Origin of the sequence: Paenisporosarcina sp. TG-14 (assembly GCF_000297555.1) — a bacterium.
GTDB classification, from domain to species: domain Bacteria; phylum Bacillota; class Bacilli; order Bacillales_A; family Planococcaceae; genus Paenisporosarcina; species Paenisporosarcina antarctica.
In genome coordinates, this window is record NZ_AMGD01000031.1 from 1 (window position 1) to 47,630 (window position 47,630).

The 47,630-nt window shown below is 36.1% G+C and carries 34 protein-coding genes and 1 other RNA gene; 5 read left to right on the forward strand and 30 right to left on the reverse strand.

Annotation, left to right across the window (positions count from 1 at the left end; translation table 11 throughout):
• Positions 1 to 797 precede the first annotated feature (797 nt).
• Together C406_RS0110725 and C406_RS0110730 are read right to left on the reverse strand one after the other, a co-directional pair.
• Entirely contained in the window at positions 798 to 2,435 is a 1,638-nt protein-coding gene (locus tag C406_RS0110725) for a thiamine pyrophosphate-binding protein (RefSeq protein WP_017380623.1), read from the reverse strand.
• 33 nt (positions 2,436 to 2,468) lie between these two features.
• Positions 2,469 to 5,225, reverse strand: coding sequence for a bifunctional diguanylate cyclase/phosphodiesterase (locus C406_RS0110730; protein ID WP_017380624.1), 2,757 nt, complete (start codon positions 5,223 to 5,225; stop codon positions 2,469 to 2,471).
• Positions 5,226 to 5,647: 422 nt separating this feature from the next.
• Here C406_RS0110730 and C406_RS19520 point away from each other — a divergent pair, with 422 nt between their 5' ends.
• Positions 5,648 to 6,811: a vanadium-dependent haloperoxidase gene (locus tag C406_RS19520; RefSeq protein WP_017380625.1), complete on the forward strand. Its 1,164-nt coding sequence runs from the start codon at positions 5,648 to 5,650 to the stop codon at positions 6,809 to 6,811.
• A gap of 45 nt (positions 6,812 to 6,856) precedes the next feature.
• On the opposite strand, the gene C406_RS19525 is transcribed toward C406_RS19520, so the two are convergent.
• From C406_RS19525 to C406_RS0110760, 5 genes are all read right to left on the reverse strand, one after another.
• Positions 6,857 to 8,509, reverse strand: coding sequence for an amidohydrolase (locus C406_RS19525; RefSeq protein ID WP_036654522.1), 1,653 nt, complete (start codon positions 8,507 to 8,509; stop codon positions 6,857 to 6,859).
• Positions 8,510 to 8,594: 85 nt separating this feature from the next.
• A complete protein-coding gene (locus tag C406_RS0110745) occupies positions 8,595 to 10,061 on the reverse strand; it encodes a sodium:solute symporter family protein (RefSeq protein WP_017380627.1) in 1,467 nt (488 codons plus the stop codon).
• Positions 10,061 to 10,282 carry a DUF3311 domain-containing protein gene (locus C406_RS0110750; protein ID WP_017380628.1) on the reverse strand — a complete coding sequence of 74 codons (222 nt, stop codon included), beginning with the start codon at positions 10,280 to 10,282 and terminating at the stop codon, positions 10,061 to 10,063. The genes C406_RS0110745 and C406_RS0110750 overlap by 1 nt, the downstream gene beginning before the upstream one ends.
• Before the next feature lie 65 nt (positions 10,283 to 10,347).
• Positions 10,348 to 11,601: a M20 family metallo-hydrolase gene (locus tag C406_RS0110755; protein ID WP_017380629.1), complete on the reverse strand. Its 1,254-nt coding sequence runs from the start codon at positions 11,599 to 11,601 to the stop codon at positions 10,348 to 10,350.
• A 372-nt stretch (positions 11,602 to 11,973) separates the two neighbouring features.
• The gene (locus tag C406_RS0110760; protein ID WP_017380630.1) at positions 11,974 to 13,443 is read right to left on the reverse strand and encodes a CoA-acylating methylmalonate-semialdehyde dehydrogenase; all 1,470 of its coding nucleotides are present in this window, start codon (positions 13,441 to 13,443) and stop codon (positions 11,974 to 11,976) included.
• Between the two features lie 139 nt (positions 13,444 to 13,582).
• Here C406_RS0110760 and C406_RS0110765 point away from each other — a divergent pair, with 139 nt between their 5' ends.
• A complete protein-coding gene (locus C406_RS0110765) occupies positions 13,583 to 15,226 on the forward strand; it encodes a PucR family transcriptional regulator (protein ID WP_017380631.1) in 1,644 nt (547 codons plus the stop codon).
• A gap of 102 nt (positions 15,227 to 15,328) precedes the next feature.
• Here C406_RS0110765 and C406_RS0110770 read toward each other — a convergent pair whose 3' ends face one another.
• The 12 genes from C406_RS0110770 to C406_RS0110825 form a co-directional block, all read right to left on the reverse strand.
• The gene (locus C406_RS0110770; protein ID WP_017380632.1) at positions 15,329 to 16,540 is read right to left on the reverse strand and encodes an acyl-CoA dehydrogenase family protein; all 1,212 of its coding nucleotides are present in this window, start codon (positions 16,538 to 16,540) and stop codon (positions 15,329 to 15,331) included.
• Between the two features lie 16 nt (positions 16,541 to 16,556).
• Positions 16,557 to 17,717 carry a CaiB/BaiF CoA transferase family protein gene (locus C406_RS0110775; RefSeq protein WP_017380633.1) on the reverse strand — a complete coding sequence of 387 codons (1,161 nt, stop codon included), beginning with the start codon at positions 17,715 to 17,717 and terminating at the stop codon, positions 16,557 to 16,559.
• Between the two features lie 244 nt (positions 17,718 to 17,961).
• The gene (locus tag C406_RS0110780) at positions 17,962 to 18,288 is read right to left on the reverse strand and encodes a DUF3870 domain-containing protein (RefSeq protein ID WP_017380634.1); all 327 of its coding nucleotides are present in this window, start codon (positions 18,286 to 18,288) and stop codon (positions 17,962 to 17,964) included.
• A gap of 156 nt (positions 18,289 to 18,444) precedes the next feature.
• Entirely contained in the window at positions 18,445 to 19,893 is a 1,449-nt protein-coding gene (locus C406_RS0110785; RefSeq protein ID WP_017380635.1) for an NAD-dependent succinate-semialdehyde dehydrogenase, read from the reverse strand.
• 37 nt (positions 19,894 to 19,930) lie between these two features.
• Positions 19,931 to 21,346 (reverse strand): APC family permease, encoded by a 1,416-nt coding sequence (locus tag C406_RS0110790; protein ID WP_017380636.1) that lies wholly within the window; start codon positions 21,344 to 21,346, stop codon positions 19,931 to 19,933.
• 34 nt (positions 21,347 to 21,380) lie between these two features.
• Entirely contained in the window at positions 21,381 to 22,718 is a 1,338-nt protein-coding gene (locus C406_RS0110795; protein ID WP_155966731.1) for an aminotransferase family protein, read from the reverse strand.
• A 760-nt stretch (positions 22,719 to 23,478) separates the two neighbouring features.
• Positions 23,479 to 24,219, reverse strand: a complete 741-nt coding sequence (locus C406_RS0110800; RefSeq protein WP_017380638.1) for a gamma-glutamyl-gamma-aminobutyrate hydrolase family protein — start codon at positions 24,217 to 24,219, stop codon at positions 23,479 to 23,481.
• Between the two features lie 54 nt (positions 24,220 to 24,273).
• A complete protein-coding gene (locus tag C406_RS0110805; protein ID WP_017380639.1) occupies positions 24,274 to 25,308 on the reverse strand; it encodes an ABC transporter ATP-binding protein in 1,035 nt (344 codons plus the stop codon).
• Positions 25,305 to 26,312: an ABC transporter ATP-binding protein gene (locus C406_RS0110810; RefSeq protein ID WP_017380640.1), complete on the reverse strand. Its 1,008-nt coding sequence runs from the start codon at positions 26,310 to 26,312 to the stop codon at positions 25,305 to 25,307. The genes C406_RS0110805 and C406_RS0110810 overlap by 4 nt, the downstream gene beginning before the upstream one ends.
• An 18-nt stretch (positions 26,313 to 26,330) precedes the next feature.
• On the reverse strand, positions 26,331 to 27,272 hold the full coding sequence (locus tag C406_RS0110815) for an ABC transporter permease (protein ID WP_017380641.1): 942 nt from the start codon (positions 27,270 to 27,272) through the stop codon (positions 26,331 to 26,333).
• A gap of 22 nt (positions 27,273 to 27,294) precedes the next feature.
• Positions 27,295 to 28,305, reverse strand: coding sequence for an ABC transporter permease (locus C406_RS0110820; RefSeq protein WP_017380642.1), 1,011 nt, complete (start codon positions 28,303 to 28,305; stop codon positions 27,295 to 27,297).
• Between the two features lie 85 nt (positions 28,306 to 28,390).
• Positions 28,391 to 29,953 (reverse strand): ABC transporter substrate-binding protein, encoded by a 1,563-nt coding sequence (locus tag C406_RS0110825; protein ID WP_017380643.1) that lies wholly within the window; start codon positions 29,951 to 29,953, stop codon positions 28,391 to 28,393.
• A gap of 282 nt (positions 29,954 to 30,235) precedes the next feature.
• On the opposite strand from C406_RS0110825, the gene C406_RS0110830 reads away from it, so the two are divergent.
• From C406_RS0110830 to C406_RS0110840, 3 genes are all read left to right on the forward strand, one after another.
• Positions 30,236 to 30,979, forward strand: coding sequence for a GntR family transcriptional regulator (locus C406_RS0110830; protein WP_017380644.1), 744 nt, complete (start codon positions 30,236 to 30,238; stop codon positions 30,977 to 30,979).
• A 158-nt stretch (positions 30,980 to 31,137) separates the two neighbouring features.
• Complete coding sequence (locus C406_RS0110835; RefSeq protein ID WP_017380645.1) at positions 31,138 to 32,520, forward strand: acyclic terpene utilization AtuA family protein; 1,383 nt, start codon at positions 31,138 to 31,140, stop codon at positions 32,518 to 32,520.
• A gap of 20 nt (positions 32,521 to 32,540) precedes the next feature.
• A complete protein-coding gene (locus C406_RS0110840) occupies positions 32,541 to 32,864 on the forward strand; it encodes a DUF4387 domain-containing protein (RefSeq protein ID WP_017380646.1) in 324 nt (107 codons plus the stop codon).
• A gap of 267 nt (positions 32,865 to 33,131) precedes the next feature.
• On the opposite strand, the gene cydC is transcribed toward C406_RS0110840, so the two are convergent.
• From cydC to C406_RS0110890, 11 genes are all read right to left on the reverse strand, one after another.
• Positions 33,132 to 34,853 (reverse strand): thiol reductant ABC exporter subunit CydC, encoded by a 1,722-nt coding sequence (gene cydC / locus C406_RS0110845; protein WP_017380647.1) that lies wholly within the window; start codon positions 34,851 to 34,853, stop codon positions 33,132 to 33,134.
• Complete coding sequence (gene cydD / locus C406_RS0110850; protein WP_017380648.1) at positions 34,853 to 36,583, reverse strand: thiol reductant ABC exporter subunit CydD; 1,731 nt, start codon at positions 36,581 to 36,583, stop codon at positions 34,853 to 34,855. Before cydD ends, cydC begins: the two co-directional genes overlap by 1 nt.
• 300 nt (positions 36,584 to 36,883) lie before the next feature.
• Positions 36,884 to 38,386 carry a carboxypeptidase M32 gene (locus C406_RS0110855; protein ID WP_017380649.1) on the reverse strand — a complete coding sequence of 501 codons (1,503 nt, stop codon included), beginning with the start codon at positions 38,384 to 38,386 and terminating at the stop codon, positions 36,884 to 36,886.
• A 119-nt stretch (positions 38,387 to 38,505) separates the two neighbouring features.
• Complete coding sequence (locus tag C406_RS0110860; protein WP_017380650.1) at positions 38,506 to 39,408, reverse strand: cation diffusion facilitator family transporter; 903 nt, start codon at positions 39,406 to 39,408, stop codon at positions 38,506 to 38,508.
• 231 nt (positions 39,409 to 39,639) lie between these two features.
• Positions 39,640 to 41,550, reverse strand: coding sequence for an ATP-dependent DNA helicase (locus tag C406_RS0110865; RefSeq protein ID WP_017380651.1), 1,911 nt, complete (start codon positions 41,548 to 41,550; stop codon positions 39,640 to 39,642).
• 57 nt (positions 41,551 to 41,607) lie between these two features.
• Positions 41,608 to 42,744 carry a THUMP domain-containing class I SAM-dependent RNA methyltransferase gene (locus C406_RS0110870; protein WP_017380652.1) on the reverse strand — a complete coding sequence of 379 codons (1,137 nt, stop codon included), beginning with the start codon at positions 42,742 to 42,744 and terminating at the stop codon, positions 41,608 to 41,610.
• 107 nt (positions 42,745 to 42,851) lie between these two features.
• Positions 42,852 to 43,229: RNase P RNA component class B (gene rnpB / locus C406_RS20195), an RNA gene on the reverse strand.
• A 64-nt stretch (positions 43,230 to 43,293) separates the two neighbouring features.
• A complete protein-coding gene (gpsB, locus tag C406_RS0110875; RefSeq protein ID WP_017380653.1) occupies positions 43,294 to 43,587 on the reverse strand; it encodes a cell division regulator GpsB in 294 nt (97 codons plus the stop codon).
• A gap of 75 nt (positions 43,588 to 43,662) precedes the next feature.
• Positions 43,663 to 44,907 carry a ribonuclease H-like domain-containing protein gene (locus C406_RS0110880; RefSeq protein WP_237740546.1) on the reverse strand — a complete coding sequence of 415 codons (1,245 nt, stop codon included), beginning with the start codon at positions 44,905 to 44,907 and terminating at the stop codon, positions 43,663 to 43,665.
• A 32-nt stretch (positions 44,908 to 44,939) separates the two neighbouring features.
• Positions 44,940 to 47,219, reverse strand: coding sequence for a DEAD/DEAH box helicase (locus C406_RS0110885; RefSeq protein ID WP_017380655.1), 2,280 nt, complete (start codon positions 47,217 to 47,219; stop codon positions 44,940 to 44,942).
• A partial coding sequence (locus C406_RS0110890) for a DUF1798 family protein (RefSeq protein WP_337471408.1) occupies positions 47,194 to 47,630 on the reverse strand: 437 nt, incomplete at its 5' end. The genes C406_RS0110890 and C406_RS0110885, both read right to left, overlap by 26 nt.

Consider the following 47,630-nt stretch of genomic DNA (forward strand, 5'->3'; position numbering starts at 1 on the left):
TCCGTTAATAAGGGCTCAGTTCAGTATAGTGAATTTGATTAGAAAACACTATTAATACAGAAGAGGTGGCTCCTATATGATAGCGAATAATGAACAATATAAGCAACTACCAAATGAACTAACATCGAAATTATACGTGCTAAGATATCAAAGAATAACTGCTGGTATTAGGGATGCTTGGTAGTAGGAATATGGGTAGCATATAACGTGCGATAAGCTCAATGGTACTCGTCGTCATAGACTATCGGTCGGTATTCATACGAAAATAAAATAAATCAATTATAAAAACACGCATCTTAATAAGTAGAACTAAAAATTTATTTAAAATCTCTTTTATATAATTACCTTAATATCTCAACTCATTATATTGCATCTATATTTATAATAAAATGAAAGATCCTAATCAAATACGACTGTGATTAGGATCTTCCTTATTAGACTATTTATTATTAACAATGGGAAAAGAAGACGCCTTTCATTAAACGATTTTTTGGATAGAAAGAAAAAAATGGTTCGTCCAACTCATCCTCCCTATTATTTAACGATTAATCAACCTTTTCCTTTAACAGAGCCTAATTTAAAAAAGAGTTGTTTGTTACGAATTTTATCTTAGCAAACAACCCTCTTTTTGTTACTGATTTCCCCAAAAATCTATATCCGTTTCAGAATGATGAACCTTGGTTTTGACCTTTTTAATTCGCAACATACAACTATAACTCACGTCAAATACAAGCTCACTAATTAACGGAATTAAAAACCCTCTTTCCAAATAATTGGAAAGAGGGTTTTAATTACTTTTATTTTCCAAAAGATGATAAAAACTTAACACGATCCCCCATAGGAGGTACATTATTATCTATTAAAACAACTTCTAAAATAGCTGGACCATTTAAATTTGTTAAATTATTAATAACGTCTTGATTTAGATCTTCCATATTATCCATTCTAAAACTTGGTATATTCATAGCTGTAGCCATTGCTGAAATATTGATTGGTTCCTGCTCAAAATTTGGATGAGTGCGTTTATATTGCAATTTATGTCCATGATATACCATTCCTAAACGTGCATTATTCATCACAACAAATAAAATAGGCAAATTATATTCCTTCGCTGTTAATATTTCCATCCCATGCATGAAGAAGCATCCGTCACCTGTAATAACTACAGCTGGTCGCTGAGGTTCAGCAAGTTTCGAACCTATTGCCGAGCCAATACCGCTACCCATAGCCCCAAAATGAACATTAATATCAAACGTATCAAAATCTAAAACTTTCATGTGATGTATAACATACGCCATAAATTCACCAATATCTATTGAATATCTAGTAGAAGAAGGTAAATATTCTTGTAACTTTAATAGTACATTTTTAGTACTATATTCCTCGATACCCACTATGTCATTATTCTTTTCAATATGCTTTGTATTTTTTCTAGATAATCCAAGAGATCTCAATTCTTCTATTAAGAATATTAAACTTAAATGTATATCCCCTAAAACAGGAATATCGATCTCATACTTCCGGTTAAACACAGACGGGTCAAAGTCCATTTGTACAGTGAAACGATCTTTTGTAAGGTTTAAATTGTAATTATTTGTTGCTGTCTCCCCTAGACTTGAACCTATGATCAACAATGTTTGAGCGTCGCCTTCGTTTATTAGTTTTGAAGCATAGTCATTACCAGCAAAACCGAAAACCCCAGCTAGAAGAGGATGATCATCTGGAATTAGCCCTTTTGCTTGAGGCGTTACTAAAATCGGCCAATCCAACATTTCTGCTAACTCTAGTAATTGTTCAACAGAATTTCTTACTCCTTGACCTACAAAGATATAACCGCTCTCTCTATGTATTAGTTCTTTAGATACTCTTTCTATTATATCAAGGTCAGGAATTAAGTCTTTTCTATTAGTTAAAGCCGGTATTTCAGTAATTCCTCCATCACCATGTTGAACATCAATCGGCATGGCAATGTGAACAGGACCTGGTACTCCAGAAATCGCAATTTCTGTTGCTTTAACTATTTCGTTAAGTAAATCCTTTGCATCTGTAACCGTTACACTATATTTTGTAACTGATTGAAAGATTGGGTTAACATCCAATTCCTGAGAAGCATTTAATCCCATTGTGTTAACTGGAACAGCACCTGTTAAAAATAAAACAGGTAAATGCTCTCGCATTGCATTAGCAGCACCTGTTACTAAGTTTGTTCCACCAGGTCCACTACAGCCTATACATACACTCATTTGTTGAGTGTGCTTAGCATAAGAAGCCGCCATATACGCTGCTGCTCCTTCATGCTTTGTTACAATTGGTGTTATCTCTGGCATATCATAAAGTTCATTAAAAAATGCATTTACGGAACCTGCTGGAATACCAAAGACATGTTTAACTCCAATTCCTTTTAAATATTCTAATACGGAACGAACTGCTTTCATTAAAATCCTCCTCAATAAAATAAATAGCTAGTATTATGATAAATATATCTTAGTAAGCTCTTCAGCCCTAATCGGCTTACTAAAGTAAAATCCTTGCATGATATAACAGTTTTTAGACAATAGAAATTCTAATTGTTCTTTTGTCTCGACACCTTCAGCAATTACATTAAGATTTAAATTTTGAGCTAAAGTTATAATTGTATTTGTAATTGCCGCATTATCATCATCTTTTCCAATATCTTGAATAAACGATTTATCGATCTTTAATGCATCAATCGGGAAATTTTTCAAGTAACCCAATGATGAATAACCAGTACCAAAATCATCAATCGCTATGTTTATTCCTAAAAGTTTTAATTGCTTCATTTTTTTTATCGTTATGTCTGTATTTTTAATAATTTGATTTTCAGTAAGTTCTATATGTAAAAATTCGGGCGCTAGATCTAAATCCTCTAAGATGCTTTTTATCATAGATACTAAATTATTCTCTTCAAACTGTCGACTCGATAAATTTACTGAAATACTCATGTGTGAATGTCCTTGGATGTGCCATTCTTTCAATTGTTTACAGGCATTTATAAGAACCCATCTTCCAATCGGAACGATTAATCCGGTTTCTTCAGCAATCGGAATGAATTCAACAGGTGATATCATGCCTTCTGTCGGATGATTCCATCTCAGTAAAGCTTCTGCTCCAATAATAGTATTTGTTTTACTATCAATTTGAGGCTGATAATATATAACTAACTCCTCTCGATCTAATGCCTTATATAAAGCATTTTCTAGCTTAATACTCTTAAGATTTCTATTATTCATTTCACTTTTAAAGAAATGGAAAGAGGTACCTGATATTTCTTTAGACTTATACATAGCTGCATCTGCATTCTTAATTAAAATTTCAGCCGTATCGCCGTCATTTGGAAATAAACTAATTCCAATACTAGTTTTAATATATATTTCATTTCCTTTTAAACAAAATGGCTTAGCAAAAGATTCTGTTACCTGTTCAACAACCTTCAAAATATCCTTTTGACTTATAATGTTCAGTAAAACGATTGTGAATTCGTCTCCACCTTGCCGCGATACAATAGCTTCCTTTGGTATACTAACTCTTAATCGTTTTGCTACATCTCGCAATAAAAGGTCTCCATAGCTATGCCCTAAACTATCATTTACCAGTTTAAAGCGATCTAAATCCAAGTACAGAACTGCAATTTTTTGTCCTTTATTCTTTGCATTAATTATACCTTGATTTAGTCTATCGTTTAAAAAAACTCTATTAGGCAAATCTGTTAAACTGTCAAAGTAAGCAAGATATTTAATCTCTTCCTCTAATTGCTTCCGTTCCGTTATATCTTTGAATGTAACTACCTCGCCCAGAATCGAATCTTCTTCTTTTATTAATGAGATGACATATTCCACGAAGAAGCTAGAATTGTCCTTTTTTATAAACTTTTGATTTCCATCGCTATAAGCTGATATATTTTGTTTCTTATTTCTTTCAAAAATTAACCTATATGATTTTCCTATTAATTCACCTTTCTCATAACCCAACATAAATTCGCTAGCTGGATTACAAAATGTAATTTTCCCATCAAGATCCAACCCAAAAATCCCTTCTCCTGCTGAGTTTAGAATTAATTCTTTTTCGCGACTTAGATTTTCTAATTTTAAGACAACTCTTTCAAGCTCATTATTTTTAACCCTAATTTCTGAAGTTCTCTCTTCAATAATCACCTCTTGCTTTTCCACATATAATAAGTTTGACAGCGTCGAGGCAGTAGCATCTGCAATAGATTGTGCTAGTTGTATATCTGACTCCGGATAAGTAAGGTCTTTTTCCTTAAGTTCAACAATAGCCAATGCTCCTAAAACCTTGCCCATTGCAATTAAAGGCAACATAGACATACCTTTTATTCCAAAATTGATACAAACATTATGATTCACTCTTTCATCTATAGAAACATCTGGAATAAGCAAAGGTTTTTTTGTCCTAATCACCTCTTGCAACACCGCATCATTGGTTTGGTCAATTTGAAACTTCTTATGTGTATTCATCCAGTCTTCTTCTGTCCAATCACTATCCCTGCTTAAACTTGCTGGTTTAATTCTTTTCCCTGCTAAAGGGTCTAGTAAGTGCACGCCAATATTATCGTTTTTTAACACTTTTCCAACATAATAACAGCATTTATCTAGAACCTCTTTCATCGAGGCACACATAGATAATTCACGTGTAAGATCTAATAGCAATTGCTTTTCTGCTAAGAGGTTCTCCTTACGAGTTAAATTTGTCGCATTTTGAATAGCAACACCAGCCATGTTCACATATGCTTCAACAGTCTGAATTTCTTCCTCTGTTAAGTTCATAGGAATCCCATAATCAAATAAAAAAACAAGGCCGAACAACTCATCCTCATATGAAATAGGAAGAGCCAATAAAGATTTAATTTTAAATCCTTCCACAGCTCTAGAATCAGGACGATTATCCTTCGATGTATCTGGTATGTAAATAGTTTTTTGTGTTTCAATTACTTCTTTTGCAAGTAAATCAAATTCAGTTTCGATGACATGCATATCCAACGTCATGCCATTAATGACCTCTGGCTTCCCTACATATCCTCTGAACTTTCCATTCTTCTGTGGCAAATAAATCCCAACAGAGTCACATTGAACTATTTCTTCAGATATTGCTGTGGATACCTGCTCCAATACTTCTCGCAATTCGAGCTTCGTATTTATCAATTTTGTAATATGCGCGAGACGAGAGTATCTTGTTTGTTCTTTTACCATTTACATGCTCTCCATTTCTACCATTTCTATTGCTCCACTTAATAGTTTTTTTCATTCAATTATAATTCGGTTTAACGGGAAAATATTATCAACCATTTAACGGTCATTAATATTCTTTTAAGATAATTTTACCATTATTGTTATATAAGAAGTAGTACATATTTAATTTTTGATTTATTGCTAGGCGAATCCATGTAGTTCCATTAGTGAACCGTGATAATAATCCGGCATCGCTTCCGTCCCCTAAGTTGATTTGACCTTACGAACCCGCGAACGAAATCCTCTAAAAGCAAACCTCCTTAGAATTTAGATTCCAGGGAATTTTATTTTTTTCACGAAGAAATTGCACAACATTCTAAAAAGCACACCCACAATCCCAGTCTCTCTCATAATATAAAAAAAGAGTTTGGAGGTGAATAAGAATGAGTAACAAATTTTTACGTTGGTCCAAGGTTCCTTACGCTGGAGAATCAAAACCACCAGGTAACCCTATCACATCTACTGCAGGTTCTTGGTCCTTAACATATTTAAAAAGAAACAGAAAAGGCGACTTTCTTAATCCAAAAGGAGCAAAAATACTGCTACCAATAATACATCCAGACCATATTGACTTTGAGAAAGAATTAAAGATTGTCCAAAGCACTCTCAGAAACAATAACCCAATACATGAGAAAATCGGGATATTTTACGGAACAGGCGTCCCTACTAAACAGTGGAGTCCTGTCATTGACCGTTTAATTGATTCATATGGAGTCACACCAGTTTATGCTGCACGAATATTATTAGCTGTGCAAGCAGCTGTAAACGACACCATGATTGTGGTTTGGGATTTAAAATACAAATGGGATACGGCGAGGCCCAATCAATACGACTATGAGATGGAGACGCTAATCTGTACACCGCGATTCCCAACCTATCCTTCAGGGCACGCTAGCATGTCAGGCTGTTCAGAAGTGGTATTAAGTTATTTCTTTCCGCGAGAAGCAAAAAAACTACGCAAATTTGCTGAAGATGATGCGGTCAGCCGTTTATATGCAGGCGTTCATTTTCCAATCGATAATACCGAAGGGCTAAAATTAGGAAGGTTTATAGGAAAAGTGGTTGTAGATCACTTAAAGTCACAGCGTAATCCAAATCGTACACCTATTGATACCCCTTACAGAGAATACCGTAATGCTGATTTCTTTGCAGATGACTTTAAACAATTTATCCCATATGATTTTACGGATGATTGTTCATCTCGAGTAAAGGGAAAAGACAAGGATAGAGAGGAATACAGTTACGGAGACTCTGACAAACTCAAGGACAAAGAGAAACACAGTTACGAAGGCAAAGACAAAATCAAGGATAATAGCAGAGACAAACACAAAAATGTTGGCAGTGACACATACAAAAACCTTTACAGTGACAATAAAAGAGACATTGAGAGGTATAATAACAGACATAATGACGTTTACAGTGAAAAAGACAAATTCAAGGATATTGAAAGCAGTGATAGTGATAAACACAATGACAAAGCAGAATCTTCCTCACACCAAAATCGTAGGAGTCCACCTCCTTTCTTTAATTTTAAAAACCTCTTCTAAATGAAGAGGTTTTTTCTTGTAAACTTTACAAATCAATCTATTAAATTAGTTGACTATTGGTATGTGAATAGATCTCACTCTGCTAAGATTTTTCGGGTCATATAAAACTTTACCATCAACCATGGTTAGATCTACCTGAACATTTTTTATGTCCATTTTATCAACTTTCAAAATACTGTCGTTTAAGACAACCATATCAGCAAACTTCCCAACTTCAATACTCCCCTTGCTATTTTCTTCAAAACTCGCATACGCTCCATTCCAGGTGTAGGCTCGTATGGCTTCCATAATCCCAATGCATTGGTTTTCTCCCACTGACTGCCCTTTTATAGACATTCTATTTACTGCCGCGTGGATTCCAAGTAATGGATCAAGAAAAGTAACAGGAGCATCAGATCCAAAAGCAGCGATGATCCCTTGGTCAATATAGTCGCGGGCTGGGTACATTACTTCTACCCTCTCTCCATAATATTCAAGATAAGTATCTCCATTTGCGTACATAAATACTGGATTAGGGATAATGACTACACCTAGCTTTTTTATTCTTTCTTGTAAATCTAGCGGAGCGATCCCAGCATGTTCGATTCTGTGACGATGGTCCTTCCTTGGATGTTCTATTAACGCCTTTTCAATACAATCTAAAAGCATTTCGACTGCTCGGTCTCCTTGTGCATGGGCAGTAATTTGAAATCCTTTCTTATGAGCTTCACCCAATATTCGGTTTAACTCGTCTTGATTATAATAAATAATCCCATAATCATTTTCAGAATGTGAATATGGCTCACGAGTTGCAATTGTCGGTCCTATGCTACTGCCATCTGTAAACAATTTGGCTGGACCAATTCTCAACCAATCGTCACCCAAGCCAGTTATAGGACCTGCTTCAATCATTTTAAGAACGAAATTATGAGAATTTGTCAAAGAACCTATGATTGCATAGACTCGTACTTTAATATCTTTAGATTTTACACCTTGTTGCATGATTCGAAGATTTTCCGAGCCTTCTCCATATGCACCAGCATCATGAATACTTGTTACACCTGCTTTAATAAATTCTTCAGAGGCAAGCTTCATCCCTACTCTTAATTCTTCAGCATTATAACTTGCATATTCAAAGAGATTCATATGAGCATTTTCAATCAACTTTCCAGTAAGACTTCCATCCTGATTTCTTTCAATGATTCCACCGGCAGGATCACTAGTGCCTTCTGTAATATTTGCAATTTCTAATGCTTTACTATTAGCAATGGACGTATGATTACATGTTCGAATAATGACAATCGGATGATCCGTTGAGATTTCATCAAGTTCTTGTATAGTTGGAAAACGATTTTCTACCAACTTTATTTCATTAAATCCCCATGCACGAACCCATTGCCCTTTAGGAGTTATCATAGATTTTTTTCTCAAATCGACAAATAAATCGTGAAGAGAATGTATATGAGGTGCTATACAACTTACACCTAATAAGTTTGTTCCATAAATAGTAAGATGTATGTGTGCATCAATAAAGCCCGGTAGTAGCGTTTTTCCATCAAGATCAATACTAGTTGTGTCATCTGAACAATATTGCTGAACTTCTCTGTTTGATCCAACAGCAATAATTCTATTGTCCTTTATTGCTACACCCTCTAGCACCCTATTATCGTGATCAATAGTAACAACTTCACCATTTATAAATACCAAATCGGCTTTCATCATATTCACATCTCCCTAATAACTATAAAAAAGAGTCATCGGTCTCATTTTGTTAAGAGGGAACCGATAACTTTTTTATTCATCTTTATTTTGCATCTACATATTTTCTGACAACTTCATCATCTTGTGCTTTTGTTAAATAACTAACAGTTACCATTACAAGGATATTCGCTATTAATCCCAATATTCCTGCGTGGATTTCAAATGGTGTCGATCCCGCAACGAGTTGGAAGTAATAATTTACTAAAGTTCCTACAACAAGACCTGAAATTACACCTTTTGTCGTTGCGCGTCTCCAATATAATGCACTATATACACCAGGTGCAAACTGCACAATAGAACCATAAGCACCTAGTAAAAGAGCAATTAATCCTTGACCTCCGAATACAGTTATATAATAAGCGATACCTCCGATTACAAAAACACCAATTCGCATGATTAACAGAGTTCTTTTATCAGAAAGATTTTTCCATATATTCTTTACAACACCATCGGTTACTTCTAATGAGGCACTATGCGTAATTGCATCTGCAGTTGACATGGCTGCCGCAAGTGCCCCGGCACCAACAAGTCCATAAAGCCATCCAGGTAAGTTTAATACCGTTGTGATTAAAAATGGTAACACCTGATCTGGGCTATCTAGTTGTCCTGAATCTATTACTCCTCTAGCAGCAAACCCTACTAAAAGAAGCGGCACAAGAAACAAGGCAAAAATCGGGTAGGCTAGAACTGTTTTTTTAATTGTTCTAGGAGTAGTAGCGTACGATTTTGAAAACAAATGAGGCCACATTAAGAAGCCGATGACGGATACTAAAATGGTGGTTGTATAAGCCACACTCCCCATTGTTGACCCTGCTTTTCCAATCTGGAGGAATTCTGGTGTTTCTCTCGCAATCGTTGTAAACATCTCTGTTGTTCCACCGTGTAATTGATAGACGATTGTTAAACCTACAGCCCAAGAAATGATGATCATTAACAAACCTTGGAATACATCCGACCAAGCAGCAGCTCGTAATCCACCAGTTGCAACATAGATGACAACAATGCCGTAAGATACAAGTGCACCTAACCAAAATGGGATACGCCCCTCTGTCATTATGTTAAAAATAAGAGCCATACCAGACATCTGTGTTGCTAAATATTGAACGGATGCGAATAAAGCAATTAAACCAACAATAATTGCTAAAGTAGGGCTGTTAAACCTTCCTTTCATAAAAGCAGCAACAGTATAAAAATTATGCTTTTTCCCAATTCTCCCTATCTTTGGTCCAATAATATACCAAGGTAAAATTGCGAATGCTGTATATGTAATAATATATAGGGACGGGGCACCTTTTGAAAATGCCCAACCTGGAGCACCTAGAAATGAAAATGCACTGAACACAGCTCCACCCATTAAAAACCACATGACAAATAAATTAAGCTTCCCGCCAGCAACAGCAAATTCATTTAGTGAACTACTGTCTTGCCCTCTGCCCGCCATCATACCCACAGCTAAAGCAATTACAAGGTAACCAATCATCATTATTAAAGCTATTTGCCAGCCTGGCATTAGACATCCTCCTCTTCTTTATTATCTGGGTCAAGAGAATATAAAATTATCAGAGCCACAAAAGTAATCACAATCCATAATATTACCCAAAAAAATGAAAATGGTAATCCCATTACAATAGGTGTAGCACGGTTTCCAATTTCAAATAAGGGGAAAACTAGCATTAAAAATGGAAGTGTTGCAATCGCAATATAGAGTGTATAAAATTTTCGTGTACTCATACTCCATCTCCTTTTATGTATTTTCAAGGTGGTGAGTCACCACCCCAAATTCCTTCTCTAATCTATCAATCCTTCACCATTTTAAGAGCAGTTCGATATAATAGTTCAGTTCCTAACGAGATATCTTCAATGGTTGAAAATTCTTTCGGATTATGACTAATTCCGTCCTTACAGCGAACAAAAATCATTCCGTAATCACATACATAAGACATGGCTAATGCATCGTGAAATGGACCGCTCATTAATTCAATTGCATTTAAGCCAATTTGATCACTTTCATCCTTCATAATCTTCATAATTCTGTCAGAACAATAGCGTGGTTCACTATTTGTATCTTCTGAGATTTTACAAGTTAATTGATGTTCTTCAGTAATTTCTCTTATTCGATTTCTTAATTGCTTTTCGATTCTGTGCCTACGTTCGATATCAATATCTCTTAAATCAATTGTAAAGCTGACCTTCTCTGGAATGATATTACGGGAATCCGGAAAAATAGTCATACTTCCTACTGTTCCAACAGTAGGTGCACTAGCATCCTGACTAGCTAGTTCATTGAGTGCGACTATAACCTTTGCTGCTCCAACTAGTGCATCTTTTCGCATAGGCATTGGTACTGACCCAGCATGACCTGCGAATCCCTCCAATTCCACCGTTAACCATAACGGACCAGAAATACCTGTAACAATACCTACTGGTAAACCTTTGTCTTCAAGAATTGGTCCTTGTTCAATATGCATTTCAAGAAACGCTTGAATACTGTCGACTGGATATTGTGATTCTTTTAATTTAGTTGGGTCACATCCAAATTGAACGAGTGCATCTCTTCTTGTTATTCCATTTTTATCTGTACGATTTAATTCGCCTTCCTCTAGTTTTCCAAGTATTCCTCTAACCCCGAATAACCCCTTATTAAAGCGACAGCCTTCTTCATCTGAAAACGCAACTACTTCAATTGGCATGCTTGGAACTATGTTTTTCTCTTTCATGGTTTGAACCACTTCAAGTGCACCAAGTACACCAATGACACCATCAAATCTTCCACCATATGGTTGAGAGTCAATATGTGATCCAATCATTAAAATAGGAGACTTCGGATTTTTTCCTTCTAGCCGACCAATTAAGTTTCCAAAATCATCAATTTTTGCTGTTAAGCCTGCTTCCTCCATCCAACTTTTTACGGTTTCAACAGCCTGTCTATCCTCATCTGACAATGTAAGTCGACAAACTCCTGTATCGGCGATTTTACCTATTTGAGATAGAATAGTTATTCTTTGTTCTAATCGATTTTTATTTATGGTTAGCGCTTCTTGAATTATCAAATCATATAACCCCTTTTCAATAAGTTGATTATTCAGTCTTTAATATACATGAAAAATGTTACTAAAATCATGCTACATAATGTTTAATTAATAAAAGATTATTTATTTATATCCAGTTCATATTGGTTTTTTAATGACTAAGGAACTAGGTTATACGTTTTTATTAAAGTTCAATAAGTACAGATTAACACCGGATTTGCTAACTCTTAGGTTACTCACAGAGCATTGCCTATATTAGAAGTTCATTTAAAGCCGTGAATTAGCTGGTAAGCTTGCCTCTTCGCTCCACATGTAATCCATACATTTTGGTATACGACGCTGCTTCTCCAAGTACTTCACGGCTCATTTTGTCCTTTTTTAAAACACTAATTTTTAATATGAATGACGAGCGGTTACCATTTTCTTGCGTGTGTAAAACTCGATTCCATCCCGTCCGTTTGCATGGAGGTCGCCATAAAATGATTTTTTATACCCAGAGAATGGGAAGAAAGCCATTGGAGCTGGAACACCTAAGTTCACACCTAGCATACCTGCATCGATTTCTTCTCTGAATTGACGAATAGCTTTCGCACTGTCCGTGAATAAACAAGCTCCGTTGGCGAAATCGGATTTATTTGTAAACTCAATTGCATCTTCGATTGTCTCCACTCTTACAATTGACAACACTGGGGCGAAAATCTCTTCTTTCCAGATTTTCATTTCTTGAGTTACATAATCAAAAATCGTTGGTCCTACGAAATACCCACCTTCAGAAGAGGAATTGTCGTCTCGTCCATCACGTAAAAGCGTCGCTCCTTCTCTAACGCCAGAATCAATATAACTAAGTGTTTTATCTTTATGAGAATCTCTAATGACTGGTCCAAGGAAGATATCTTCTTCCAAACCATTACCGATTGTCATCTTGTTCGATTCATCTACTAATCTAGTAACAAGTTCATCAGCAATATCACCAACTGCAACAACAACTGCACAGGCCATACATCTTTCTCCTGCAGATCCAAAAGCTGCATTTATAATATTTGTAACAGTTAAATCCATATCAGCATCAGGCAAGACGATTGTATGATTTTTTGCACCGGCAAGTGCTTGAACTCTCTTACCGTTTGACGTTCCTGTTTTATAAACATACTCCGCTACCGGCTGTGACCCAACGAATGATACTGCTGGAATATCTGGGTGGCTGAGAATGCCATTAACAATATCATGTGCCCCGTGCACAATGTTAAATACACCTTTTGGTAGTTCTGCTTCCTCCAACAACTCAGCAAGACGATTTACCAGAAGAGGTGTTCGCTCAGATGGTTTTAAAATAAAGGTATTTCCACTAGCAATGGCAAGTGGGAACATCCAACAAGGCACCATCATTGGAAAGTTGAACGGTGTGATCCCCGCCACTACACCTAGAGGATAACGATACATACCTGACTCGATATTTGTTGCAATATCAGGAAGTTGATAACCCATCATTAATGTTGGGGCTCCTGATGCAAATTCAACACACTCGATTCCCCGCTGAACTTCACCTAAAGCTTCATTGTAGTTTTTACCATTTTCTATCGTAATAAGCTTTGCAAGTTCCTCTCGATTTTCAATCAATAATTGTTGATATTTAAAAAGAATTCTTGAACGTTGAGGAACGGCAACTTTTTTCCATGTAGAAAATGCTTTTTTTGCAGCTACTACTGCTTTTTCCAAATCTTCTTGTGTTGATATGGGAACTTCTGCCAATATTTCACCTGTTGCAGGATTTGGAACTTCTAAGTACTTATCTGTCGTCGATTTTACCCATTGTCCATCGATATAGTTTAAAAGCGTTTTCTTTTTAACGGCTAATTTATTCATAATCTTCCTCCAATTCTACTTTTCTTTATACCTAACGTAGTTTACACTATCTATATTACCGAAAATTTGGAATTGTTTCACTTTACATAAAGTATAGTCATTCATGATTTTTTTTAACTTTTTGGAGGTGCTATTTTAGATGACGGAATTTGTATTAACAGTTAAAGACATTTTAAATCGCGAGACATTTAATTCTGCTAAAGTCATAGCTGGCTCGAAAGGATTAACTAGACAAGTAAAGTGGACACATATATTAGAAGTAAAAGAATTTGAATCCCTTATTAACGGAGGGGAACTAATTTTAACGACGGGTGTTGGTCTTCAACTTGATTTGCCTACTCAACATAAGTATCTCAATAGCTTAATTGATAAAAATGCGGCTGCTATTTGTATTGAAATAGGTACCTATTTCAAAGAAATTCCGTTTGAACTCATCCAATTAGCGAATGAGCATGACTTTCCCATAATAATTTTCGAGGAAATCGTGAAATTTGTTGATATAACACAGGACTTGCATACCCATATAATTAACCAACATCACCAGATGCTTACTCAACTCGATACATTGTCGAGGAAATTCATCGGACTTTCTCTTGCTCCTAATGGCATCTTAAAAATCCTTCAAGAGTTGCATAACTATTTTCAGCAAGGTGTGCTATTCATTACGGATGATTCAAAATCGCATTATTATCCTTCAGAAATCGGAAATTTAGAAACGGCTATTCGTGGATATATAGAAAAATCTCAAATGGACAATACGGAGAAAATAACCATTACCATCGATAATGACATATTTGCACTCATGCCAGTCAGAGGACTTGGACAAACTTGGGGTTACTTATGTATACAGATGAAACAACAACTATCCAGTGAGCTTTTCTTTCTCATTTTAGATCGGGCTGCGCTCGCCATTGCGCAAATTCTATTGCGAATCAAGACAATCGAAGAACGACGCCAGAACATGGAAGATGAAATCGTACGGAATTTAATGAAAGGACGAGAATACGAACAGGACGATATCCATACTTATTTGCCAACTGCCAACAGTAAAATGTATTTCAGAATTTTTTTAATTCAAATGGATTTTCCAGAAATAAGTATCGTGGAAGAAGACTGGGAAGAAGTAAAGTTGCAAAGGGCTATGTTAGTCCGTACCCTTTTCAAGCGGCATGGTTTTTTCCCAGCAGTTTCTTCAGGAAAGTCAGAAATATCGGTAATCGCTTCTTTTATCGCCGATGATTGTTTAAAGGGAGAAACCGAAAAATTCTCGCAAATCATACGAAGTATTACAGAAATGAAAGAGCAAAGTTATCTGGATGGAAGCAGTTGCACATTTGGTATCAGTAGAGTTTATAAAGATCTTGTCCAAGTAAAAGACGGCTATAAAGAAGCAAAAGAAGTTTTTAAAATGTACGGCTCCAAAATAGCGAAAACTTACTTCTATGAAAACCTTGGTATTTACAGGCTGCTACTGACATTAAAAAATAGTGGCTATCTTGAAGACTATATAAATGACTATTTAAATGTTGTACTGGATTACGATAAAAAGATGGAAAGTTCACTATTTGCTACTCTCTGTGTATATTTGGAATGCAACGGGGTTAAGAACGAAACAGCAGATCGTTTATTTATCGTCAGACAAACGTTATATAACCGACTTGATAAGCTAGAATCAATTCTAGGCTCAAAATTTATGGAACCATCGAACCGTCTGGCACTCGAAGTTGCCATAAAGGCACATCAGCTAGTCAATATTGAAGGGACAATAAGTTTTTCTCGATAAACTCTTCCTTACCCTTTTTGAATATTTAAACAGCAATAAGTCCTTATTTCACAAAAAAAACGTTTGGTGTGTTACCCACCAAACGTTTTTCACTTTAATAACTTATACGAGAGACTTACTCTCTTCGTCTTCCCATGCTGGTAACATATTATTTAACTTTCTATCTTCTCGGTAACCTAACACATATTCTGCCTGCATAATTGTGTGGATTTCACGCGTACCTTCATAAATAACAGGCGCCTTGGAATTACGTAAATAGCGTTCAACTGGATACTCATCTGAATAGCCATATGCTCCATGAATCTGAACAGCGTCATCTGCCGACTTGTTTGCGAAGTCACATGCTTGCCATTTAGCAAGAGATGTTTCTCGTGTATTACGCTTCCCTGCATTTTTTAATTCCCCTGCTCGGTAAACGAGTAAACGACTCATTTCAAAGCCAGCTTCCATATTCGCTATCATCTGTTGAACTAGTTGATGCTTGCCGATTTCTTTACCAAATGTCTCACGAGCATGACAATAACTTACACTTGCTTCGATACATGCCATAATTTGACCAACTGCTCCTGCGGCAACAGTGAATCGACCGTTATCGAGAGCAGCCATGGCAATTTTAAATCCTTCGCCTTCTTCACCAAGCAGGTTCTCTTTTGGTACTTTGACATTTTCAAAGAATATTTCTCCTGTATTTCCTGAACGAATACCCAGCTTTCCTTTTATCGCTTTAGAGGAGAAGCCTTCCCAAGCTCTTTCAACGATGAATGCTGATATCCCTTTATGTTTCTTTGTTTTATCGGCTGTGTATGCGAATACTAAGAAGGTATCAGCCTGATCACATAATGAAATCCATGTCTTTTGTCCATTCAAAATGTAATGATCGCCTTCTTTCACAGCTGTTGTTTGCATGGCTGCTACGTCTGACCCTGCTCCTGGTTCAGTTAGACCAAAAGCGCCGATTTTTTCACCTTTTGCTTGGGGAACTAAGTACTTTTGTTTCTGTTCTTCGCTGCCCCATTGGAGCAATGTCATGCTGTTTAAGCCTGTATGAACTGAAACGGCTGTACGGAAAGTAGTGTCTCCACGTTCCAATTCTTCACAAACGATTGCTAATGAATTATAGTCCATCCCACTACCACCATATTGTTCTGGAATACAAACACCCATTAATCCAAGGTCTGCAAGTTTCGGTAAAATAGCCGAATCATATTTTCCTTGGCGATCCCATTCTCCAATATAAGGCATGATTTCCTTGTCAACAAACCCTCTTACTGTGCTACGTAACATGTTTTGCTCTTCTGAAAATGAAAAATTCATACAATGATCTCCCCTTTTATTTAGTTGATTTTGAACTAGCTAAACGACCTAGTATTTCATCATTATGTTCTCCTGGATTAGGTGGATGGTGTTTCATGGTGACCGGTGTCCGTGAAAGTTTTAATGGACTGCCAATCATTTTTATCTTGCCTGCTGTTGGATGGTCATGTTCGATAAACATATTGCGTGCAGCCAATTGTGGATCATTTACTACTTGCTCTATATTCTGGATAGGACCACAAGGAATATTATTAGCTCTGCAATCCTTATGCCAAAAAGCGGTTGGTTTTGTAGAAAAGACCTCTTGTAATAAAGGAATCAATTCTTTTCGATTTTCCACTCGCTGTGGATTCGTCATAAAACGTTCGTCAGTAGATAGATGTTGAACATTCATTATTTGACAAAGTGATGAAAATTGATTGTCATTTCCGACTGCGATGACAATCTCTCCGTCTAACGTTTTAAATGTTTGGTACGGAACAATATTGGCATGTTCATTTCCAAGCGCTGTAGGTGTCACTCCTGACATCAAATAATTACTTCCAATATTCACCAATGCACTAACGGCAGTATCGTAAAGAGAAATATCTAAACTTTGACCTTTTCCAGACTGTACCCGTTCTAGTAAAGCACCTTGAATACCAATACAGGCGTACAATCCCGTCAAAATGTCCGTTATAGCTACTCCTGTTTTTTGAGGACCAGATTCTTTGTTTCCTGTGATGCTCATCAGTCCGCTCATTGCCTGAATAATGAAGTCATAACCTGGTACATTTCTATCCGGGCCTGTTTCTCCAAAACCAGTTATCGAACAATAAACAATTTGTGGATTGATTTTTGCAAGAGTATCGTAGTCCAATCCATAATTCTCCATAGTTCCTGTTTTAAAGTTATTGATAATTACATCACTTTCACTGACAAGCTCTTTAATGACCTGAACACCACTTTTGGACTTTAAATCAACAGTAATCGCCTTTTTATTGCGATTCGTACTCAAGTAATATGCACTCACACCGTTTTTAAAAGGGGGACCCCATTTACGCGTTTCATCACTCCCCCCAGGTGCTTCTACTTTGATCACTTCTGCTCCCAGATCACCTAAAATCATCGTACAGTATGGCCCTGCCAAAACACGTGATAAATCAAGCACTCGGATATTACTTAATGCTCCAGTCACATATTCACTCCTTTCTTTACACAATACAAAAAGCCAGTTCAAAAAGACTACAGAAACTGTAAGTCTAATTAAACTGGCTTTTATCTGTGAGTTATTATCCTTAAGGATTTTAACAGATTAGGCAGCAATGGCTTTCATATAAAACAAGATCATGTGGTATGAACGTTTAAACGTTTCAACATGATTCATTTCATATAATAATATCACATTATATTATATTTGCAATATTAAAATTATTTATTCGTTATATAGATGTATTATTTGAAGAATTATACGTTTCATACTGTTTATATAAGTCTTTCAAAGCTGAAATAAGTGCATTTCCTGCTTTGCCTAAGTAATTATTTCTAACAGCTTCGATTGGCTTATCAATGCCATCTTGTAAGCTAAGTCCTCTTAGTAAATGATGAACGAAATCCTGTCCATGTTGAGTTGCTAATGTACAGCTTGCTGTAATTATCACACCATATTGCTTATCGATTTCAGCTGTAATCGTCAACGTTTCATATAAATTTTGTGCAGCCATTCCTGATGGAAGCCTTGCATGTCCAGCAATAAATAAAGTATTCATTTTCTAATCCACCCCTCTGAGATAAATAGTCTCTGTGCCGTCTATCTCCTTCCATTAAAGATAACACTTCCTACAAAAATAACCATAATATATTATTACTAATTTTCGCATTAAAATGCCATTCATGATAGCTTCACATGAATGGCACTCCCTAAGTTAACTTATTGCGATAGACACATACTGTGTTTCTAAGAAAGCTTCTATTCCTTCACGTCCACCTTCACGTCCAACTCCACTCTCTTTCATCCCACCAAATGGAGCTTGAACAGCTGAAGGTGCTCCATCATTCCAACCAACAATACCAAAGTTTAGTTGCTCGATTAAAAGAGTACCTTTAGCCACGCTGTCAGTAAAGACATAGGCAGCCAATCCATATGGAGTATCATTCGCAAAAGAAATTGCTTCTTCCATTGTTTCTACTTTTTGAATAGGTGCCACAGGTCCAAATGTTTCTTCCTGCATAACGATCATTGACGGATTTACATTACTAATGACTGTAGGGGCATAGAAAGTCCCTCCATTATTTGAAATTTCATTACCACCCGTTTCGATTTTCGCTCCTTTAGATAGTGCATCCTCAACATGATGGCTCACTTTTTCGAGACTCGCTTGATTGATTAGTGGTCCAATGCTCACTTCTGTTTCGGCACCATTCCCGACTTTCATCAGATTAACTGCTGCAGAAAATTTCTCTACAAATTCGTCATGAATACCTGATTGCACATATATTCGATTAGCGCAAACGCATGTTTGACCAGCGTTTCTGAATTTTGAAGCAATTGCACCTTTTACTGCTAATTCCACATTGGCATCATTTAATACAATCAACGGTGCATGTCCACCTAGTTCGAGTGATAATCGTTTCACTTGATGTGCACTTTGCTTAATTAAAATTTTCCCAACTTCAGTAGAGCCGGTAAAAGTAACTTTACGAATCTTTTCATTTTCCATTATAGCTTTTCCGATTTGGCTTGAAGAGCCAGTCACCAAGTTAATAACACCTTTAGGAAAACCAGCCTCTTCACATAACTCCAGCATTTTTATAGCTGTTAAAGGACTATCGCTAGATGGTTTAATCACAATTGTGCAACCAGCCGCTAAAGCCGGCCCCATTTTTCTAGTTAACATAGCAGCAGGGAAATTCCATGGTGTGATAGCAGCAACAACTCCTACCGGTCTTTTCCATACTTGCAAACGTTTATTCGTCATATGAGAAGGCAAGATTTCTCCATATACACGTTTTCCTTCTTCAGCGTACCATTCCAGAAAAGCTGCAGCGTAAATCACTTCTCCTCTTGCTTCATTTATTGGCTTGCCCATCTCCGCCGTCATGATTTGTGCTAATTCATCTTGATGTTCTACCATCAGTTCATGTAATTTTTTTAAATAACTTGCACGCTCATAAGCGGTTGTTTTTGACCACGTTTGAAATGCATCATAAGCAGCATCAATTGCTTGATTCGCTTCTACTTCCCCACCAATTGGCACGCTACCTACAATTTGGCCATTGGCTGGATTTACAACATCTAATACTTCAAGATCTTTTCCAACCCATTCACCATTTATATACATTAAATAGTTTTTCTCTTCCACTGTTTGTTTCATTCATTTAGTCCCCATTCTTAAGTTTACTAGTTAAAATTCAATCTTCTTCAAGTATACGTTTTATTTCTTTATTCATATGTTCTTCAGACTTGTCAGGCCCATACTTGGACATCGATACTTTATATAAAATTAATCCTATTAGTACCCAAACAATAATGATAATCCACTCATACGGCCAAATAAGAGCAGACGGCATCCCTGGCATATAAAGAAGACCGATTCCAAAAGACATGAATACGGCAATCCAACCAACCGCACTACCACCTCGAACCAGATACGGACGCTTCATATCAGGACGTTTTTTACGAAGAATAACAAATGATAGAGCCACCATTAACCAAGCGACAATTAATGCGAACCCACCTGCATCAACAAGCCATACGAGTGCAGGTCTTCCGAAGAATGGTGCTACTGTTGTTAATACTGCGATTAATAAAATTGCTTTATGTGGTGTCTTGTACTTTGGATGAAGCTCACCCAGAGATTTTGGCAGCATACCTGCTTTTGCAAGTGCATAAATCGCACGACTTCCTCCTATATAGAAGCCGATCCAACTAGACAGTATTCCTCCGATTCCACCTAAGACAAGGACATTCCCCATCATTTGACTGCCTCCAAAAGCTTTCGCCATCGCATCTGCTGTCACCAAGTTGGAATTGGAAATTTCCGAAGGAGTCAATACGCGCGATACACCGATAATGATGGAAACATACCATGTAATTGCCAGGATGACAGAGAATATTAATAATTGGCCAATCCTTTTGCGTGGAAGATTAATCTCTTCCGCAGCTTGTGGAATTACATTAAATCCAACAAACATAAATGGGGTCATAATTAAAACAATCATGATTCCTGCAGTTCCTTTTTCAAAAAATGGCTTCATGTTTTCCATATTTCCTGCTATTGAACTTCCAGTGACCAATAATACACCGGATATAATGATGATCAAAGTAAGAATTGACATAATGATACTTGATAACTGTATGCCACGGTAATTGATCCAAGCAATAAGAATGGAGCCTATTACGCCTACTGCTACCCACGTAATATTGACATCCCAACCTGCAATTGTATACAGATAACCCATACTATAGTTTGGAACTAAATATTCAAAAACAGTGGGAAGAGCAACTGCCTCAAATGCTACAACGGAGACATACCCAAGAACAACTGCCCAAGTTGTTATGAATGAGGCAGTCCTTCCCATTGCTGCGTAACTATAAAATAATTCTCCGCCTGTAAGAGGAAGGGCGGCGGCTAACTCCGCATACGTAAGCCCAACAAAGATAACGAGGAGACCACCAATTAAGAATGCTAAAATAGCTCCCATGGATCCCGCTTCTGTAATCCAAAGTCCAGCGGTTACAACCCAACCCCATCCAATCATCGCCCCTAAAGCAAGAGCAAGAACGTCCTTATTACCTAATACTTTCAACAACTGTTGCTCTTTCATTTGTTTTCCTCCGTTCAAGCTCATGATGTTTGCTTTAGAGTTTTAATAATTGACTTACTAACTCTTGTTTAACAGTCAATACAGACTCACGTAATTTTTCAATGAGTGTTTGGATTTGCTCTTTTGTAATTGTTAATGGAGGAGAAAAACAGATAATGTCAGAATCGTCGTATGTGACAGCCCGGCAAATTACGCCTCTTTCATGTAAAGCCTCTATCACTCTTGGTGCCAATTTCAAATTTGGCGAAATAGGATCATGTAAAATTTCCATCGCTCCTAAAAGTCCAATCGTACGGACATCCCCAACAATTCTCAATTCCGCTTGTATCTCCTTCAAACCTTTTAATAGTTCCTCTCCCATCTTTCTGGAGTTTTCAACTAGCCCTTCTTGTTCCAAGATTTCAATATTCTTTAGCGCAACTGCTGCCCCAGTTGGATGTCCACTATACGTAAAGCCATGGAACAAGACACCCTCTGATTTTTCCTTCAACACTTCATGAATTTCATCTGATACAATGACACCTCCAAGAGGAAAATACCCACTTGTGACACCTTTAGCAAAAGTTATTAAATCCGGCTCAACATTCCAGTGCTCAATGCCGAACATTTTTCCAGTACGCCCAAAACCAGTGATTACTTCGTCAGCAACAAACAAGATTCCATACTCATCACAAAGTTTACGTATTTCCTGGAAATAATCACTTGGAGGAATAAGAACACCGCCAGCCCCTTGAACAGGTTCCACTAATAATGCGGCAACCGTATCAGGTCCTTCGTTCTCAATTACTTCTCTGATAGATGCAATTGATTTAATTGTCCCAACTTCATATGGATTTTTAGCATGGGCAAAACCTGTTTCCATGTGTCCCGCCATATTCCAAAACTCCGGAATTCCAGTTGCACTCGTCGCACCAACTGCAACCCCATGGTAGCCTCGCTTAAGCGAAATGATTTTATTTCGGTCATGTTGACCTTGGATTTTCCAATAATGACGAACAAGTTTGATAGCCGAGTCATTTGACTCTGACCCTCCAGACGTGAAAAATACTGCATTTAATTTAGGTGGAGCAAGATCGGCTATTTTTTTAGCTAACATGATAGCAGGTTCATGACTGAACGTTGAAAAAGCTGAACTATAAGCTAACTTTTTCATCTGCTCCATTGCAACTTCTGCTATTTCTGTTCTCCCGTGTCCTATATTGACATTCCATAAGGACGACATAGCATCAATGAATACTTTTCCATCAATGGTTGTTAAATAAATGCCCTCCCCTTTTTCAATAATAAGTTTTGCCCCTTTTTCTTGTTGCAGTTGAATGGATGACGTCGGGTGAATAAAGTGCTTCTTGTCCAATTCGATTAATTCATTCATATTCATATTCATTTCCTCCTCAATTTTTAGTAGTTTATTAAAATACCAAACGCTAAAAATAAGCGCACACATACGTTAGGTATAGGTATTACTATATATGCATTCCAATCCTAAATAGATACATATAAGCTCAATTAGACAATGTATTATTAGTAGATTGAAAGTAGAACCTAAGTAAAAGATAATCCAACTGGAAGTCTTCATTGTACATATTTATTAGTGTCTAAATTAAAAAAGCCAATTATAAAGACAAGGGGTAGCTAAATAAGTCCCGTCTGTATAACTGGCTTCTATCTACTTATAGCTCCATTTATACAATAGAGTCTGCTAGATTTGGCAGTTAGTTTTTTAATTTAATACTATTACTTTCAATATAACAACCAATTATTTTTCTGTCAATGGATTATGAAAATTCTGAATTTCCAATCCGAATTATTCCACTGGCGGTTTTTTTAAAATCATAAGTGTTTCTCAGTTAGTTTTTGATTAGTTATGTAGTAAGTAAATAGTGTATTAAGCACGATATTGACAATTAGTTTTGAGTTTAAACAGCAGTTTAAAAGAATTTAGGCTGATAATGTACAAACATAACTATCAGGCAATGGATTGAGTTGAAGTACTAATACTTACGAGTTTAATTGCGAAGTAGATGAGTAAAGTAAGTTAAAAGTAAATAAAAAAGAGCTACGCTTCTTTATAAAAAAGAAGCGTAGCTCTTTTACTTTTTAATATCAGTTTGATAACAATACACTCATGATTGTTATTTTTTATTATGGCTATATAGCTTAGTAGCTTCATACATATTATTAAACAAATTAGACCAAATGGAATCATTTTTCCATAATCGCTCCGGATGGAACTGTAATCCAATTAACCATGGATGTTGCTCTCCCTCAATCGCCTCTATGATATTGTCTTCTACTGACAAAGCAGATACTTTTAGCCCATCACCTAAACGGTCTATACATTGGCGGTGGAAGGAGTTTACTTGTACTGTTTTATTCCCAAGGATGTTTCCAAGCTGACTACTTGTTTCCAATTTGATTTCATGCGTTGGTATATCTCCAGGAATATTTTGTTTTTCTTGATGATGCTCAATTAAACCATTTATATTTTTTAATGTTCCACCACAAACATCATTAATCATTTGTTCCCCTCTACAAACTCCCAAAATAGGAATTTTCAAAGGTAAAGCTTCCTGTAATAAAGTTAATTCATTATTATAACGTTCACCCCCGGTCCCTTTTAATCCGGGTAATGTACTTGATGGTTCTTTTAATGGTAAAACTCCGCCTCCTGATAATAGTAGGCCATCTAATTTTCCTAAATACCTTTTTATTTCATTCCTGTCTAAAATTGGGGGTAATAAAATTGGTTGCATATTATGGCTTTGCAGAGCCTCTATATAGTGACGCTCTATATAAAGGAGAGGATGATTTGGGTAAATATCTTGAGACTCTCCTTTATCTATATGAGCTGTAACACCAATCCATGGTTTCATACGATAGCACTCCCTTATTCTAGAAAACTAAGATTTATATAGTAAAAACTAAGATTATTCATGCAAATGACATGCAACCCCTTGATTTCCTCTTTCTGTCCACTCTGGGTTTACTTCCTCGCAAATCCTCCCAATTTTAACTGGACATCTAGTATGAAATCTACATCCTGAAGGGGGGTTAAGAGGAGTCGGTACACTCCCTTTTAATAAAATTCTTTCTCTACGTTGCTTTTTGTCTAAAGAAGGAACTGCTGACAATAATGCTCTTGTATAAGGATGGAGAGGATTTTTAAACAAATCCTCAGTTTTACCAATTTCCACAATTTTCCCTAAATACATGACTGCAACACGATCACTAATATAATTTACAACACTTAAGTCATGAGCAATAAATAAATAGGTTAAATTTAATTCTTCTTGTAACTCTTCTAATAAATTAATAATTTGAGCTTGGACAGATACATCCAACGCAGAGACTGGCTCATCAGCAACTATAAATTCTGGTTGCATAGCCAATGCACGACCGATACCGATTCTCTGCCGTTGCCCACCACTAAATTGATGAGGATAATTGTCTAAGTGCCTATATGACAGTCCAACGCGATTTACTAATTTCATCATCTCTTCTTCTTGTTGGTGTAAATCATTAATTCCTCTATTTAATAAAGCAATACTTAAAATACTTCGTACAGTTTTTCTAGGGTTAAGAGAAGCATAAGGATTCTGGAATATAATTTGAGCTTTTTTCTTAAAATCTTTCATTTGTTTTGGATTGTAGTCAAAAATATTCTCATTATTATAAAGAACCTCCCCCTCGGTTGCATCATGTAAACGAAGGATTGTTCTACCTAATGATGACTTACCACATCCGCTTTCTCCAACAATTCCGAGTGTTTCTCCAGGGAAAATATTTAAATTAACCCCATCTACAGCATGGACAACTTTGTCCTCCTCTTTACCTAACCATTTTTCTAGTAAAGAGACCTTATTAACATAGTGTTTCTTTACATTGTTTATTGATACTAATGGAGATACTTTTTTTTGATTTAGATCTAATTTTATATTTTTTTCTCCTAGTAACAAATTCATTGTATTAATAAAGCCTCCTCCTTATAGAGAATACATCTGACTTGACGACCATTTTCCAAACTCAGCATCTGTTGGTTTTGATTACATTCTTCTTTTGCAAAAGCACAACGACTTGCAAAAGCACATCCTTCTCCTAACTCCAATATATCAACTACATTTCCTGGAATTGGTTTAATTTTCTCGCGATTCTCAATTTTAGGTATCGAATTAATTAATCCTTGTGTGTAAGGATGCTTTGGATTTTCGACGATATCATCAACATGACCACGTTCAACAATCTGGCCAGCATACATTACCGCAATCTCATCACAAAATTCAGAGGCGACCGCTAAGTCATGTGTGACAACAATGATACTTGTTCCATGCGTTTTATTAATTGTTTTCATTAATTCTAAGATTTGAGCTTGAACAGTTACATCCAAAGCGGTAGTTGGTTCGTCTGCTAACAATAACTTTGGATTACAGGAAAGTGCAATCGCTATAATCGCTCTTTGTTGCATCCCCCCACTAAATTGATGAGGATATTCACTAAATCGAGAATCCGGAGCTGGAATTCCAACTTCATCCATTAACTCTAACACTCTCTCACGTGCTACTTTATCTTCATCACTTCGTTTGAAGAATCGTTTATATGAGAGCGGTTTTTTGTCTTGATGTATTAAAAAAGATTCTTTTATTTGATCTCCGATTTTATAAGCAGGATTTAAGGTAGTCATAGGATCTTGAAAAATCATAGCTATTTCTTTTCCACGGACATTTCTCCAGTCTTCCTTTGAAAACTTGGTCAATTCCTTCCCCTCAAATGAGACACTACCATCAAGAATTTTTCCAGGTGATGAAATTAGTCCCATTAAAGAATATAGTACTGTGCTTTTACCGCAGCCAGATTCCCCTACAAGTCCTAAAATCTTCCCCTTTTCTACTGTTAAATCAATATTATTAACTGCTTTAGCTACTCCTCTTTCCGTTTCATATCCGATTGATAAATTTTTTATATTTAGCATACCTTCTCTCCTTTGAAGTTATTTAGATTTTAATCTTGGATCTAAAATATCTCTTAAACCTTCTCCAAGTAAATTAATACTTAATATTAAAATTATGAGCGCAATTCCTGGTAGCGTAGTTATCCACCAAGCATTTAACATATAATCTCGACCTGCACTAATCATTGAACCCCATGCAGCTGTAGGTGGTTGTATTCCAAGTCCTAGAAAGCTTAAAGAAGCTTCCATAATAATTAAAAATCCTAATCTTAATGTTGCTAATACTAAGATTGAGTGAATAATATTTGGTAATACTTCGGAAACCATCACCTTAAAATGAGATCTTCCAATAGCCACTGCTGCTTCAACATATTCTTTAGTTTTTTCATTCATTATCTCTCCACGAACAACCCTGAAAAATTCAATCCAACTAATAAAAACTAATGCAAGGATAAGGTTCCAAAAACCAGGACCAAGAAAAGCCATCATTGCGATTGCAAAAATAAGGAATGGAAAAGCACTCATTAATTCAGATATTCGACAAAGTATTGTATCAAACCATCCTCTAAAATATCCTGCAATCAATCCTAACGTCGTTCCAATAATCATTGCAGATGAAATTGCAATGATACCCACAGTCATCGAAACTCTTGCTCCCCAAATTATTCGAGATAATAGGTCCATCCCCATAGAATCTGTTCCTAAAATAAATTTTGCACTACCACCATCTACCCAAAATGGAGGAACAAACCTATTCATCAGATCCCCCTCAACAGCACTGTGAGGTGCAATCCATGGTGCAAAAATAGCAACCGCCATAAACAGTGAAATCACAATTGCTCCAATACACGCTGAAGGATGTCTGACAAGTTTTTTAGAGAAATCCATGACATTATTAAAAAGCAAATTTATTTTTTGACGTTGTGGAGAAATAGATGCTTGTGTCTTTTTATAGGCCATTTCAGTAGTCGATCGGTTCATTTTTTCACCTCCAACTTAACTATTACATTCCAATTTTGGGATTTAAATATGTGTAAAGTGTATCAACTAATAAATTTGCCATTACGAATGTAAATGCATAAAACATGACTACACCTTGTACTAGTGGATAATCGCGACTGAAAATTGCCTCTACCGCTAACCTTCCTAGCCCTGGCCAACCGAAAACAGTTTCAACTATCATGTTACCGCCTAGTAATATTCCAATCTCTAAACCAATAACGGTTACAGTTGGAATTAACCCGTTTCGTAATGCATGCTTGATAATGACATGACTTTCTTTTAATCCTTTTGCTCTTGCTAATGTTACATAATCCGCTCTAAGCACTTCCAACATCGTTGACCTCGTTACCCTAGCAATAACGGAAGATGTTGCTGCTCCCAAGGTAATTGCCGGAAGAACGAGGTGCATAAAGGAACTTTTAAATGCACTCCAGTTACCTGTGATAAAACTATCTACTAGATTTAGTCCAGTAATTCTTTGAATTTCAATACCAAAATCAACTCGCCCTTTTACCGGAGTCCAACCTAAATGAACGGAAAATATGAAGATTAATACGATTCCAAGCCAAAATGGAGGAACAGAAATCCCAAAGAAAGAGCCTCCCATAGACAATCGATCAATAAGACTATTTTGTTTTACAGCTGAATATACTCCGATTGGAATCCCTATAAGAACAGAAAATAACACTGCCATTAATGCTAACTCGATAGTGGCGGGCAAAGTTTCTACGATTAAATCAAGAACAGGTTTAGATTTTGTAAAAGATTCACCAAAATCACCAGTAAGAATTCCCGTAAAATAATCATATAGTTGAACCGGTATGGAAGCATCCAAATTATATTGTTCTTTCAATGCCGCAATTTCAGATTCACTTACATTCCCATCACTACCCATCATCAAATCTACTGGGTCACCTGGTGTGAATCTCATAAATAAGAAAACAATTAATGTAATACCGAACATTACAGGGATCGTTAACAAGATTCTTTCTACTATCTTAATCCAACTCACTTTTCCCCCCCCTTTTTATTCGTTCCTAATTATGACCAAAAAACCTAATTTAAGTTCACAGCCTTTTGGTCATAATTTATTTTTATTATTCTAAATAGACATCGTGCATTTTTAACATCGAGTCAGTTGCTGGTTCCCAATTTTTAAGGTTTTTTACACCAGCCTCAATTTCAAACATTGAATATCCAAAAATCCATGGTGCTTCATCATAGATAATTTCTTGTGCCTCATAATACATGTCTTTTCTTTTATCAACGTCTAGTTCTATCGAAGCATCATTCAAGAGTTCATCCACTCTTTTGTTACTATAAAAGCTAAAGTTTCCTCTATCTTCTGTAATTAATTTAGGATTTAAAAAATCATAAGGGTCTTGAGTTGAATTACCCCAATCCGTCATATACATAAGTCTTTCTCCATTTTCAATTAATGGTCCTAGTACTCCCCAATCCCATACGCGAATTTGAGCATCTACTCCAACTTCACGTAATTGTGCTGCAACAGCTTGAACCACTTCACTCTGGGTGTCTTTTGCATCAATTACGACTGAAAATCCATCAGCATAACCAGCTTCCGTTAATAATTGTTTTGCTTTTTCTGGATTGTATTCATAAGGTTTTAAATCCTCATTTAATCCAAAGGCTTCTTGAAGAAGTGGTCCTGCTAATCTAGAACCATATCCTTCTAGCATCGTTTCAACAATCTCATCCATATTTACTGCATAATTCATCGCTTGTCTAACTTTCTCATTATCAAAAGGAGGTTTATTTGTATTCATCTCAATCATATATACTCTTGTACCATTTGCTGTTTTAACTTCAAGATCGTCCTGTTGTTCTAACTGACTAACCAATACAGGAGGCACTCCTTGTATTCGTTGAACTGCACCAGATTGAAGTGCGGCAATTCTAGAAGAGTTTTCTGGAATTACATCAAAAACTAACGTTTTAATCGCTTGTTTTCCTCCATAATAATCATCAAACCTTTCCAATTCAATCCTTTCATCTAGTGATGCACTCTTTACCATAAACGGTCCTGCTCCAATTGGATTTTTAGCAAAATCTTCATCGCCAACTTCTTCAATGTAAGCTTTAGGTACAATTTGTTGGTGAGGCAACATTTGAATAATGATTGGCCATGGTTCTTCTAATGTAAATTTGACCGTTACTTCATCTACCTTCTCTACTTTTGTTAATGGACCTAATAGACCTTTTCTTGGAGATGTTTCACCATTAATCGATCCCTCATTAATAATTCTTTCAAAAGTAAATACTACATCTTCAATTGTTAATGGTGTACCATCATGGAATTTAATTCCTTCTCTAATTGTGAAAGTCCATTCTGTCGGTGTCGGGTTATCCCATGATTCAGCAATTTGTGGTTCTACAGTGCCATCAGGGGCTCTTGTAACCAAACCATCAAAAACATTTCTGAGAACGCTTTCAGTAACACGGTCACGAGAATTAGCAGGATCCAGTGTAAGAATTGGTGATGCTATACCGACAATTACAGTGGAATCTTCGTTAACTACTTTTTTGCCGTCTTCCTTTCCTGATTCTGAACTACTCTCATTTGACTGTTGTCCTGGACTACATGCAGCAATGAAAAACGCACTTGCTAAGATCAATAAAAAGTGAAACTTCTTCTTCACATTTCTTCCCCCTTAGTTTTATATTCTTTTAATTCAAAATAAACTGTTAATACAACTTTGATTATAAGTGGTTATAACATGTGATGTCAATTACTTTTTAATGTTTTATATTGGTAAATATTATTGTATTAGATTATACTAAGTTGTATTAAGATGTACTAAGGTTTACGTTTGTTCGACTTATATCTATATAAGTAATTATAGTAATTTTAAGCTCTTATGTATTTAATTGGTTAAATATATACATTAATCTACATCTAACTGAATGAGAAAGGTGATAAAATGCTCTTAGATCGTAATACAGCTAGTCCTTTATATGAACAACTAAAAAAAGTAATAGAACATAAAATTAAAGTTGGAGAATTAAAAATTGATGAACAGCTCCCTTCTGAAAGACAACTTTGTGAAATATATGAGGTTAGTAGGATAACGGTTCGTCAAGCAATCTCTTTAGCTGAAAATGAAGGTTTATTATATAGAAAACATGGAATTGGCACTTTTGTTACAAAACCCAAAATTCAACAAAAGTTAAGTTCTGTAGATAATTTTCAAACTACATTATCGCAACAGGGTCTTGTAGCAAGGACGGAAAAATGGAGTTCTGAGATTATATCCTGTAATTTTCAGATTTCTAGACTCTTAGATATTGATATCATGGAAAAAGTGGCAAACCTTCGATTAGTTGGTTTTGCTGACGATAGTCCTATCGTTTTTTATGACAGTTACTTTACTTATGACATAGGTAAAAAAATGATAGCCGCTGCTGATGAGGCACTAATGAAGAATACACCCTTTTCTACACTCGATTTGCACAAAGAAATCTCAAATGATTTCCCTACACATGTAGAACAAACAATGGAGGCGCATGTGTCAAATGAACAATTATCTAAAATATTAAGAGTTGAGAAAGGTTCACCAATTTTACGTGTAACTTCTATTGTTTACTGTAATAGCAAGCCTGTTGAATACAAGGAAACTCATTACCGAGGAGATAAATATAAATTTTTCATTACACGAAATCTCTAAATATATATATTTAACCTATCTAATTACATTAGATAGGTTTTTTAATTTGCTTAAATTTTCAATATTCTGATTTGACAAATAGAATATTACGTTTTAAACTATGTTTAGCAAGTGGTTATAACATGTCATCACAAAATAATTCTGACAGGAGAATCATTATGAGAAAAAAAGAACTTCGCATTGTTTGTCCAAATGGCCATTTAGGCTTCGCTCCAACGAAAGAGGAGAGTTTTAGAATCGCAGCAGCTACAAAACCAGATTACTATTGTTGTGACTCAGGAAGTGATGATATCGGAGCTTCGGCACTCGGATCTGACAGATCAGTCAGTATGTATAAATGGCAGAAACACGATTTAGAACTTATGTTACTGGCTGCAAGGGAACAGGGTGTACCAATGTTAATTGGATCATCTGGTGATACAGGAGCGAATAGTCGAGTTGATTTGTATGTTCAAATCATTAAAGATTTAGCAAAAGAACATAATTTGCCGAGCTTTAACCTAGCATACTTTTATTCAGAAGTAGACAAAGGTTATTTACAAGACAAGATGCAAAAAGGAATTACTATTGAAGGTCTAGATGATAGAAGCTCATTAACAGATGGAGACCTTGTAAAAACTAAGCGAATAGTTGCTGTTGCTGGTGTTCATCCATTTATTAAAGCTTTAGATATGGGTGCTGATGTAGTTATTGGCGGACGTTCTAGTGATGCTGCAATTTTTGCCGCCCCTGCTATCCGTGAAGGTTTCCCAGAAGATTTAGCATATTATCTTGGTAAAGTTCTTGAATGTGCAAGTTTCTGTGCTGAACCTTATGGTGCAAAAGAAAGTGTAATTGGTACCATCACTCAAGATGATGTAAAAGTAACTGCAATGCATCCGGAACAACGTTGTACCATTGCTTCTGTTGCAGGACATGCCATGTATGAACGTTCAAACCCTTATTTTGAATACGTTGCTGGCGGAATGTTAGATATGACCAATTGTAAATATGAACAGTATGATGAAAAAACTACTAGAATTACTGGTTCTAAATTTATTCCAATTGAAGGCGACGTAAAGGTGAAATTAGAAGGTTCAGGAAAAGTCGGAGAGAAGTACATTGGAATAGCTGGAGTAAGAGATCCTTATACAATCAAAAACATCGATAAGGTAATTGAGCTTTCTCGAGGCCAAGTTGCTGAAGAGTTTAAAGGTCTTGACTATCATTTGAATTTCAGAATTTTCGGTAAAGATGGCGTAATGGGTGATTTAGAACCTGTTAAAGAAATTAAATCTCATGAACTTGGCATTATTATAGAAGGTATTGCAGATACAAAAGAAAATGCAGAAGCCGTTTCATTATTTGCTACAAGACAAATATTCTATGCTCGTTTACCAGAAGTTAAAGGTACAGCAGGTACAGCAGCATTTATTGTAGATGATGTTATATATGCTGGAGACACTTATTCTTGGACAATGAATCACGTAACTCCGGTAGCTGATCCATTAGAACTATTTGATGTTAACCTAATCAAAATTGGTAATACCGTAAAAGTATAATAGAAAGGGGAATGCATTCTATGCAAACAAAAACACTTAATGAATTAGCAAAAACGATTCGAAGTAAAAATGCTGGTACTGATAGAATTACTTTTGATATTATTTTTAGAGAAAAAGAAAATTATGATATGGTTATAAAAAGTAATTGCATAACTCAAGATACAATCGCTAGCATCTATGGTATTTCAAAAGATAAAATTACAGATTTTGTTCACTTCGATCCTGCTTTTGCCATTAAATTTACTATTAAACGAGCAAAACCAAGTGGCGACCCTGGTGAAGGTGATATTTTTGGATCACAACAATATCCACCTTTATTAGACATTGAAATTCCTATTTCATAAGAATAGATTTCTACCAACAGGTATTTACTAATAAAAGGACGAGATCATTAAAAAATGATCTTGTCCTTTTACTTTTAACCACTCTAATTACTATGTTTAACCTCTCTTTGTCTAATTCAAAATAATCTACTACTTATAAATTATGAATATTAGAAATCGAGTTATCACTTAAGTTGGTCGTTTTTTTAATAGATTTTCATCAAAAGGTCCAATTCACTTAAGAAATGGACCTTTTGATATGTCTTCATTAATGAAGAGAAGCTCAGATTACATAAAAACACTCTTTTCTATCTGCTTCATTTTATAGAAGTACCCTTTTTTATTCATAAGTTCTTCAAACGATCCACTTTCGATGATTATTCCTTGTTCCATTACAATTATTTGATCCATCATTTCTAGTCCCGTCAAACGATGACTAACGAGAACAAGTGTATCGTGCTTCGCTAAATGGAAGAGATGACGATAGATGGATTGTTCTGCTAAAGCGTCCACCGAAGAAGTTGGCTCATCCAATAACCATAAATGCCCCCCTTTTAACATGGCTCTAGCAATAGCTAGTCTCTGTTTTTCACCGCCAGACAGATTCTCACCTTTTTCAAATACTAAGTCTTTTAAAGATAAGGATTCTAGATTTACTTTCGCTAACATTTCAACCATTTGTTCATCTGTTAGTCCATCTTTTGCGATAAGTAAGTTATCGCGTATTGTTCCGTAGAAGAAATGATTTTCTTGTAAAATGATATTTGTTTCTTGCCAAATATTTTCTTGGGTTAGCTGACTAATGGGCACTCCGTCTATCTTGATCGTCCCTCCATCTGCTTGATAAAACTTCATTAACAGCTGTAACAAGGTTGATTTTCCTGAGCCACTAGGTCCAACAATTGCTGTTTTTGAACCCTCTGGTAAGTTCAGTGAAACCTTGTTAAGCACCAGACGACTGTCTGTTGGGAAAGAAAATGTTACATCCATCATGTCAATCTCTAGAGATTTGGAACTAGTGATACTTTCCATTTTGTCTAATGGATTTTCTTTTTGTAGAGTAACGTCTGTAACAGAAAAGAGTCGAGTTGCCGCCCTTCTGCTATCTTCCAAATGACTAGGTAAAATAGCCATTGGCGTGGCATTTTCGAATACAGTCAACGAAATCATCATAAGCATCGCTAAAAAAATGCCATCTAATTGACCCTCAACCACTAAATAAGCACCCAGAACCAACACAATCCAGGAGACGAATAGTCCAGCAAACAGATTCATCGAAAGGTTGAACTTGTCAGTTATTCCCTTCCTTTCTTGCACTTTGACGTAAGCATCTGATGATTTGATTAAGCGTTGTTTTTTCCCTTCTAACTTCTGGTATATTTTCAAATCACGGAATCCATAAAGTAGCTCAGTCACTTCTGTAGATAATTCACCACGCTCTTCCCTGACATTGGATTCGATTGTTCTTTGACGTAACGCGAAAAGTACTGGCAAGATAATACCTGTAAGAATCAAACCAGCGAGTAATGCGAATGCCACATAAACCGAGTAAAAGGCAAGGAAAAAAATGGTGCTTAAAAAGACGATAACCAGAATAATTGGCGGGTAAAATACGCGTAAAAAGAAATTTTGTAGACTTTCAACATCTCCTACAATACGCGCAAGTAGATCTCCACTTCGGTATTTTTGAAAAATACTCGGTGCCAATGGCTCAAGCCTTTCGTAAAATGAGACTCTTAAATTACTTAATATTGAAAAGGTTGCACGATGCGAGAAATAACGTTCCGCATATCGACTTAATGCTGAAGCGATACCGAAAAGCTTTAGCGATGCCATCATGATTGTCAGTGTGTATAGAGGGGGGGCAAGAGCAGCTTTTGAAATTAAATAGCCACTTGAAGCAAACAGACCAACTGCAGCAATACCTGCGATGAAACCGAAGAAAACCGAAAAAAGTATATCCTTTTTCTCAGTAATCACTAATTTTATTACTATTGCTATATCCTTCATTACGTGTCGCCTCCTTTTTGAACCGACACCATATTACGATATTCTTCCACTGAATTAATAAGCTCTGTATGAGATCCTTCAGCCAATAGATTCCCATCTGTTAGGAATAAAATTTTATCGGCGTTCTTAATTGTATGAAGCCTGTGCGCGACAGTAATGACGGTAGAATATTTAGACAATTCTTTTATAGATGCTTGCAGTATTTGCTCTGTTTGAAGGTCTAGACCCGTTGTCGGCTCATCAAACAAAATGATAGATGGTCTCTTTAAAAATGCTCTGGCTATTGCAATTCGCTGTTTCTCCCCACCTGAAAGCCCTCTTCCCGCTTCTCCAATCGGCGTATCATATCCTTGTTTTAGAGACTCAATCATTTCGGATATACCTGCTTTTTTAGCAGCCTCCTCTACTTCCAGTCGAGAAACTTCTCTGTTCCCACCAATTACTATATTTTCTTCAATCGTGCCGGAAAATAGGTAGGGTTGTTGAGAAATATAACTCAATTGATCAAACCATTCTTTTTCATTATAGTCCCTTCGAGTAAGACCATTGACCAGTATTTCTCCTTCAGTATGACCGACTAGACCAGCAATTACATGTAACAGCGTAGTTTTTCCAGAACCACTCCTACCAACAATGGCAACTTGTCCATACGGAGGAATCTCTGCCTGAATATTTTTTAATGCAAATCTATTTTCACCATATGTGAATCCCATTCCATTCAATTTAATTGATGGTGGAGTTGATTCATACATTGAGTTTTTATCATCCCATTGCATAGCAGGTTCGTTTTCAGCCAATTCTTCCATTACAATTTTTGCAGCGCTCATACTGCTTCTTCCTGTATGAAATGCACTACCTAAGTCTTTCAAGGATAAAAAGAATTCAGGCACCAGTACTAATACAAAGAATGCGGCAAAGAACGAAATGCTATCAAAAACAATGAGACGAAATCCAATTTCAAGCGCAATGATTCCAATGCTGAGCATGGAAATAAACTCGAGCATCAAGGACGACAAGAAGGCAACCTTCAATACTTCCATCGTCGCATCCCGAAAATCGAGACTACTTTTGCGAATACCTTCTTTTTGCTGTGCTGATCTTCCAAATAATTTAAGTGTCGTCAAGCCTTGAAGCGTATCTAAAAAACGCCCAGAAAATGCTGTCATTTTTTCCATCTGTTCATCTGACTTCTTTTTGGTTTTGATCCCAATAATAATCATGAAAATCGGAATAAAAGGAGCTGTAAACAGGATGATTAAACCTGTATACATATGCTGCGAAAATATAACGACCAACACTATTAATGGAACAATCATTGTTTGAATCATTTGTGGAATATACTTACTGAAATAGCTATCGATTTCATCAACAGCATCCATCATGACACTCACTTTTCTACCTGACTGTCCAGTAAGTGATGCCTGTATAGGATTTGTTGAAAAGTTATGTAACAATGTCTTTCTAATGCCTCGTTTTACTTTTGACGCCATTTTCACTCCAGTCCGTCCATTCAAATAAATTAGCATGGCTCTTACAAAAAAGACAAGTAATAGAGCACCTAATAATGGAATAACATCTTGAAATGAATGCCCTTTAAGGAAAATCATATCGACAATTGTGACAACGAAGTATGCTTGCCCAATAATTGAGAAAGCTATCAAAATTGATATGATTACCAAAGTAACTATCGTTTTTTTCTCTGCATATGCTAGTTTTTTTAGCTGTTCCATAAACGTTTTTACTCCTACCTTTAAATGATATGTGATATTTGAGTAAATTACATCACGGTTATAACATCTATTGTAGAAGATTTTATATGAATAAGCGAAAGCGAGGACTTAATTTAACTGTGACAATATTGTATCCAAGAATTCAAAGAAGCTGAGTTTAACCTATTAAAAGGTTGAACCCAGCTTCTAGTATTAGCTCCACATAACTGACTGTCATGGACTAAATAATTCAAATGGTTAAAGATCTCTTACTATCGAACATTAGAGAGGCTAAAGCAAGGAAATTAATCATTTTCATTATTAAACCAATTGATAAATCCGTCCATATTTCTCCTCTAAATAATTTACTAAATATATCGCATTTAATCCCTCACCTGTTGCCTCTTGAAGAATTTCTAATGGTTTCTTCATACTGCCATGACGATGAACTTTCTCCGTTAACCACTCTTTAATCGGTTCTAAATTACCGTTTGCACAAAGGTCATCAAAGTGTGGAAGATCTTTCAACATAGCTGATTTCAGTTGAGAAGCGTACAAAAATCCGAGTGCATAAGATGGGAAGTATCCAAATGCCCCACCTGCCCAGTGAACATCTTGTAAAATCCCTTCCGCGTCATTTGTTGGTCGTACACCTAAGTATTCTTCATATTTATCATTCCAAATTTGAGGAAGCTCTTCAACTTGCATATCTCCATTAAATAACCCTTTTTCAATTTCGTAACGAATCATAATATGAAGTGGATAAGTTAATTCGTCAGCCTCAATTCGAATGAGCGAAGACTTGGACTCATTGATGGCTGCTAAGAAATCCCCTACTGCAACATGTCCAAATTGTTCAGGTGCGTATGCTTGAAGAGTTGAAAAGTTTTGTTCCCAAAACTTTTCGTTACGACCTACAAAGTTTTCATAAAATAATGACTGTGATTCATGGATTCCCATTGATGTTCCAGTTGAAAGTGGTAATCCTTCTAATTCAGCTGAGATATTTTGTTCGTATAACGCATGACCACATTCATGTATAGTCCCGAAAATTGCTGTCCGGAAATCATTCTCATCATATTTCGTCGTTATTCGAACATCACCACGATTTAAACCGGTAGCGAATGGATGTACGGTTTCATCTAAACGTCCAGCGTTGAAGTCATAACCAAGCTGTTTTAAGATATCTAAACTAAATTGTTTTTGTTTTTCTTTTGGAAAATATTTAAATAAGAAATCTGTTTTAGGTTGATTTGGTGATTCAGCTATCTTTTTCGCTAAAGGAACAATTTTATTTCTTAATTCACCAAATACGTCATCAAGAATTTCCGTCGTCATCCCTGGCTCATATTCATTAAGTAGTGTGTTGTAAGGGTTGTTATCTTTTACTCCCCAGAAAGAAACGAATCTTTTAGTTGTCTCAACGATTTCTTTTAAATATGGGAAAAATAGAGAAAAATCAGATTTTTCCTTTGCTTCTTCCCAGATCGATTCTGCTTTTGATGTCAAAATCACAAATTCTCTATATTCATCTGCAGGAATTTTTTTACTCATATTGTATTCTTTTCTCATTTTTTTAACAGTTCGTTTTGTTATTAAATCCAACGATTCTAAGTTATTTTCTAGTTCTACTAGCATTTCAGCTAATTCATCAGAAGTTTGCATCCCAAATACTTCAGAAGACAAAGTGCCAATTACTTGTGAACGTTGTTCGATTCCTTTTTTCGGAGCACCAGTTCGTAAATCCCAATACATAAGGCCAATCGCTTCCGAATAAGCTTGCATCTTTTTAACATAATTTATAAATTTCTCTGTCGTTTCCATGTCAAAACCTCCTAAATACTTAAATATCTCTCTTATTTTATCATAAAGACTGAAAAGTTTTTCAATTTAACCAACAATTATTAGTGCGACCAACTTTTCATAAATGTACTTATTAATATTTAAGGCTCTTCTGCATACCAAGGATTCAAGTGAATAAGAACTTCATCTACATCATTATGATTTTCCAAAATAATTTTCTTTATTTTGCGTGAAATATCATGTCCTTCTTGAATTGTCATATCCCCTGGAATACTAGCACGAATGTCTACAAGTATATAATGACCATGTTCCCTAGCCCGTAAGCGATCAATACGTTTTACCTCTGGAACTAAGTTAATTAAGTTAGCAAAGTCATTCAACCTTTCTTGAACTACGGTTTTTTCCATAAGTATATCTAAGGCTTCTTTACCAATCTCATAAGCTAGTTTGAACACAAAAATCGATACAATAATCCCCGCAAATGGATCTCCATAAGATAGGATATGAATACTAAAAATATCGCCAATCAAGGAGAGACCAATCCCTAAAACTGCGGCCATAGAAGCATAAACATCGGCAAGATGGTCATACGCTGTCGCAATTAATCCTTTGCTATTAGTCAATTTTCCAATTCGAATTGTATACACGTATAAAACCTGTTTCCAGACAAGAGAAATGAAAGCTATTAGTAGAGCGAGGTAGCTTCCTTTGGCGGGTTCCTCGAAGAATGCAGAAATTGCTTCATAAGCAATATAAATTGCTGCCATTCCTAAAATTATCGCTATAATTGCAGAACTTATTACTTCGGCTTTGCCGTGTCCATAAGGATGGTCTTCATCTGCTGGACGTTTAGAAATGCGCATGGATATTAAAGCCGCACAGGATGCTATAACATCCCCAGCATTATGAAACCCATCGGCAAGAAGAACTGGACTTTTCACAATAAACCCAACGCTAATTTTAAGTCCAGTTAATATAACGTTACTTATTAAACTAATCCACACGGCTATGATTGAAGCATTAGAATTGTTACCCTTAAACATAACTTAGTACCTCCACTAAAAGTTTTTCCCTTAGGCAACAAAAACCCTTGACTGTTTTCAGTCAAGGGTTTTTGTAAGACTATTCAAAGTTCGATTAATTGTAAGGAGAATCATATCAATCACTCATTAAATTCAGACGTCTAAAGATAATAACATGGATATATCTACATAACAAGATGCTTTAGTTGGTTAGTTGATTAAATGCACCTGATTAATGAATGTATTAATAAATTAAACCCAATTTATTTCAACTGGTAGTACATGAGAAAATGATGTACTCAATTGTTTTTCTTCATTAGATAGTAATAAATGAATCGACCCGTGATCAGCGGATGTGCGAATAAGGCGTCCCATACCTTGTTGTAGACGAAGTAACATAAATGGCAACTCTACTTCTTCAAAAGGATTATTAGAGAATTTTCGCTTTGCATCAAATAAAGGATCATGTGGTGGAAATGGTAAATCAAAAATAATGACGCGCGTTAATGCTTCTGCTGGCAAATCGAGACCTTCCCATAAATGATAAGAACATAATGTCGAGATAAGACCTGCTTGGAAATCACGCACTATGGAAGATAACTCTCGTTCCCCTTCAAAAACCATGCCCAATCTCTCTTCAGCTGTTAGAGTGTGTTCAAAATTCACCATATCATGCTTAGATTTAAACAGTAATAGTGTAGGTTCCTTTGAATCTACAAGTAACTCTTTCGCTTTTTGAGCTTTTGTCATATTAACTATAGAATGACCAAAAATTTTCATAACTTCATCGTAATCAAATGGTGAAGGTACGCTAAACGAATGGTATTGATCAATACCAAGCGCATCCGAAATATACGTAAAGTCCTTATTGATGGACAATGTTGCTGAAGAGAATACCACTGGTAGTTTACTTGTAAATAGTTTTTCATTTAATATGTCTGTTACCAATCGCGGCATAATGACAAGTGTTTCCAGACCATCTTTTTCTTCTAACCAATCAACTGCATCACTCTTTTGAACAAATAATTTAAGAGAAAATACATATTGTTCTAAATACTCTTCAAACATACGAAGATCGTATTCATCGATTGTATAAAGTTCAGACTCAAATACAAATTCTTCAAGTATTTGATCGACTAAGTCAACAATTTGACGTCCTATTTGCAGTACAAGGTCGGTTTTCTTTATATGTAGACGTTCTCCTTCTTCTCCATATGCATGTACAAGCAATTCCTTAAAAAAGTCATCATGTGAATCTTGCAACTTTTCAAGCAAGCGTAATGTTTTTTCACGCACGCCATCTTGAGCAACACGATCAATTAATGATACAAGCGTTTGACTTTGTACTTCATACGTTAAAGCACGTTGAGCAGCAAATTCTAATAGATGACCTTCATCTAAAATAATCATTGAAGTTTCAGGCAGTAGAGGCATTTGGCCTTCACGTAAACGCGATTCCTTCGTCCAAACATGCTCCATTAAAAAATCATGTGAACAAATAATTAAATCTGCTGCTTCACGGTAATTTTGACGATGGATTGTTTGACCACAACGATTGCGAATATCACAAACAGCACATTGCTGAATTGGATGATAATTCACTTTTTGCCAGTCTTCATCGTTAACGTCTGGAAAAGCGCTGCGCTCACCATATGGGTGAACAGACTGCAATGACTGATGACCATAAACAAAGTCAGGAATACCATCTTCAATCTCTAATAAAAAATCTTCATTATTCGTTTTTTGTTCATGTTCAAGTCTCTTTAAACATAAATATTGGTCGCGAGATTTAGCTAAACGAACATCGATATTCCAACCAAGTGTATCTTGAAGCTTTTGAATATCGCCTTCTTTTTTTACAAGTTGGTCGATCAGTGTTTCATCTGCACATGAGATTAATGCAGGTTTCCCTGTATAGCGAGCATACGAAATGGCAGGCAGTAAATATGCGATGGTCTTTCCTGTTCCCACGCCTGCTTCTGCAAACAGAACGCTTTTCTCTTTTAATGATTTTTCAATTTGATAGGCCATAAATATTTGCTCATCACGACATTCAAATCCTTTTTCAGGTAATTCATCATATAGGACATCTCCTATCCAATCACTGAGCGATTCGAAAAACGAACGGTCTTTGGATAGTGCAAATGGTAAATTTTCTTTCATATAAATCCCCTTTCAAACGATAACAAAACGGATAGGTTGACCTATCCGTTTCGTGTACTAATCACGAGGTGATTTTCTACCCCAATATTGATAATATTCTGTTTGAATAAATCCATTAAATAATTTACGTTTTTTAGTGGCTCTTCGTCCATATAATGTTTCAAAGTCTTCCATTGAAGACAACATATAAACAGACCATGATGGATGAGCGTCCATTATACGTCCCAAATCATCAATCATATCACCTATGACATCGATGTCTCCAATACGCTCACCATAAGGTGGATTTCCAATCATCACTCCATCTAAAGAAGTGGTTGTGAAATCTCGTAGTGGACGCTGTTTCCACTGAATTAAGTCAGAAAAACCAGCCTCAATTGCATTTTTTTTTGCAATGTCAACCATTCTAGGATCAATATCAGATCCTGTAATATCTAAAGGTTGGTCGTATTTAGCTAAATCTTCTGCTTCTATACGAACTTCATCCCATATTTTTTTTGACATCCATGGCCAGTCTTCGCTTAAAAATCCACGATTATACCCAGGTGCTAAGTTTTGTCCAATCATCGCAGCTTCAATGGGAATCGTTCCTGAACCACAAACAGGATCCACAAACGGTCTATTTGGATTCCACTTCGAAATATAAACTAGGGCCGCAGCAAGTGTTTCTTTTAATGGTGCTTCCCCTTGTTCTAAACGATAACCACGTTTATGTAACCCAACACCACTAGTATCAATGCTTAACTTCACAACATCTTTTAATATACTCACTTCAATCTTAAATGTTGGACCAGATTCATCTAAAAACCCTATTCGTTTGTGTGCTAATTTTAATCGTTCGACAATTGCTTTTTTAACAATTGCTTGGCAATCCGGCACACTAAACAATGTTGATTTTACGGATTTCCCTTGAACAGGAAAGGCTGCATCCACCGATAAATATTTTTCCCAAGGAATAGCTTTAGTTTGTTCAAATAATTGATCAAATGTAGTCGCTTTAAAGTCACCCGCAATAATTTTGACTCTGTCCGCAACACGCAGCCACATATTGGCACGTGCAATTGCAAGTTCGTCACCCTCAAAGTAAATTTTACCGTTTTCTGTTTTAGTTTCAAATCCTAATGCTTTTACTTCATCTGCCACAATGGATTCTAAGCCCATAGCTGATGTAGCTACTAATCGATGAGTCGTCATCTTCTCATCCTTTCTTTTACCTATATTTCATAAATGTTCTTCTCTATTAAGAAAAGCTCTCCGAATTATTGGAGAGCTTGTACAATCAAGTATAACCAATTAGAAAACCCAATAAGCCATGTTTTGTTATCACGTACTCAAACGGCTTACGCCTCGTACAAGTGATTAGTAATCATCTATCTACAGACAAAGTCTGTCCCTCAATTCGTTTAATTCCTGCATGAGAGTGCCCCTACCATAATTTGGGTTTCTCGCTCGTGGGGTTTACCTCGTTCCACCTGAAACGTTTCCGAGTCAGCTCCGTCACTGTGGCACTTTCAGAGAACTTTGACCATATCCGAAGACTTAGGTGTTATTCCCGCCGTCAGCTTTTACACTGCCTTAGCTTATTTTTTGGCTAAGCACGAACATTACGGTCATCTCAGAACCGTGCGAGCATGGACTTTCCTCTACAACGTCTAGCGTTGCAGCGATTACCTGGATTAACTAAATGATCTCCATATTATACTTGATTTGGATCAGTAAATCAATCCGATTATTAATGTTCAATTATTCGTACAACTTACTGCCAAAAACATGTTTCTCTAGGTTAGAAAGTCGTTTTAAAATATCGAAATTCGTTGTACCTGTTGTTGTTGGTGCAGCTTGACGTTTTGGTGCTTCTTCTAATTCGCCTTTTAAGCGTCTGTTTTCTACTTTTAACGTTTCAATTGTTTGCATAAAAGTATTGTAGTCTTGAATGACATCATCTAAAAACTGATCTACTTCATCTATTTGATATCCACGTACACCCTTTTTAAATTCTTTCTCTAAAATGATTTCTGGAGTTAATTTCGTATCCATATACATCATCCTTCCATTGTTACATGAGATTTATTATAGCATAAAGATCGTTTTAATAGTCATTTGAAAAATGCATTATGTGTCGAAATCTGCGCTTGCCCGGGAAATAGTCTGTTTATTTATTATGCGTTGTAATCGCTTTTTAAATTCCATCTTTTTTCGTTCTTTTTGTAGTGGTTTCAAATTATTAGATTGCTGTATAAGTAGAACTGCTAATTCAACATGACCTATTGCAGCATCAAAGTCTTTTTTTACATGCTCTGCTATTTTCGCTAGTTCTTCATACGTTTTTATTTGCCACACATCAGACAAATTAGTAAGTGATTTCTCAAAAGATTCGTATGCAAAATTCATTTGTTTGCGTCGTTTATATTCAAATCCTAAATAGTAAAACGCTTGAGCAGCTTCACTTTTACTGTATTGGTTAATAATTTCTTCGAACGCAACTTGACCTCTATCAAAGTCTTTTAAATCTGAAAACCACTTTCCAATATTTGTGGAGGAGACACTTGAATCATTATATTGGTCTTGTAAAATTAACTTAGTCGTATGAACATATAAGGTAAGTAGTGATAATATGTCCCATTCATTATGTTTTAGCACTTTTAATAGCGTGGTAGGATTTCCACTTTTTACTGCATCTAAATATATAATTGGAGCTAAATGACCAGGAATATCTCCCACTCTCTTGAATCCAAGTTTCTCTTCTTCAATTTGGACAAGTTTGAATTGATCGAGTTCATTTCGCCAAATTCTTCTCGATCCATGAAGTAAATCGATATGTACAGGTTCCGCTAATCGTGGTAAATGTTCTCGATTTAATATCCACCGCGTCTGTAACTGTGGCCAGTCAAAACTTTTGCCATTATAAGTGATAACAGTATGGCCTGGTTTCCATAAGTCGGATTCATAAAGGAAAGCAGCTTCATTACTAGGGTCCGCTAACACATGTTGAGTCATTTCAAAATGACCCTCTTTCCAAACCAATTGTCCAATTAAAAAAATATAGGTACCTGTGCCTTTTAAACCTGTAGTTTCCGTATCAAAAAAGATGACTTGTTGTCCGTCTGTTGAAATGGGATGAACACCTTGAAATGAATTCCACAAAGCCAGTGCATCAAAGACTTCACTCAGTTTAATATCTCCATGAATATGGTCAAGATCATAGATAATCTTTTTCTCGAAAACAATACCAAAATCATTTTCAATAACTGTTAATCCAGCTTTTACCCACTCATCTGTATATTTTGGTTTTTGGGGAACAACAAAAGGAGTCAACAATTGTGGTTTTGCTGGCTTTTTTTTAATCAGCTTTTTCATTTGTAAAAGATTTTTTTCAAATGACATAGGATTCACCTTTTAGTTGATTCTATTTGCAAATATAGGAGAAGCTTCAGCACTTCACCTTTTAAACCAGCTTCAGCATCTTGTGGCCCAATACACGCAGGGCACCCCTGGTCACATGGACAAAATGTAACATGTTGTTCTACATGGGCTAGTAGTTCCGGCCACACTTCAAATACACGTTCACTAATGCCAATTCCCCCTGGGTAGCTATCATAAACAAAAAATGTAGGCAGTTCTGCATGAATTGATTTCACTTGTGGTACTACGTGAATATCACGACGATCACATTGGACAAATAAGGGGATAAACGATGCAATCGACGATGCAGTTCCTGTCATAGCATCTGAAAGCATGGCTTCTGTCCATCCTTGGGGTCTTTCAAAGCTCAACCAACTTGAAGACGTATGTAATTCTTCTGGAGGTAGTTGAATTGGTCCTGACCCGATATTGTCATGTGTATCGAAACGGATTTTCTTGAACATCGTTGCCATTGCTATTATAGAGATATCTCCATAGCTTATAGAACCATTGTGATGAACTTTATTTTGGTCTTCACTCATCACTTTTAGTTCAATTGCTAAATTGGCATCTGTAAAATAATCAACGTCAACTTCTCGTACAAATGCTTTCTTTTCTTCCCAGTCCAATTTTTCTACTTGGAATTGAATCCCTTGATGTAGATAAATCGCTTCTTCATGAAGCAGTGTCATCGCACTATAACGATCCATTTCACCAATTACTTTTGTTGAAGCTGGTATGGTTTTATCAATTATTATGACATTTTCTTGTGATGCGGAGCGTAGACTGATTTCATGTGCTGGAAAACGATCACTCATCCAGTGCCATTTGTCTGAAGTTCTCACTAATATACCTTCTGTTTCTAAATAGGCTAGTAATTCTTGAATTTCAAACTCACCGTATTGTTCAGTCGTTTTAAAAGGCAATTCAAATGACGCACATTTTAAATGATCCATTAAAATGATTAAATTGTCCGGATGTATACGGGCTTCTTCAGGGGACTGTCCAAGTAAGAATGACGGATGATTTACAATATATTGATCTAGTGTAGTCGATTGTGCAACATAGATAATAAGTGCTTCGTCTTGTCTTCTCCCTGCTCTACCGGCTTGCTGCCAAGCACTCGCAATATTCCCAGGGTATCCAGTCATTATGCAAGCTTGCAATTGACCAATATCTACTCCTAGTTCTAAAGCATTTGTACTAACCACAGTTCGGATGGTACCTTCACGTAGCCCTTTTTCAATCAACCTACGTTCAGAAGGTAAATAGCCTCCACGGTATCCTCTAATAGATTCATCATTTATTTTCTTTTTGTTTAACTCTTTTAAATAGGTAACTAGCATTTCAACTCGAACTCTACTTTTAGCAAAAACGATTGTTTGAATTTCTTCTTTATACAAACGCTTTGCCAAATCTCTTACTTCTAAGATGGCACTTCGCCTTACACCAAACGTTGGATGAACAATCGGTGGATTATAAAAAATGAAATTCTTTTTACCTGACGGTGCACCGTTTTGATTGATAAGTTTATGAGACTCGTTAGTAAGCGATTCTGCTAATTCTTTCGGATTTGCAATCGTTGCAGAAGTACAAATAAAAACCGGATTACTTCCATAATATTGACAAATACGTTTTAACCGCCGTAACACATGTGCAACATGACTACCAAAAACACCTTTATATGTATGGAGTTCATCTACTACGATATATTTTAAGTTTTCAAATAAAGAAACCCATTTCGTATGGTGAGGTAATATTCCCGAATGTAGCATATCTGGATTTGTTAATACAATGTGTCCGGCCTTTCTTACTTTTGTGCGAATTGCTGGCGAAGTATCCCCATCGTATGTGTAACTCAAAATATCTTGATTCATTTGTTCGATTAATAAATTCAAATCAGATTTTTGATCTTGTGCGAGAGCTTTGGTTGGAAATAAGTATAGAGCACGTGAAGACGTATCTTCGACGATTGACTGCAATACTGGCAAATGATAACAAAGTGATTTTCCAGACGCTGTAGGTGTAATCGCTGTAAAAGATTGACCGTCTCTCGCGGTATCATAAGCTTGTCGCTGATGGCTATATAGTTGATTGATTCCTCTTTCTTTTAATGCTTGTTGAATGGAGGAATGTAAATCTTCCGGAAAATCCGCTAAAGAAGCCTCTTTTTCCTCAATAGTGTGCCAATGAACGATACGTTCTCTCATAACTGGGTCTTGCTTCCATTCCTTAAGAAGATCACCTATCTTTTGTTTCTTGATCAAGCTTTTCACCTTCTAGCTGTTGAACATGTATAAATGTTTGCAACGTATAACAAGTTGATTGTATAGACTGAGCAAATCTTTTTTTGCCTGTCTCTTTATAAAATGATTGAACAACATATTGATTGAAAGCTTCAATAGCTGCGTCAATTTGTTGGATTCTCATATGTTTTGGACGTTTATCATCAAGCCATATTCTTGCCTGTTCTCTCCATTCAATTAAAAAGGCATGCCACTGATCGGCATGAGGTTTAACTTGCGAAAAAAAATCTGGCGTTGAGTCCGTATCACGCATTTCTTGGTGACGAGTTAAACATGTTTTACTTTCTTCTAAAATCAATTTTGTGTGTTCGTTTAACTTCATATAGTCATCCCCTTTATTACAGTTAATAAATCGAGTAGGAGGGAGTGATT

Coding starts and splice junctions, on each gene's coding strand:
- C406_RS0110725 (WP_017380623.1), bottom strand. CDS start 2,435: ATGAAAGCAGTTCGTTCCGTATTAGAATATTTAAAAGGAATTGGAGTT.
- C406_RS0110730 (WP_017380624.1), bottom strand. CDS start 5,225: ATGGTAAAAGAACAAACAAGATACTCTCGTCTCGCGCATATTACAAAA.
- C406_RS19520 (WP_017380625.1), top strand. CDS start 5,648: ATGAGTAACAAATTTTTACGTTGGTCCAAGGTTCCTTACGCTGGAGAA.
- C406_RS19525 (WP_036654522.1), bottom strand. CDS start 8,509: ATGAAAGCCGATTTGGTATTTATAAATGGTGAAGTTGTTACTATTGAT.
- C406_RS0110745 (WP_017380627.1), bottom strand. CDS start 10,061: ATGCCAGGCTGGCAAATAGCTTTAATAATGATGATTGGTTACCTTGTA.
- C406_RS0110750 (WP_017380628.1), bottom strand. CDS start 10,282: ATGAGTACACGAAAATTTTATACACTCTATATTGCGATTGCAACACTT.
- C406_RS0110760 (WP_017380630.1), bottom strand. CDS start 13,443: ATGAATAAATTAGCCGTTAAAAAGAAAACGCTTTTAAACTATATCGAT.
- C406_RS0110765 (WP_017380631.1), top strand. CDS start 13,583: ATGACGGAATTTGTATTAACAGTTAAAGACATTTTAAATCGCGAGACA.
- C406_RS0110770 (WP_017380632.1), bottom strand. CDS start 16,540: ATGAATTTTTCATTTTCAGAAGAGCAAAACATGTTACGTAGCACAGTA.
- C406_RS0110780 (WP_017380634.1), bottom strand. CDS start 18,288: ATGAATACTTTATTTATTGCTGGACATGCAAGGCTTCCATCAGGAATG.
- C406_RS0110785 (WP_017380635.1), bottom strand. CDS start 19,893: ATGAAACAAACAGTGGAAGAGAAAAACTATTTAATGTATATAAATGGT.
- C406_RS0110790 (WP_017380636.1), bottom strand. CDS start 21,346: ATGAAAGAGCAACAGTTGTTGAAAGTATTAGGTAATAAGGACGTTCTT.
- C406_RS0110795 (WP_155966731.1), bottom strand. CDS start 22,718: ATGAATGAATTAATCGAATTGGACAAGAAGCACTTTATTCACCCGACG.
- C406_RS0110800 (WP_017380638.1), bottom strand. CDS start 24,219: ATGAAACCATGGATTGGTGTTACAGCTCATATAGATAAAGGAGAGTCT.
- C406_RS0110805 (WP_017380639.1), bottom strand. CDS start 25,308: ATGAATTTGTTACTAGGAGAAAAAAATATAAAATTAGATCTAAATCAA.
- C406_RS0110810 (WP_017380640.1), bottom strand. CDS start 26,312: ATGCTAAATATAAAAAATTTATCAATCGGATATGAAACGGAAAGAGGA.
- C406_RS0110815 (WP_017380641.1), bottom strand. CDS start 27,272: ATGAACCGATCGACTACTGAAATGGCCTATAAAAAGACACAAGCATCT.
- C406_RS0110830 (WP_017380644.1), top strand. CDS start 30,236: ATGCTCTTAGATCGTAATACAGCTAGTCCTTTATATGAACAACTAAAA.
- C406_RS0110835 (WP_017380645.1), top strand. CDS start 31,138: ATGAGAAAAAAAGAACTTCGCATTGTTTGTCCAAATGGCCATTTAGGC.
- C406_RS0110840 (WP_017380646.1), top strand. CDS start 32,541: ATGCAAACAAAAACACTTAATGAATTAGCAAAAACGATTCGAAGTAAA.
- cydC (WP_017380647.1), bottom strand. CDS start 34,853: ATGAAGGATATAGCAATAGTAATAAAATTAGTGATTACTGAGAAAAAG.
- cydD (WP_017380648.1), bottom strand. CDS start 36,583: ATGGAACAGCTAAAAAAACTAGCATATGCAGAGAAAAAAACGATAGTT.
- C406_RS0110855 (WP_017380649.1), bottom strand. CDS start 38,386: ATGGAAACGACAGAGAAATTTATAAATTATGTTAAAAAGATGCAAGCT.
- C406_RS0110860 (WP_017380650.1), bottom strand. CDS start 39,408: ATGTTTAAGGGTAACAATTCTAATGCTTCAATCATAGCCGTGTGGATT.
- C406_RS0110865 (WP_017380651.1), bottom strand. CDS start 41,550: ATGAAAGAAAATTTACCATTTGCACTATCCAAAGACCGTTCGTTTTTC.
- C406_RS0110870 (WP_017380652.1), bottom strand. CDS start 42,744: ATGACGACTCATCGATTAGTAGCTACATCAGCTATGGGCTTAGAATCC.
- gpsB (WP_017380653.1), bottom strand. CDS start 43,587: ATGGATACGAAATTAACTCCAGAAATCATTTTAGAGAAAGAATTTAAA.
- C406_RS0110880 (WP_237740546.1), bottom strand. CDS start 44,907: ATGAAAAAGCTGATTAAAAAAAAGCCAGCAAAACCACAATTGTTGACT.